The organism is Nostoc sp. CALU 546 (assembly GCF_048836525.1).
Map to the genome: position 1 here is coordinate 1 of NZ_JAWJTF010000054.1, position 57,671 is coordinate 57,671.

50 protein-coding genes and 1 pseudogene (1 of these 51 running past the window's edge) are annotated in these 57,671 nt (G+C 41.1%); 20 read left to right on the forward strand and 31 right to left on the reverse strand.

The features are described 5' to 3' along the window. Window positions 1-208: 208 nt before the first annotated feature. Entirely contained in the window at window positions 209-1,642 is a 1,434-nt protein-coding gene (locus RRG12_RS23920; RefSeq protein ID WP_420760901.1) for a BCD family MFS transporter, read from the reverse strand. 149 nt (window positions 1,643-1,791) lie between these two features. Further along, window positions 1,792-1,863, reverse strand: a complete 72-nt coding sequence (locus RRG12_RS23925) for a tetratricopeptide repeat protein (protein WP_420760936.1) — start codon at window positions 1,861-1,863, stop codon at window positions 1,792-1,794. 51 nt (window positions 1,864-1,914) lie between these two features. On the opposite strand from RRG12_RS23925, the gene RRG12_RS23930 reads away from it, so the two are divergent. Together RRG12_RS23930 and RRG12_RS23935 are read left to right on the forward strand one after the other, a co-directional pair. Then, a complete protein-coding gene (locus RRG12_RS23930) occupies window positions 1,915-2,724 on the forward strand; it encodes an Rpn family recombination-promoting nuclease/putative transposase (RefSeq protein WP_420760902.1) in 810 nt (269 codons plus the stop codon). 18 nt (window positions 2,725-2,742) lie between these two features. Further along, window positions 2,743-2,937, forward strand: a complete 195-nt coding sequence (locus RRG12_RS23935) for a hypothetical protein (protein ID WP_420760903.1) — start codon at window positions 2,743-2,745, stop codon at window positions 2,935-2,937. Window positions 2,938-3,220: 283 nt separating this feature from the next. On the opposite strand, the gene RRG12_RS23940 is transcribed toward RRG12_RS23935, so the two are convergent. Then, window positions 3,221-4,261 (reverse strand): lipase family protein, encoded by a 1,041-nt coding sequence (locus RRG12_RS23940; protein WP_420760904.1) that lies wholly within the window; start codon window positions 4,259-4,261, stop codon window positions 3,221-3,223. Window positions 4,262-4,406: 145 nt separating this feature from the next. Further along, the gene (locus RRG12_RS23945) at window positions 4,407-4,700 is read right to left on the reverse strand and encodes a hypothetical protein (protein ID WP_420760905.1); all 294 of its coding nucleotides are present in this window, start codon (window positions 4,698-4,700) and stop codon (window positions 4,407-4,409) included. A gap of 200 nt (window positions 4,701-4,900) precedes the next feature. On the opposite strand from RRG12_RS23945, the gene RRG12_RS23950 reads away from it, so the two are divergent. Continuing rightward, window positions 4,901-5,125 (forward strand): hypothetical protein, encoded by a 225-nt coding sequence (locus tag RRG12_RS23950; protein WP_109011393.1) that lies wholly within the window; start codon window positions 4,901-4,903, stop codon window positions 5,123-5,125. Window positions 5,126-5,392: 267 nt separating this feature from the next. Beyond that, entirely contained in the window at window positions 5,393-6,340 is a 948-nt protein-coding gene (locus tag RRG12_RS23955; RefSeq protein ID WP_420760906.1) for an aldo/keto reductase, read from the forward strand. A 10-nt stretch (window positions 6,341-6,350) separates the two neighbouring features. On the opposite strand, the gene RRG12_RS23960 is transcribed toward RRG12_RS23955, so the two are convergent. The 3 genes from RRG12_RS23960 to rimO form a co-directional block, all read right to left on the reverse strand. Next, window positions 6,351-6,929 carry a Uma2 family endonuclease gene (locus tag RRG12_RS23960; protein WP_420760907.1) on the reverse strand — a complete coding sequence of 193 codons (579 nt, stop codon included), beginning with the start codon at window positions 6,927-6,929 and terminating at the stop codon, window positions 6,351-6,353. A gap of 424 nt (window positions 6,930-7,353) precedes the next feature. After that, window positions 7,354-8,886: a DEAD/DEAH box helicase gene (locus RRG12_RS23965; RefSeq protein WP_420760908.1), complete on the reverse strand. Its 1,533-nt coding sequence runs from the start codon at window positions 8,884-8,886 to the stop codon at window positions 7,354-7,356. A 274-nt stretch (window positions 8,887-9,160) separates the two neighbouring features. Beyond that, complete coding sequence (rimO, locus tag RRG12_RS23970; RefSeq protein WP_069069007.1) at window positions 9,161-10,480, reverse strand: 30S ribosomal protein S12 methylthiotransferase RimO; 1,320 nt, start codon at window positions 10,478-10,480, stop codon at window positions 9,161-9,163. A 758-nt stretch (window positions 10,481-11,238) separates the two neighbouring features. Between rimO and btpA the strand changes: the two genes are divergently transcribed. The 4 genes from btpA to RRG12_RS23990 all read left to right on the forward strand — a co-directional run bounded on the left by btpA (window position 11,239) and on the right by RRG12_RS23990 (window position 16,914). Continuing rightward, on the forward strand, window positions 11,239-12,087 hold the full coding sequence (gene btpA / locus RRG12_RS23975; RefSeq protein ID WP_069069006.1) for a photosystem I biogenesis protein BtpA: 849 nt from the start codon (window positions 11,239-11,241) through the stop codon (window positions 12,085-12,087). Window positions 12,088-12,258: 171 nt separating this feature from the next. Continuing rightward, window positions 12,259-13,242 carry a vitamin K epoxide reductase family protein gene (locus tag RRG12_RS23980; RefSeq protein WP_420760909.1) on the forward strand — a complete coding sequence of 328 codons (984 nt, stop codon included), beginning with the start codon at window positions 12,259-12,261 and terminating at the stop codon, window positions 13,240-13,242. Between the two features lie 681 nt (window positions 13,243-13,923). Then, window positions 13,924-16,128: a CHASE2 domain-containing protein gene (locus RRG12_RS23985; protein WP_420760910.1), complete on the forward strand. Its 2,205-nt coding sequence runs from the start codon at window positions 13,924-13,926 to the stop codon at window positions 16,126-16,128. Between the two features lie 546 nt (window positions 16,129-16,674). Continuing rightward, window positions 16,675-16,914 (forward strand): hypothetical protein, encoded by a 240-nt coding sequence (locus tag RRG12_RS23990; RefSeq protein WP_069069004.1) that lies wholly within the window; start codon window positions 16,675-16,677, stop codon window positions 16,912-16,914. Between the two features lie 82 nt (window positions 16,915-16,996). Here the strand turns inward: RRG12_RS23990 and nadB are convergent, their stop codons facing one another. From nadB to RRG12_RS24005, 3 genes are all read right to left on the reverse strand, one after another. Further along, entirely contained in the window at window positions 16,997-18,667 is a 1,671-nt protein-coding gene (gene nadB, locus RRG12_RS23995; protein WP_420760911.1) for an L-aspartate oxidase, read from the reverse strand. Window positions 18,668-18,867: 200 nt separating this feature from the next. Continuing rightward, a complete protein-coding gene (gene psbU / locus RRG12_RS24000; RefSeq protein ID WP_069069002.1) occupies window positions 18,868-19,296 on the reverse strand; it encodes a photosystem II complex extrinsic protein PsbU in 429 nt (142 codons plus the stop codon). 717 nt (window positions 19,297-20,013) lie between these two features. After that, entirely contained in the window at window positions 20,014-20,793 is a 780-nt protein-coding gene (locus RRG12_RS24005) for a DUF3120 domain-containing protein (protein WP_420760912.1), read from the reverse strand. 452 nt (window positions 20,794-21,245) lie between these two features. On the opposite strand from RRG12_RS24005, the gene RRG12_RS24010 reads away from it, so the two are divergent. From RRG12_RS24010 to RRG12_RS24050, 9 genes are all read left to right on the forward strand, one after another. Next, on the forward strand, window positions 21,246-22,070 hold the full coding sequence (locus RRG12_RS24010) for an undecaprenyl-diphosphate phosphatase (protein ID WP_069069001.1): 825 nt from the start codon (window positions 21,246-21,248) through the stop codon (window positions 22,068-22,070). Window positions 22,071-22,167: 97 nt separating this feature from the next. Beyond that, entirely contained in the window at window positions 22,168-23,493 is a 1,326-nt protein-coding gene (locus tag RRG12_RS24015) for a TIGR03279 family radical SAM protein (RefSeq protein WP_420760913.1), read from the forward strand. A 1,103-nt stretch (window positions 23,494-24,596) separates the two neighbouring features. Beyond that, entirely contained in the window at window positions 24,597-25,730 is a 1,134-nt protein-coding gene (locus RRG12_RS24020) for a mechanosensitive ion channel family protein (protein ID WP_420760914.1), read from the forward strand. Window positions 25,731-25,735: 5 nt separating this feature from the next. Continuing rightward, a complete protein-coding gene (locus tag RRG12_RS24025) occupies window positions 25,736-26,869 on the forward strand; it encodes a mechanosensitive ion channel family protein (protein ID WP_420760915.1) in 1,134 nt (377 codons plus the stop codon). A gap of 230 nt (window positions 26,870-27,099) precedes the next feature. Continuing rightward, window positions 27,100-29,868, forward strand: coding sequence for a family 10 glycosylhydrolase (locus RRG12_RS24030; protein ID WP_420760937.1), 2,769 nt, complete (start codon window positions 27,100-27,102; stop codon window positions 29,866-29,868). A 305-nt stretch (window positions 29,869-30,173) separates the two neighbouring features. Then, window positions 30,174-31,337, forward strand: a complete 1,164-nt coding sequence (locus RRG12_RS24035; RefSeq protein ID WP_420760916.1) for an ATP-binding protein — start codon at window positions 30,174-30,176, stop codon at window positions 31,335-31,337. A gap of 26 nt (window positions 31,338-31,363) precedes the next feature. Then, window positions 31,364-32,575, forward strand: a complete 1,212-nt coding sequence (locus tag RRG12_RS24040) for an EAL domain-containing protein (protein ID WP_420760917.1) — start codon at window positions 31,364-31,366, stop codon at window positions 32,573-32,575. 236 nt (window positions 32,576-32,811) lie between these two features. Next, the gene (locus tag RRG12_RS24045) at window positions 32,812-34,155 is read left to right on the forward strand and encodes a PQQ-dependent sugar dehydrogenase (protein WP_420760918.1); all 1,344 of its coding nucleotides are present in this window, start codon (window positions 32,812-32,814) and stop codon (window positions 34,153-34,155) included. Between the two features lie 371 nt (window positions 34,156-34,526). After that, window positions 34,527-34,934, forward strand: coding sequence for a phosphomannose isomerase type II C-terminal cupin domain (locus RRG12_RS24050; RefSeq protein WP_069068995.1), 408 nt, complete (start codon window positions 34,527-34,529; stop codon window positions 34,932-34,934). Between the two features lie 106 nt (window positions 34,935-35,040). On the opposite strand, the gene RRG12_RS24055 is transcribed toward RRG12_RS24050, so the two are convergent. From RRG12_RS24055 to dndE, 7 genes are all read right to left on the reverse strand, one after another. Next, on the reverse strand, window positions 35,041-35,799 hold the full coding sequence (locus tag RRG12_RS24055; protein WP_069068994.1) for a HEAT repeat domain-containing protein: 759 nt from the start codon (window positions 35,797-35,799) through the stop codon (window positions 35,041-35,043). A 174-nt stretch (window positions 35,800-35,973) separates the two neighbouring features. After that, complete coding sequence (locus RRG12_RS24060; protein ID WP_420760919.1) at window positions 35,974-36,540, reverse strand: GNAT family N-acetyltransferase; 567 nt, start codon at window positions 36,538-36,540, stop codon at window positions 35,974-35,976. Between the two features lie 16 nt (window positions 36,541-36,556). Then, entirely contained in the window at window positions 36,557-36,748 is a 192-nt protein-coding gene (locus RRG12_RS24065; protein ID WP_322638745.1) for a hypothetical protein, read from the reverse strand. Window positions 36,749-36,991: 243 nt separating this feature from the next. Further along, complete coding sequence (locus RRG12_RS24070) at window positions 36,992-37,414, reverse strand: hypothetical protein (protein ID WP_069068991.1); 423 nt, start codon at window positions 37,412-37,414, stop codon at window positions 36,992-36,994. Further along, window positions 37,399-38,913 carry an AmpG family muropeptide MFS transporter gene (locus tag RRG12_RS24075; protein ID WP_420760920.1) on the reverse strand — a complete coding sequence of 505 codons (1,515 nt, stop codon included), beginning with the start codon at window positions 38,911-38,913 and terminating at the stop codon, window positions 37,399-37,401. Before RRG12_RS24075 ends, RRG12_RS24070 begins: the two co-directional genes overlap by 16 nt. A 328-nt stretch (window positions 38,914-39,241) precedes the next feature. Then, entirely contained in the window at window positions 39,242-40,699 is a 1,458-nt protein-coding gene (locus RRG12_RS24080; RefSeq protein ID WP_420760921.1) for a DNA phosphorothioation-associated putative methyltransferase, read from the reverse strand. 63 nt (window positions 40,700-40,762) lie between these two features. Further along, complete coding sequence (gene dndE / locus RRG12_RS24085) at window positions 40,763-41,149, reverse strand: DNA sulfur modification protein DndE (protein WP_190936007.1); 387 nt, start codon at window positions 41,147-41,149, stop codon at window positions 40,763-40,765. 98 nt (window positions 41,150-41,247) lie between these two features. Between dndE and RRG12_RS24090 the strand changes: the two are divergent. After that, window positions 41,248-41,604, forward strand: a pseudogene (locus RRG12_RS24090) (four helix bundle protein). 149 nt (window positions 41,605-41,753) lie between these two features. Here RRG12_RS24090 and dndD read toward each other — a convergent pair. From dndD to dndC, 3 genes are all read right to left on the reverse strand, one after another. Further along, on the reverse strand, window positions 41,754-43,739 hold the full coding sequence (gene dndD / locus RRG12_RS24095) for a DNA sulfur modification protein DndD (RefSeq protein ID WP_420760922.1): 1,986 nt from the start codon (window positions 43,737-43,739) through the stop codon (window positions 41,754-41,756). 355 nt (window positions 43,740-44,094) lie between these two features. Further along, on the reverse strand, window positions 44,095-44,715 hold the full coding sequence (locus RRG12_RS24100) for a Uma2 family endonuclease (RefSeq protein ID WP_069068986.1): 621 nt from the start codon (window positions 44,713-44,715) through the stop codon (window positions 44,095-44,097). An 86-nt stretch (window positions 44,716-44,801) separates the two neighbouring features. Then, a complete protein-coding gene (gene dndC / locus RRG12_RS24105; protein WP_420760923.1) occupies window positions 44,802-46,445 on the reverse strand; it encodes a DNA phosphorothioation system sulfurtransferase DndC in 1,644 nt (547 codons plus the stop codon). A gap of 171 nt (window positions 46,446-46,616) precedes the next feature. On the opposite strand from dndC, the gene RRG12_RS24110 reads away from it, so the two are divergent. Beyond that, complete coding sequence (locus RRG12_RS24110; RefSeq protein ID WP_420760924.1) at window positions 46,617-48,215, forward strand: DGQHR domain-containing protein; 1,599 nt, start codon at window positions 46,617-46,619, stop codon at window positions 48,213-48,215. Here the strand turns inward: RRG12_RS24110 and RRG12_RS24115 are convergent, their stop codons facing one another. The 9 genes from RRG12_RS24115 to RRG12_RS24155 form a co-directional block, all read right to left on the reverse strand. Further along, a complete protein-coding gene (locus RRG12_RS24115) occupies window positions 48,216-49,157 on the reverse strand; it encodes an HNH endonuclease (protein ID WP_420760925.1) in 942 nt (313 codons plus the stop codon). It abuts the gene before it with no gap. A gap of 31 nt (window positions 49,158-49,188) precedes the next feature. Next, window positions 49,189-49,659, reverse strand: coding sequence for a DNA phosphorothioation-associated protein 4 (locus RRG12_RS24120; protein WP_420760926.1), 471 nt, complete (start codon window positions 49,657-49,659; stop codon window positions 49,189-49,191). Between the two features lie 115 nt (window positions 49,660-49,774). After that, a complete protein-coding gene (locus tag RRG12_RS24125) occupies window positions 49,775-50,326 on the reverse strand; it encodes a Uma2 family endonuclease (protein WP_420760927.1) in 552 nt (183 codons plus the stop codon). Window positions 50,327-50,595: 269 nt separating this feature from the next. Continuing rightward, window positions 50,596-50,862 (reverse strand): type II toxin-antitoxin system RelE family toxin, encoded by a 267-nt coding sequence (locus RRG12_RS24130; protein WP_420760928.1) that lies wholly within the window; start codon window positions 50,860-50,862, stop codon window positions 50,596-50,598. Further along, window positions 50,859-51,095, reverse strand: a complete 237-nt coding sequence (locus RRG12_RS24135) for a hypothetical protein (protein WP_420760929.1) — start codon at window positions 51,093-51,095, stop codon at window positions 50,859-50,861. Before RRG12_RS24135 ends, RRG12_RS24130 begins: the two co-directional genes overlap by 4 nt. A gap of 53 nt (window positions 51,096-51,148) precedes the next feature. Beyond that, complete coding sequence (locus RRG12_RS24140) at window positions 51,149-51,724, reverse strand: Uma2 family endonuclease (RefSeq protein WP_420760930.1); 576 nt, start codon at window positions 51,722-51,724, stop codon at window positions 51,149-51,151. Window positions 51,725-51,789: 65 nt separating this feature from the next. Beyond that, the gene (locus RRG12_RS24145; protein ID WP_420760931.1) at window positions 51,790-53,862 is read right to left on the reverse strand and encodes an AAA family ATPase; all 2,073 of its coding nucleotides are present in this window, start codon (window positions 53,860-53,862) and stop codon (window positions 51,790-51,792) included. Continuing rightward, a complete protein-coding gene (locus RRG12_RS24150; RefSeq protein WP_420760938.1) occupies window positions 53,859-54,092 on the reverse strand; it encodes a hypothetical protein in 234 nt (77 codons plus the stop codon). Before RRG12_RS24150 ends, RRG12_RS24145 begins: the two co-directional genes overlap by 4 nt. 249 nt (window positions 54,093-54,341) lie before the next feature. Next, window positions 54,342-55,820, reverse strand: coding sequence for a DNA phosphorothioation system restriction enzyme (locus RRG12_RS24155; protein ID WP_420760932.1), 1,479 nt, complete (start codon window positions 55,818-55,820; stop codon window positions 54,342-54,344). On the opposite strand from RRG12_RS24155, the gene RRG12_RS24160 reads away from it, so the two are divergent. Continuing rightward, window positions 55,763-55,897, forward strand: a complete 135-nt coding sequence (locus RRG12_RS24160; RefSeq protein WP_420760939.1) for a hypothetical protein — start codon at window positions 55,763-55,765, stop codon at window positions 55,895-55,897. The genes RRG12_RS24155 and RRG12_RS24160 overlap by 58 nt on opposite strands. Window positions 55,898-55,951: 54 nt before the next feature. On the opposite strand, the gene lexA is transcribed toward RRG12_RS24160, so the two are convergent. Both lexA and argF read right to left on the reverse strand, forming a co-directional pair. Next, window positions 55,952-56,557 (reverse strand): transcriptional repressor LexA, encoded by a 606-nt coding sequence (gene lexA / locus RRG12_RS24165; RefSeq protein WP_420760933.1) that lies wholly within the window; start codon window positions 56,555-56,557, stop codon window positions 55,952-55,954. Window positions 56,558-56,767: 210 nt separating this feature from the next. Further along, a protein-coding gene (argF, locus tag RRG12_RS24170) for an ornithine carbamoyltransferase (protein WP_420760934.1) crosses the window boundary here: on the reverse strand, window positions 56,768-57,671 show its 3' portion. The gene runs 17 nt beyond the window's last position; 904 of the gene's 921 nt are visible here — the last part of the coding sequence; its start codon lies beyond the right edge, outside the window — the gene reads right to left on this strand; it ends in the stop codon at window positions 56,768-56,770.

The following is a 57,671-nucleotide window of genomic DNA, read 5'->3' on the forward strand; positions in this document are numbered from 1 at the left end:
GGGGGGGGGGGGGGGGGGGGGGCCCAAAATCTTGCAATAGCTGCTTGCCCACCCTGGTAGTGGTAGTTTGGGCAAAATCCAGAATTGTTGTCCAAAAATCATTCATTGGTTATTTAGTCATTTGTCATTAGTTATTTGTCATTTGTCATTTGTCCCATGCCCACTTGCCCTGAGCGAAGTCGAAGGGATGCCCCATGCCCTATACAGTTTAGTCTAAATCGCTTTCTAAAACAGATGCGATCGCTTGTTTGGCACTTGTTTGAAATTCTGTAACGTTCACCCGATTCAGAAACCAAATCGATACCACCATTCCCACGGCTTCTAGAGCAAATACCAGTCCATAAGCTAACTCTGGGCTAGGTAACAGCTGGCGTCCAATATCCAAAACTGTACCTCCGATTACTACCGCCACACCTCTAGAAAGAGACTGCGCTAATCCCCATGCCCCAATGAATGTACCTGCGGCTTCCGCTGCGGTAAGATCCAACATCAAGCTAATTGCAGCCGTTGTTAAGAAACCTGTGGCTAAACCGAATAAGACCAAACCTAGTTTGAGAACTGCTGCATTAGCCGTAAATCCTGATATGCCGAGCAATATTGCACAGAATGCCACCAACATACAGCCTAAACGTGCAGTTCTGCGCTTACCCAAACGCGGGACTATGAAAAAGCCCGTAACGCCGTAAGCAATCAGTAGACCCGTTCCATAAAAAATATTTAATTTGGTACTTTCCGCCAGGGGCATTTTAAACACTTGACCCGCATACGGTTCCAAAATCGGGTCTTGCATAAACAAACTGATAGTCATCACCAGTAAAAAGGTGAAAAATATACCTGTTTGTGGGCTAGCTGTCAATATTTTCCAAGCATTGCCTAGAGTGATGCTATCTTCCCGATTCACCAGTGTGGAACGGGTTGAGTATTGAGAGTACTTTTTTTCTACGCCGAATGTTGCTGCGATCGCTAAACCAAATACAATTGCAGGGACGATAGTAAACAATCGGTTAATTGCTGGCTGCAAGGTTTCTACAGTTGCTTCTGGCGTTAACTGTTTCAGCAAGCTGGCACTAATAATCGCCCCAACAATAATCCCCACCATTAGCATCGACCAAACCACACCGACTACTTTAGAACGGTTATCTTCTTCAGATATATCCACCAACAAAGCAGCAAAGGCAGTACCGCTAGCACAAATTCCTAGACCGTAGACAGCGAAAACTAAAGCCAAAAGTGCTGTCCAACCGATTGTTTGGGTTGTCCATACCCAAGCACCTGAACTATTTCCAGCAAGATTCATCTGCCACATTACTTGTACAGCTAAAAATGCTGCGATCGCAAATATTGCTGCGCCTACCCAAACATAAGCTGTGCGGTGGTATCCCCATAAAGGTTTAGCATCGGAAATCTGGCCAAACCAGATCCGTGAAGGAGCAACAAATAAAGGCAGTGCTAAAACTACTGATACCAGCGTCGCCGGAATTGCTATTTCTTGAATCATGACTCTGTTGAGTACCCCCAGAGTCAAGATTGACATCATGCTCAACCCCATCTGAAATAAACCCAGCCGGAACATGGTCAGCAGGTTTACTCTTGGCACAGATAGGGATTTTGTTTTGGTATCAAATACTTCACCGCTTGCCATAGCTACTTTTTCGTATAGTTTATAGGATTTAATTTCTCTCTTTTAATAAAGATAAACCCTACCCGCTCGAAATCAGCGAACGAAAAGTTGAAGTTGCGATGGCGTTTTGTCCCGCCAGAGGCGATCGATCGCAGTTATTTGGCAAATAATTATACACCTCGATTAGCATAAACTTCAGCCAAGTTAGGATTAATCTTTAGAGCTTGGTTGTAATCTGCGATGTCTACGACGGGCTACGCCTACGCATAACGAGAGAATTTTAGGATGAAGTAGTGAAACGAGACTCCATTTACTATCAAATTTTTAAGCGCTTTCCAGGGTTACTCTTTGAACTGGTTGATAATCCTCCTCTGCAAGGGCAAAACTATCGATTTGAATCACTTGAAGTCAAAGAAACCGCTTTTCGCATCGATGGTGTATTTTTACCTCCAGAGAATGCAACATCCAAGGTGATCTTTTTTGCTGAAGTTCAATTCCAAAGAGATGAAGCCCTCTATCATCGGTTCTTTACCGAGTCGCTGATGTACCTGAACCGAAATCGCTCTCAATACGATGACTGGTTCTGTGTAGTAATTTTTTCATCACGCTCATTGGAACCAAGAGATCAAAAAACTCATCGAATATTTCTCAACAGCGACCAAGTGCAGCGAATTTATTTAGATGAGTTAGGCGCGACTAATCAGCAGCCAATAGGTATCAACTTGATGCAGTTGACTCTAGCATCGGATGAAGTGATGGCACAGCAAGCAAAGCAATTAATTGAGCGAGTAAAATTAGAAGAAACGGACACACTGCCGCAAAACGAAATACTAGACATCATCACCACAATCGCCGTTTATAAGTTTTCTTCATTGAGTAGAGAGGAAGTTGAAGCTATGCTAGGACTGACTTTGGAGCAAACAAGGGTTTATCAGGAAGCGAAAGCCGAAGGTCGAGAAGAAGGTCGAGAACAACGGGAAGCTGAAATGTTGAAACTTACCGTCCCTCTGTTACTAAAAACAGGGATGAGTGTGGAGCAGATTGCTCAACACCTCAATGTTGATATAGAAGCTGTCCAGATCGCTGCACAGTCAACCACATAGAATGAGGAAGTTATAGCTATGCTGGGATTGACTTTGGAGCAAACAAGAGTTTATCAAGAAGCGAAAGCTGAGGGTCGAGAAGAACGGAAAACTGAAATGTTGAAACTTACCGTCCCTCTGTTACTAAAAACAGGGATGAGTATGGAGGAGATTGCTCAACATCTCAATGTTGATATAGAAGCTGTCCAGCTTGCCACACAACAAAATACATAGAATGGGCATTTCATGTCTGTTGTCATATTTTGGCAAAATGAGGAGAGCTTGATTAAAATCCTCAATTGCCCTTTTATGGTATCTAGAGCGATCGCGCCAAAATGTGACAAATTAAGATGCTCATGATTTCATCAGAGTTGAAACTTGGCAGCAGGGGACTCCAGTCTCTAACATTTGCATAGTCCCTCTACACTCGCCCAAAAATGTCCTTAACGCCGTGGAATAACGTACATTTTTAATTAGGTATCTGCAATACAACCTTCTTGCTTAGGTTTACCGTGCATTAATTTGGAATTGCTGAACGATAAGTCAGGAACATATTGTGGTTAGAGGAAACAGCCCCTGTCTGGTTCGTGAAGTAAAGAGGGGTTCCAATATGCTGGTAAACCTGTTCAAATAATGGAGTTGGCAGCAAATCAACTAGCTTGTCAAGAAAAGTAGTCGTCTTTCTGCGTGCCTTTGTCATAGATCCCCCCAATACTCCTTCATCCTGTAACATCTCATCACCAATTATTCGTTCTGTCCCTCCGGGAACAACTATAACAACATCTTCGCTATTAGCAATGCGATAGCAATTTATTCCTTGAAACCCCTTAGCAAAATCTGGAGCTCCAACGCGGGGACTCGCAAATGTGTAGAGATCAAGATCGTATCCTATCTCCTTAATGTGACGTGCTGCTAAAGTTGCTATGGCTCCTCCTAAGCTGTGCCCTGTCACAAAAATTTTGCACTGACCTGGCTTGCAGTGTTGGGTTAACGTTTGATACACAACGTCTGCAATTGCGCGTTCATTTCCCTGTGTAGGTCTCCTAACAACTTCTAGAAGCTGTGAGTATAAATCCCGATCGTCCTTATACTTGATACTTCCAGTTGTGTCGAACTCATAGCGCAGTAATTCTCCATGTTGAATGGCACGGGTATAAATGACATGAAAACCTTTGCTTACTTGGCCCAAGTTCTCCTTCCCCAAAAATATGTCCTGAGCGAAGTCAAAGTTACGATACCACTCCTGCCACTCGCGTGTACCACGGAAAACAACAAAAATCTCCTCATTTGTACCTTGTGGAGGGTTAGGCAAACGTTTTGCAATAAAACCGAAGGGAACAGTTTCTGGTTGTGTCCACCAAAAACCTGTAAATTTTAAAATGTCTAGAATTTCGTACTCCACTTTGCCTTGAAAATTATTTTGATCAAGATCCTGAACATTTGTAACGAAAGCTGTAGAGCCAACTAACTTTTTGGTTGCTTCAGGCAACCAAGGCTTTTTATTATCGTAGCAATCGTATTGTTGGTAGGCTCGCTCAATGAGGTGAGCCAGTTCCATTGCTTTGGCAGAGGAAAAATTCGGATCTGGAGGAGACACAAAAGTGGTCATAGCTAAACTATTTAATAAGTAATTTTTCTATAGATGTTACACTAAAATAGAATTTTAAAAAATTTAAAAATTTAATTAAGCATTTTTATTGGGATTAAGGTTTAGTATTTATTTCTGGGTTTGGACTGACAATTGAATCTGGTGTAGGACTAATAACTGAATTAACAGTCGGTTGGTCTGTACTCGCATGTAATATTGCTCTTTCGTAAGCCTTTACAATTTCTTCCAATTCAGCAGGTTTATTGGCACTGTTACTATAATTAAGTCTAATCAGCAAACTTCTTCCCTCTCCTGCTAAACTTTGATGAAAAGCAGACCATTTGGCTACTGGAATTACAGAACGAATAGATACTAAAGCAGTAGCAAAACATCCCAAAAAAGCTCTCATTTTTGTATGATCTGCTATAGCAAGAGCTAATGTTGCTCCTACACTACTGTAACTTTATTGAGTGCAATCAAGCCAGATAAAAATATCAATATTAAAATGTGGTTTTAACTACGCTATTCCATTGAATTAGTAAGATAAACTTGCCGTATGTATGTCATCAAAATACTTAGCTTCATCTAGTAACCAAAAAGGCATAAGCAATGAGTAAAGAACCAGTCAAAGTAATATTGTGGGAAGAAAATCAAAAAGATTTTCTCAAAAAGTTCTATGATCTTCAATTTACTCCCAGAGTAGGAGAGGAAGTTTACCTAAAAAAGGAGAAATGGAAAGTAACCAGAGTTGAGCATGATATCGAAATTAGTGAGATTAATGTCTACATGGAATTAATCAAAAAAGCCAAGCAGGATAAATCATCTAATTCATAAATACAAGTAAATACACTCAACTATAGCAATCCTATTTGATTTGTGAGAATTGCAGATCGCAGATCCCCGACTTCTTGGAGAAGTCGGGGATCTTGTTTATGCGAGTTTGATTCAGATTTTAAATTTTTATACAAGGCGCGATGTCTACGACGAGCTACGCCTACGCACAACACAAGTTGTAGCCAAGTGGTGACGATCGCACCCAATCTTGTCTATAACGATACACTATAAAAGTAAAGAAATGTAAATAAATCAAATTTTGCAACCGTGGAAAACATCACATTGGGGCAAAATGGCCCATCTGTTACACCCTTGTGCATCGGCACTTGGGCTTGGGGTGATAAACTATTTTGGAATTATGGCGATCGCTATGGCCCAGAACAGTTACAAGAAGCCTTTACCGCAGCCTTAGAAGCTGGTATTACCTTCTTTGATACAGCTGAAGTCTACGGAATGGGATTATCAGAGAAATTTTTGGGAGAATTTCTGCAACAGACACAACAATCTGTACAAATTGCCACAAAATTTGGCCCTCTACCGTGGCGATTTACAGCCCAATCCGTCTCTGATGCTTTAACAGCTAGCCTCAAACGCTTGCAATTAGAGCGAATCGCCCTGTATCAAGTGCATTGGCCTTTTGCCTTCTTTTTAAGTCAAGAAACTTTGATGAATGCCCTAGCAGATGAAGTGAAGCGGGGCAGAATTGCCGCAGTCGGTGTAAGTAATTACTCCGCAGAGCAAATGCGAGACGCGCATCAAATATTGGCTACCCGTGGAGTGCCTTTGGCTGTGAACCAAGTGCGCTATTCTTTACTCAGTCGTCAAGTTGAAAGCCAAAGTATTATCGCAACTGCGCGTGAGTTGGGTGTGACTATCTTGGCTTATAGTCCTTTAGCACAAGGATTACTCACTGGAAAGTACAGCATTGAGAGTATTGAAACCCCCACTGGTGCGAGGAAAATAGACCCGCGATTTAAGAAAGAAGGTCTGCAAAAAATTGCCCCAGTGATATCTTTGCTACGCAATTTCGGGGAAAAATACGATCGCACCCCTGCCCAAGTTGCTCTCAACTGGTTAATTGCTCAGGGGAACGTTATTCCCATTGCTGGGGTGAAAACGGCCGAACACGTGCGACAAAATGCTGGTGCTTTAGGCTGGAAATTGAGCGACGATGAAGTTGCAGAGTTAGAACTAGTTAGTCGTCCTTGGCTGTAGTATTTTTGAACTACTCAAACACAGGAGGCCAAATTTCTGACACTACTAGCTCCCAACCTGGTAATAAGTCTGGTAGTGTCAGTTCATCGTTATCCTGCAAAACTATTGGTTCTTGATTGAGTCGATAAACTGTAAGCGTCAATTTGTCAGGATCAATCAGGATACCAACTGTAGATCCGAGTTGTAAGAATAGCTGAATCTTTTCTACCAGTGGTTTGATCTGGTCTGACTTAGATTTTATCTCTACCATCAAGTCAGGTACGAGTTCTACAAAGTCGCGCTTGCTTGTTTTCAGTCTATCAGCACGAACAAAAGACACATCGGGAGCGCGGAGATTTCGTTTTTCGTTATCAGCTTCTTTCCCGTTTTCAGTTTCTAATGTAGGCAAAATGAAGCCAGCGCTAGAACCTGTTACCCGTCCTAGTCTTTGTGGGCGTACCCAGTTGCCGAGTAGTCTAACTAACTCAGCACCAATTTCCTCTGACTCATAATCTGATGGCCCCATAAGAAATATATTTCCGTCTACTAGCTCCATCTGCCATTCTGGATGCTCTGCTTGTAATTGCTCTAAGTCTGGAATAGTGAACATAAGACCACTAAGAATGCATCTGTAATTTATAAGAAGAATTCAGAACTCAGGAGTCAGAATTCAGCATGAATTCTATGAATATTGGTTTAAAACCGTACTTCTCTACGAGACGCTACCGCGAACGTCCCGCTACGCTAACGCCCCTGGTGGGCGAAACTAGTATTAAATATTTTTCCTTGATTATTACTTTATCCCTTTATGGGTAGAGTATTCACCAATTCTGAATTCTGAATTCTGAATTCTGACTCCTCTTTTATCTTCCTACAAACTAGTAGAAAAAATTACCCAAAAAGCCAAAAAGTCAAGAGCCAAAGTCAAAATCTTGACTCCTAACTCTCAACTCTCCAATTTTAGGTTTGGATTTTGGATTGAAGAAAAAATCTAAAAATCTAAAATCCAAAATTGATTAACTTCTAACTGTTGACTAAGAAGCTGATTCTCTAGCTATAGGTGAACCTATCTTTTTACTAGGGGATGCAGAAGAATCCTGTCCACTTGTCCGTAGTTTGGGCTTGGGAGAAGAATGTCTTTCTTCACCATTGCTGCTATCTGATTTCCACGCAGCACGGGGGCGATCGCTAGAAGATGATTCACGACGCTTGCCAAGTCTGGGTTTGGGAGCAGAGGATTCTTCTTGGGGAATTTCCACATCTGAACTCAACCAAGCGGGGCGAGTTTGATCGTAAGCGATTTGTAGTGCAGCTGCGGCGATCGCTTGAGCATCGTATTCTTCAATCAATTCGCTGACAATGGGCAAGAATGAAGCCAAACGCTCACCTGTCAAAGCTTCCCGCACCAGTTCTTGCAATTTCAGAATGTGTTTTGCTTCAATCTGGGCGCGTGTGGGAATCGTCAGTACTTGCCAACTTTGGCGGTTATGACGTTCAAATGTTTGCTGTTTGCGGCGCTCAAATGGTTGTACTAAAGAAATTGCTGTTCCTTCTTTACCAGCACGACCAGTACGACCAATGCGGTGAACGTAAGTTTCTACGCTATCGGGTAAGTCGAAGTTGATTACATGGGAGAGTTGATCGACATCTAACCCTCTTGCTGCAATGTCAGTTGCTACCACCCAGCGAACTTGACGGTTACGGAATCTGATTAATAACCGTTCCCGCGCTTGTTGGGACAAGTCACCGTGGTATTCATCGACACTGTGACCAGCGCCTTGCAACTGACTGGTGAGTTCGGCGGCTGTGCGTCTGGTGCGAACAAAGATTAAAGCTGTTTCTGGATCTTCCATTTCCAGAATTGGCTGTAAAGCTTTGGCTTTTGTCCAGTGGCGGGGGATCAAGTAAGCTACTTGATTAATCTTGTTGGGAGCGGCTTTTGGCTGCTCAACGGTGACAGTTGCAGGCGATCGCAAGAACTTGTTCACCAACATCCGAATCGATGGTGGCATTGTCGCCGAGAATAAAGCTGTTTGGCGATCTACGGGCGCTTGCGAGAGGATTTTGATCACATCGTCGATAAAGCCCATGCTCAACATTTCATCAGCTTCATCCAACACAAACCACTTCACTTGATCGAGCTTTAAACAGCCGCGATCTAGCAAATCGATCACCCGTCCTGGAGTACCCACGACCATGTGAACGCCACGTTTGAGTTGTAACATTTGACGGTCAATTGATTGACCACCGTAGATTGCTAACACCCGCAATCCTTCATTACCGATGAATTGGGCGATCGCATCGTGAACTTGCATTGCTAATTCACGAGTTGGTGTTAAAACTATGGCTTGTACGGCTCTTTGATTAATATCTAGCCGCTCTAAAATTGGCAGTGAAAATGCTGCCGTTTTGCCTGTTCCAGTTTGAGATTGACCGACTACATCACGACCATTCAGCAATTGGGGAATTGCTTGGACTTGAATGTTGGTGGGTTCGGTAAAACCGATTTTTTCTAGTTGTGCGACACGTTCTTGGGAAATGCCTAGTTCTTGGAATGAAAGAGTCATTAATTCTCCTAAATTTTTTGTAAGGATTTTTGGATTAGTCATTTAGTCATTAGTCATTAGTCATTAGTCATTAGTCATTAGTTATTGGCTAGTTAGTGAGCCAAGGGCGATAGCAAAGCCTCAATTTTTGGAGAAACTATGCTCACGAGTGAGTCTCCGAACTTCAGGTAAACCCTCATGAAAACTGCTATTAATGCAGCATTGACCTTAATATAAGGATGAATCTGTAAGGGTCATTTAACAAATGGACTTTGGACAAAAGACAAATGACAATTTAGTTATTGACTACTTGACCATAGAGGTCGTATGTATCAGCGTGGTGAATCGCTATTGGCACGATGGTTCCTAATCTTGCCTGGCCTTTGACATACACCAGACCATCAACCTCTGGGGAAAATCTACCTGAACGACCGATTAATTCACCACTTTCAGGATTTTCTTGCTCAATCAGGACATCGACTATTTTGCCTACTTCCTGTTGATTTTTCTTTTGAGAAATCGGTTGCTGGAGTTCCATCAGTTGGTATCGGCGATCGTCCATCACTTCTTGGGGCAAGTGATTTGGTAGTTTGTAAGCTGGGGTTCCTTCCTCAGAGGAAAAGGTGAAGACACCAACATGATCGAATTCATGCCGCTGAACGAACTCTAGTAGATGCTCAAAATGCTCGCTTGTTTCTCCTGGGAAACCAACAATAAATGTTGTCCGCATTACGGCTGTTGGTAGCGCCGTTTTAATGCGATCTATAATCCCATCATTTACGCGCCCTTGCCAAGGACGATTCATGGCGCGGAGAACATCTGGATGGGAATGCTGCAAGGGCAAATCCAGGTAAGGCAAGACGTTGGGTGTTTCTTGGATCGCCGCAATCACATCTGGGGTTAGTCCCGTGGGATAAGCATAGTGCATTCTGATCCACGGTATATCTACTTTCCCCAAAGCGCGAAGCAATTCCGCTAATTTTGGTTGACCGTAAATATCCAAACCGTAATTAGTGGTGATTTGGGAAATTAGAATAATTTCCTTTACCCCTTGACTAACTAACTGCTCCGCTTCGGCGACGATAGATTCAATAGTACGCGATCGCTGGTTCCCTCGAAGATGAGGAATGATACAAAATGCACAACGATAATCACATCCTTCTGCAACCCGTAGATAAGCTACGCCCTCGGTTGTAGTACGATAGCGCGGTGTAGTCTCATCGGCAATGTAGGTTGGTTCGATACTAACCTGTTTGACCCGCTCGCCAAGTTCAACACGCTCAATTACATTTACAATTTTGTGATAATCGCCAGTACCCACTACGGCTACTGCTTCGGGTAACTCTTCCAAAAGTTGTTCTTGGAAGTGTTGCGCCATACAGCCAGTGATTACGATCTTTTTATTTGCCTCTGCCAGTTCTACCAAAGTTCTGACAGATTCTTGCCGCGCAGCTTCAATAAAACTACAAGTATTAACAATAACGTAATCTGCTAACTCTTCATTTGTATCTACGCCGTAGCCTGCTTCCACGAGCATTCCCAGCATGTGTTCTGTATCAATTCGATTTTTCTCGCAGCCCAGGTGAGAAATGGCAATTGTTGGCTTATCACCCATATTTTGAAAATATCTTCATTTTTTTCTTCTTGTAGTCAAACATTGCAGCGCTAATTTCGCTTTTTTCTATCACTATCCTTCAGATAACAGTATGCAGTAGATTTCCACTGTCAGTAATTGTCCGTGGACTTATGACCCTATCAATAAATAAAAATAGAGGCCATGTTATGATATTTTTATCAATCTGTTCCCCAGGGTAAATTGAAGTGTCTTTGGGTACATTTGACACTTGTAATCTTTTTTAACAATTCGCCTATTGGTATTTTACATTACCACAGCGTGTGCGTTGTTAATTTACCCATCGGGAAGCCGCCCAAAGGGCTTGTTGTGAGAAGTCGCTACCCTCAGGGAAATCGACGAAAGCGACTACGCCTATAAAGCAGTAATGCTAACCTGGCGATTGGCAAGTCCTACGACAATGCGCGGACGAGACGCCTAAACCACGGAAAGCTGCCTTGCGTCTAGTGAGTGGCAAACTCCTCTTGTAGCCAGGTTTTATCTTAACATATCTTATGGGAGGTTTCACGCCAATTTCCATCTTAGGAAGGAGGCAGTAAACCGACTATCATAAAACACATTTGACTAGTTAATGAAAAGTCAAGAGTCAAGGGTCAAGAGGAGCCAGTCACGTGCGGGGTTTTCCCCGTTGAAGAGCCACCTCCCTATAGAGATTTTCTCTGTTCAGGGGAGTGGTGTTGAACTGGCGTTCAATAGTCAAAAAATTCTGGACTCTGGACTCCGCGAGGCGGATTAAAGACGTGGACTTATATCAGATATTTAAAACTCGCTCACCAATTATTGGCGTGGTTCACCTGCTACCACTGCCTACCTCACCCCGTTGGGGAGGTAGCCTAAAAGCAGTGATTGATCGTGCCGAACAAGAAGCCGCAGCCTTAGCAAGTGGAGGGGTTGACGGGCTGATTGTCGAGAATTTTTTCGATGCGCCATTTACCAAAAACCAAGTTGATCCAGTGGTTGTGAGTGCCATGACCATTGTGGTGCAGCGGATACAGAATTTGGTGACTTTGCCTATAGGCTTAAATGTTTTGCGAAACGATGGCAAAAGTGCAATGGCGATCGCTAGCTGTGTGCAAGCGCAATTTATCCGCGTCAATGTCCTCACAGGGGTGATGGCAACCGACCAAGGATTAATTGAGGGAGAAGCCCATCAGTTACTCCGTTATCGACGGGAGTTAGGTTCTGATGTTAAAATCCTGGCCGATGTGTTGGTGAAACACGCCCGTCCTTTGAGTTCTCCAAATCTCACAGTCGCCGTGAAAGACACCATTGAAAGAGGTTTAGCAGACGCAGTGATTTTATCTGGTTGGGCTACTGGTAGTCCTCCTAACTTAGAAGATTTGGAACTAGCTTGTGGCGCAGCAAACGGCACACCAGTGTTCATCGGTAGCGGGGCCAATTGGGAAAATATTGATACATTGATGCAGGCAGCAGATGGTGTAATCGTTTCCAGTTCCCTGAAACGTCACGGACGGATAGAGCAACCAATTGACCCTATTCGCGTCAGTCAATTTGTGGAAGCCGCCCGTCGCAATTGGAACTCCAAAGGTGAAAGCAAATCAGCAGAACAAGTGAAGTTACATTCTTAATTGGGGAATGGGGAATGGGGAATGGGGAATGGGAAAGAAGCAAGGGAGCAGGGAGCAGGGAGTAAGGGAGAAGAGTTTTCCCCTCTGCTAAGAGCACCCCGCCCCTCTGCCTCTTTTCAATGCCCAATGCCCAATGCCCAATGCCCAATGCCCATTAACCAATAGCAATTTATGATTCGCCGTCGTTCTACTCCTTGGATTCATAAATGGTCACGTCCATTGATTGCCGCGATCGCTGGATGTGGTGCCCTGATCACAGGTTATCTCACCATAGAAAAGTTAACCGGAGGCACTGCCGCCTGTGTGGCAGAAGCTGGTGCTAAGGGCTGTAATGATGTGCTTTCCAGTCCTTGGGCAACGGTTTTTGGTCAGCCGTTAGCTTTGTTTGGATTTTTGGCATACATCAGTATGGTGGTATTCGCTTTGGCTCCCTTGGTATTTAAATCGGGGGAAAACAATAGCCGTAAACAATTGGAAAATTGGACATGGTGGTTGCTGTTGGTGGGTGCGATCGCTATGTCTGTCTTTAGCGGCTACTTAATGTACGTGCTGGCATCTCAAATCAAAGCTGTTTGTCCTTACTGTATCGGTTCAGCTTTGTTCTCCCTCAGTCTTTTGGTACTGACGATTCTCGGCCGGACTTGGGAAGATATTGGACAAATCTTATTTACCGCTCTGATTGTCGGCATGGTGACACTGATTGGTACTTTAGGCGTCTATGCTGGTGTGAATCAATCACAGGTTACACCCGGAACTCCTGGACAACCTGTAAAAATTTCCTTTACTCCCAATGTAAAACCTAACCCAGCATTTGGTTGGGAAATTACCACTACTTCTGGTGAAGCAGAAATAGCTTTAGCAAGCCATCTAGCGAAAGTAGGCGCGAAGCAATACAGTGCTTACTGGTGTCCTCACTGTCATGAACAAAAGCTGCTTTTTGGTAAAGAAGCTGAGGAAATAGTCAACAATGATATTAAGGTAGAGTGCGCTGCCGATGGACTCAAAGCTCAACCCGAAGTTTGTCAAGCCGCAAAAATTGAAGGCTTTCCCACTTGGATTATCAATGGTAAAAGCTATAGCGGAGTTCAAAACTTAGAGGAACTAGCGAAAGTTTCTGCCTACACAGGGCCTCGTAACTTCAAGTATTTCAAATAATTGACTTGCAGAGACTTCATCTGCGGTTTTCAATCCATTAAGTAGCCTACACCAACCTAGCTGTACGGTGTAGTTTACATCTAATAGTCAACTGGATGAATACAGCAATGTCTGTTTCCAGTTGGCTTTTTTGTTTTTGGTAAGAGTTTATTCCTACTTCTTCCCACCTGGTTTCTCTTATAATAAGCGTTGTCCGATACCCAATTATCAATTTTCCTACGGCTTTTATTTGCAAACACCTGACGCTAAGGGAAATTAATCAAGTATTTTTACTTTAAAACAATGTATACTTTAATTTCTTTTTACAGCACTTGGGAGCCACCTTGGGATGTAATCATGTCAGCGCCGAACCCAAAGGTGTATCTGTTGGGAGTTACCATAATTCTCAGGAAAATACCTAATTGATCACAAATGTGCAATTTTAATTGAGTAAGCTTAACCAGACAAGGTTTTCGGCATTTATTAATCTGTGCTGATCGCCATAAAAGTCCCGGTTGCCCTTTGGTCAGATAATTGGCCTCAATGTATGGTGTTACATCACAAATACTACGATGTCTTAAATAACCTTGCTGAGTTGAAAAAACTCTTAGAAACTCTATTTAGCTCCCCTTTGAGCTATGTTAGTCCGATAGTTAATAGCTAGAGGAGATAGAGAATATTTCTGCCTACTAGGTAATGGGAATGAATCAGCAGCTAGGCAAGCGTTTTGTAAAGTTAATCTTTGAACTGAAACAATCGCTTAGTCGAGGACACAGAGAATTGATTACTGCGGCCAGCGTTGCAGTCTGCGTCCTACTTTTGCGCTCCATCGGATTATTGCAATCTTTGGAGTTGGCAGCTTTGGATCAATTTTTTCACTTACGTCCAAATGAACCGCCAGAAGAACGTATTACGATTGTAGTGATTGATGAAGCCTATTTAGACGAAGTAGGTTCATGGCCGATTCCAGATGCGAAAATTGCCCTGTTGTTGCAAAAATTAAATGTCCACAAACCCCGTGCTATTGGCTTAGATATCTACAGAAATTTGCCAGTGGAGCCTGGGAATAAGGAACTGCGTAATGCTTATAAGTCAATGCCTAACTTGGTTGGGATTGAATTACTGGCAAATGATAAAAATAAAAGCATTGGAGTTTTACCTCCACCTGGGCTGAGTCGCCACCAAGTGGGTTTTAATAACGTACTGTATGACCCTGATGGTAAGATCCGTCGCAGCTTGTTATATTGGCATATCAATAATAAAGTACACGAAAGTTTTGCCCTGAAGCTGGCTTTGTTGTATTTAGAGTCAGAAGATATTACTCCTAGCAAAGCAAAAAGTAATCCTGAGTATTTGCAATTGGGTAAGGCAGCATTTACTCGTTTTGAGGCTAATGATGGTGCTTATGTGGGAGCTAATGCTAGAGGCTACCAAATTTTGACTAATTTTCCCAAACCTGAATGTCAAAGTTCATCTGGAGAATTTTGTAGTTTTCGCCAGGTATCGATGAAAGATGTACTGGCAGATAAAGTCCAAGAAAACTTAATCAAAGATCGGATTATACTTATTGGCTCCACCGCACCCAGTCTTCAGGATTTTGTATTCATTCCTTACTCCAGCAGTCTAATGGGTACGGCAAAGCCTGTACCTGGTATTCAACTGCAAGCTTATTTTATTAGTGAGTTAATCTCTGCTGCTGTTGATGGAAGACCATTACTCAAAGTCTGGACTGACTTGGTGGAATACTTGTGGATTTTTGTCTGGTCTTATCTAGGAGCCGTGACGACATGGCGGATGCAACATGCAACTAGGAGCCTGCTTAGTATCCTAGTTTCTTGCTTTGTATTTACCCTAAGTGCATACGTTGCTTTCTTGTATGGTTGGTGGCTACCACTCATTCCCTCACTGTTTTGCTTTGGCAGTTCAGCTATTTGGATGATCAGTCATATTGCCCACATGCAGGAAGAGTGGAAACGTTCTAAGGAATTTTTGCATCACGTCATCAACACGATTCCTGATCCAATTTTTGTGAAAAATGAACAACACCAGTGGATTGTTTTAAATGAGGCATATTGTCGATTTATCGGTTATCCGAAGAAGTTATTAATTGAAAAGTCAGACTATGACTTTTTCTCTAAACAGGAAGCTGATGTGTTTCGACAACAGGATGATCTGGTTTTTCGGACTCAGCAACCCCAGGAACATGAAGAAGAATTTACAAATGCAGATGGAAAGACTCATCAAATTGCCACTAAGCGATCGCTCCACAAAGACTCAGCTGGCAATTTCTTTTTAGTTGGGGTGATCCGAGATATTACTCAGCGCAAGCTGATGGAGGAGCAGCTGAAGCGTACTGCTGCTGAACTATTTCGCTCTAACAATGAATTAAAACTCAAAGAAGACCACTTACGTTATTTAGCGTATCACGACCCCCTCACCGGTTTATCTAATCGCAAATTTTTTGCTGAACAACTTTACGAGTCATTACATTGGGCGCAACACAACAACTTGTTACTGGGACTGCTGTTTATTGATCTAGATGGCTTTAAGCAAGTCAATGATACTCTGGGGCACGAGACTGGCGATCGCTTGCTAATGACTATCGCTGGAAGACTCAGCAACTCTTTACGTTCTAGTGATACGGTTTCTCGTTTGGGTGGCGATGAATTTACTGTGATTTTACGGGCAATTCCTAATGTTCAAATAGCTGCTAAAGTCGCTGAGAAAATTTTAAGCAGTATTACCAAGCCAATTGTTTTGGACGGCTATACAATCCGAGTCTCTGCCAGTATTGGCATTAGTGTTTACCCGTACAACAGTCAAGACAGTGAAACTTTGATGAAACAGGCAGATGCAGCAATGTACCGTGCCAAGCGTCTGGGTAAAAATCGCTACGAGTTTGCTTAATTAATTAAGAATTACAAGCCACTAGATTTTTACTCTGGTTAATATTTTTACTGATAAAAAATATACTTCTACGGAATCGGAATATAGCGGTGTTTCTTTGTTCCATATTTTAAAAATCCTTATAATATGCTAACTATCTTGTTTTATCTTTATAGTTCTTTACTCTAATCAAATTAGAGCTATACAATAAAATAAGTATTATTTAATATTTGCCTGAAGCAGTGATTTGGTAAACATCGTGCTTATACTTAACAAACATAAAGGCAATATTAATAAATCATGAATTTGGTAAAATGCTCACAGTAATCTATCAACATATCTAACTTTAGACTGATGTAAAAACGGCTCATTAATCATACTACTTAAGTATAGAGACTATTTAATACCAGTTATTTAAAGTGAATCTACAACTAGATACCATAATTACTTGTACGCAACAGTAATAATCTCATAAAGTTAAAATATTTTTTTCAAAAACATCAGTAAATATACGATAGACAAGAAAAATAAATTTGAAATGAAAAATTAGTAAATTTACTGACAGCGATGAAAACTAACTTCCGAATCACAAAGTTGATGATATTCTGTATAGGTGCTTACATTCTTATACCGAAAATTGCCGTTTGCACAGGTGTATTCAGTACTGCAAGTGCTAATACTTTTGCCACTACTAGTAGTAGCAACACCTTAATCGCCCACAAAGTAAATTCACAAGACACACAAGACACATATATTCCACCAAATTATGGTGGCCCAGATAGTCAGCATGGTAGCGGCACTCGCTGATGGCAATTCTAGATTTTAGATTGTGGAGTGTTGATGTAGAAACAGTACTTAGACAAATTCAGTACCCAGACCTGTCTAGTTTTTATATAGTAGATTTCCACCAATGATGTGTTTGTACAAGTGTGTGGACTTGCCAATTTGGGTCTGGTTGCGGATAATCTGAACGGTAGTGCCCGCCTCGGCTTTCGGTTCTAAAAGCAGCACTTTTGAGAATTAAATCAGCTACATCTAATAAATTGCGGGTTTCTGCCCAAAGTCCCAATTGCCGTTCAACATCCGGTAGGTCAAAACTAGCTGGTTCTGCTGGATGTAAAGCAAGCAAGAATTGACTTAAAGGCAAAGTAGCAAAATCTTGCTGCCAAGATTCAATAGTAGCGATCGCACTTTCCAACTTTGATTGTTCCCGACAAATACCAGCACTTTCCCACACTAGACGTGGTAATTTCTCTCTGAGTGCTTCTAGCTGTGCTTGCTGGATCTGCCACTCACTGGCATCAGGACTAAATTTCTGTAATGGTAGCACTGGTGTTTCTGACGGTAGCCCAATATTTTCCAACTCAATTTGGCCCATCTGTGCGCCAAACACAATACATTCCAACAGAGAATTACTAGCAAGGCGATTTGCCCCATGTACTCCCGTACTAGCAGTTTCACCCACTGCATACAAACCGGGGACATTTGTGCGATTCATCAGATCCGCGACAATTCCACCCATCCAATAATGGGCCGCTGGTGCTACTGGAATTGGTTCATGGAAGACATCAATGCCCCAATGTTGACAAACTTTGATGATGTTGGGAAAGCGGTGACGAATTTTGTCGGCGGGGATGGGGCGCATATCCAACCAGACATGAGCAGTTGCCAGATCAAGGGCAGTGCGTTGTAAATGGCTGAAAATTGCTCTACTAACCACATCTCTGGGTGCGAGTTCACCCGCAGGGTGGTAGTCAAAGGCAAAACGCCGCCCTTCATTATCGATAAGATGTGCCCCCTCGCCGCGTACCGCTTCACTAATTAGGAAACGATCAGCACCAGGTTTCGTGAGGGCTGTGGGGTGAAATTGAACAAATTCTAAATCGCGGAGGATGGACCCAGCCCGATATGCGATCGCTACTCCATCACCCGTACTCACAGCCGGGTTAGTAGTTTGGGCAAATACCTGACCGCCGCCACCAGTTGCTAGTACCACAGCACCAGCTTTTACCCATGTGATTTTACCTTGATAAAACAGGCTAATTCCCTGAGTGCGACCAGTTTCAGGTTCAATCCACAAACTCAAAGCTAAAGCTTGCTGAATGACTTGAATATTCTGGCGACGTAATACTTGGGTGGTGAGAGTGGTGGTAACTTCCCTCCCTGTGGTGTCCGCAGCGTGGAGAACACGGCGGCGAGAATGGGCGGCTTCTAAAGTTAAAGCCAAGGCTTGACCTTGACGGTCAAAAGCTACCCCCAAGTTAACTAGGGATTGAATACAGCTAGGGGCATGTTGGGCGAGAAATTCTACAGCGGTGCGATCGCATAAACCAGCACCAGCCTGGATCGTATCTTCAATGTGCAGCGTCGGAGAATCTTCTGGGGCTACCGCTGCGGCAATGCCACCTTGTGCCCAATCACTGGCGGACAAAGTAACAGTTTCTTTAGTAATCAAGCCGACTCGCAGGGATTCTGGTAGACACAGCGCTGTGTAGAGTCCGGCGGCACCAGCACCGACTACTAAGACATCAAATTGGCTAGGAATATCTATCTGAGACAAGGTAATGGGGAAGTTAGGAGTTAAAAGTGAGGAGTGAGGAGTTAAAAGTGAGGAGTTAGAAGTGAGGAGTTTTGAATTTTTAACTCATAACTCATAACTCATAACTCCTAACTCATAACTCCTAACTCATAACTCATATCATGTCCCACTTCTTAGAATCAGAAGTGGGCTGCTATTTGCTACATTTACTGCATATACAGTTATCTGTAGATGCCGTTGTTAAAGCGATCGTCTCCCTCGTTAAAGGCAGGCTCTAGTTCTGTCACGGTGAAATTATCCAAGTTAGCTTGCAGGGTTTGTTTTTGGCGATCGCTCAATCCTGGAAGATCCAATACATCCTCTACATTTTTGTAGGGAGCATTTATGATGATTTTCTTAGCCAGGGTGGGATAAAGTCCTGGAAATTGTTGAAAAGCTCGGACGTTGGTATTATTCAAATCAATTTTTTTACCAAATTCCGTTCCTAGCTTCTTATCTGCCCGATTCTGCCGCTCAATTGCCAGAACTGGGACTTGGGGAAAAGCAAAACTGTTGAAACTAGCAGCTTGGGCTATCTGAGTTGTTCCCAACCATCCCCAGCAACCAAGTAACAAACTAAACACTGTTAATAAACGCGCTAATCCTTTCACGATTTTCTACCTCTTTCCATCAAACAGCAATAAAATTTTTAAGCTAACAGTGGTCATTAGTCATTAGTCATTAGTCGTTAGTCATACTCTGCGGGAAGTCGCTAATGCGTCTACGTGAGAGCGCTAAGAACAAAGGATAAAGGACAAAGGACAAAAGCTGATAGCTTAATTAACACAGCAGTCATCAGAAACTAATATACAGCGTATTAATATCCACAATATTTACTGTTACTGGGTTTGACTGGAATTTTGCCAAAAATATTCATCGTGGTCAGAGTGCTTGCATAGCTACAATCGCCTTCTATCCATCATCCTGGTAGCATTCCCCGCTAGACGAAATCTTTTCGGTGTGGCTGATTCTACCTGCCAAGCAGACACAAAACCGTCAGATATCTAATACCGAAAACCCTAGTAAGAAGGCTTGATGGTGATGAACTGTTATGTAATATTTCTTAACCAATTAATTATCTACAGCCTCATTTTTGATGTGCCGTAGTAGTGCTTAAGGAGGCAGGAGAACGGAGGCAGGAGGCAGGAGGTGATCCCCATAAATAAATTTAGGGGCTTGGAAAGAAAGTGGCAGAGGGCAAAAATATATTTTCTTCCTCCTGCCTCCTGCCTTTCTTCGGTCAATATGAATTTGCCAGACTAGTAGACTGGGCTGGAAAAAGTTTCGGTAAGAGAAGGCTAGACGATGATTACAACCTCCGGCCTTTTTCAGGCTGCGATCGCCGCTAACAAAAATAGGCTATCTACCAAAATTGTGCTTAAAACTGCGCCACCAAAGGCATACCAGTGCCTTTGATTTCGACCTAAAGCGAAAATCCCGACTGTTAGTAGCACTAAGGCAAGAATTATTGCCCAACTTTGTCCCCAGGGTGTTTGTACTTGCATGAGGGCATTTTGTAAGATTTGCGGTGCTACATCTGCATCTACTCTCATAATTTGCCGCCAATAGGGCATCAAATCTACTAGATAAAAATATACATCTGTTAAAGCTGTACCGAGTAAAGAACCTAAATAAAACCAGCTACCTACCTTGCCCCAATTCTTCATTAGACACCAGCAAGCAAACGGTAAACCTATAGATTCCACTGGCAGATGCCATAAAGGTTCCCAACGTAACCAGCCCCAGTAAATCGCCCCTGCTAACCAACTCCCGCTAAATCCTAAGAGTAAATCTCCCCAGACGTAGGTTGCAGTCCGTGACATTAAGCTAAAACTTAGCCACACCCAAAATGCTGTAAGCGCTAAACTCAGATTTGGTAGCGATCGCACTATTGGCGCTTCTATAAATACTGGCACTGTTACCAAAAACACGGCTGCCGCAAACACCAACCAAGTTTGTCGCTCAGAAGTAGATAAAGGGAGAGAGGGAGAAAAAGAGAGTGTAGATTCCAGTTGCCTGATACCATTCTGCCCAGTATCAGCCAAATCCAACTCGGTATCAATAGAAGGGGTAGAAGCAGTGTAGGAGGACAGTGTATTATTAATCAATGTTTTTAATATTTGTTACTAAACTTTATCTTATTTAAGATATCACACTTTAAAATCCCCCCCTAGGGCATTGTAATTATACTGAAATTTCGGGGAGCGCTGGCATAAACGAAACAAAACGTCCTGCGCCATACTTAATTTATTCAAAGTTGTACTATTTACAGAACTCCTCTGTAGTGCATTGTGAATGAGCGATTACTGAAAGATGAGCGGTAAAATTTGAAAATTAAAAAGTGAACTGTCATGAGTCCACTAAATATTAAAGTTTGATGAATTTCCGAAATTGCGTTGACTTATTGAGATGGGTGTAAGAACATAGTCAGCGTCTTCGATGATGTTATTGATTCAGTCAAATTGACTTTTCTACAAGACTAGGTGCTATTGAGAGTATATAAAAGAACATCATCATCTAAATAATTATGTATATAACAGAAAAAAGGTATTAATTGCATATGGAGTTTATTCAAGCTTTTATTTTGGGTATTGTTCAAGGTATTACAGAGTTTTTGCCCATCAGCAGCACTGCACATCTTCTGATTGTGACAAAGGTATTTGGTTGGAAAGAGCTAGGTTCTAAAGATTTTGTTGATGCAATTCAATTTGGTAGTGTTATAGCTATTGTTTGGTATTTTTGGTCACTAATTTCTAGTATTGTCAAAGGTGGAATCGAAGCGCTGAAAGAGAAAGACTGGCAACGTGAGGAATGGAAAATTCTTGTTGGTATTGCAGTAGGAACAATACCTGCTTTAATTACCGGTTTTATTTTAAAAGATATTCTACCGGAGAGTGCATTAATAATTGCCATTATGTCAATTATTATGGCAATTTTACTAGGGTTAGCAGAAAAAATTGGCACTCGCAAGCGAGGTTTCGATTCATTGCAGATTCGGGATGGTATTTTAGTTGGACTGGGACAAACACTTGCTTTGATTCCCGGTGTTTCTCGTTCTGGTTCAACGTTGACAACTGCCTTATTTTTAGGATTAGAACGCGATACAGCGGCGAAATTTTCATTTTTATTAGGGTTTCCAACTCTTACCATTGCTACCCTGTATAAAAGCCTAAAAATATTCAATTTATTTCAAGCCCAACAGTTGCCAGATAACATTGTTGGATTGTTAATTGTCGGGATTATTTCAACCTTTATTTTTTCCTACCTATCAATTGCATTTTTGATCAAATACTTACAAACCAAAAACACTTTGATTTTTGTTTGGTATAGATTAGCGTTCGGTAGCGCTATTTTAGCTGCGATCGCAGCAGGTTGGAAAGGATAATAGTTATTAGTTATTAGTCATTAGTCATTAGTCATTGGTCATTTGTCCAAACTAAATGACTAATGCCCCATGCCCAATGCCCCATGCCCAATTCCCAATGAATACAATTAATCCTGCCCGAATTACTAAGGTTCTTCCAGACTCAATAGCCGCAGAGATTGGCTTTGAAGCCGGGGATGCGATCGTTGCTATTAATGGTACACGTCCCCGCGATTTAATTGATTATCAGTTTTTGTGTGCAGATGAAGTCTTGGAACTAGAAGTTTTAGACGCTGCTGGTAAAACTCATAGTCTGGAAATCGAAAAAGATTACGACCAAGACTTGGGGCTAGAATTTGAAACAGCCTTATTTGATGGCTTAATTCAATGCAATAACCGCTGTCCATTTTGCTTTATCGACCAACAACCACCAGGTAAGCGCACCAGCTTGTATTTTAAAGACGACGATTACCGCCTAAGCTTTTTGTACGGTTCTTATCTTACCCTCACCAACTTGCCAGAAAGAGAATGGCAGCGGATTGAACAAATGCGCTTGTCTCCCTTATATGTTTCTGTTCATGCCACAGAACCCGAAGTTAGAATTAGACTGCTGAAAAATCAGCGTGCGGGACAAATCTTAGAGCAACTCAAGTGGTTTAAAAAAAGGCGGCTACAAATTCATGCTCAAGTAGTTGTTTGTCCTGGTATAAATGATGGCAAACATCTGGAGCAAACTCTCAAAGATTTAGCATCCTTTCATACTGGTGAAGTGCCTACTGTGGCATCGGTGGCAGTTGTGCCAGTCGGATTAACACGGTTCCGTCCCCAAGAAGACGAACTCATACCTGTAACCAGGGAAAAAGCTAAAGAAGTGATTTCTCAAGTCAAAACACTATCAGGGCAATTTCGCCAAAAATTTGGTTCCAGCGTTGCTTGGTTAGCCGATGAGTGGTTTTTGATTGCAGGTGAGGAATTGCCAACTGAATCTGAGTATGAAGAGTATCCTCAAATTGATAATGGTGTTGGTTCCATTCAATTGTTTATCAAGCAATTTGCAGCCGCCGCAACAGAATTACTACCGCCAAAGGTTTATCCTCAGAGAAAATTAACTTGGGTAGTAGGCAACGCAGTAGAAAACGCATTTAAACCTATCTTGAAACGTTTAAATTCTGTTGAAGGTTTAGAAGTAAATATGCGTGCTTTATGTAGTGATTATTGGGGACAAAGTATCACTGTCACGGGATTATTAACTGGTCATGATTTGTTGTTGAACTTACAAGGGCAAGATTTGGGAGAAGGAATTTTACTGCCAAATGTAATGCTCAAACATGGTGAATTGGTATTTTTAGATGATATGAGTATTGAAGAATTAGCGTGTAAATTAGATACAAAAATCTTACCAGTAGCAGGAGTTGAAGATTTAATCAATACCTGTATTTTTTAAACTGATTCTGTTAACTCTTTAGTCTATACAATTTAACTACGTTCTGCAATACCTTCTTGCTTAGTGCTTGGGAGAACGCATTTTTAACCTAGTTTTTTGATCCCTTATGGTGTAGACTAAAAATCAACAGGTAAATGTAGCGATAGCGTGCAGGCAATTAGGCTAATCAGCTAACCAATGCTAGCTAACTGGGCATTGCTGCTGGTATGTACAGCAGTTTAGGGTTAGCAACATAAAAATAGCTCTGGTAAAAAGCTGATCAAAAACAAGGGAAATTTAAATCCTTACCATTTTTAGCCAACTGTCCCAATAGAATTGAGGGCAATCCACAAACTGCACGTGTTTGTGTGGTCAATTTTTAGATAGATAGCTTCTAAGGTTAGTCATATTTAGCTCATAGCCTAGATACGAAGTTTCATCGATTCAGCGACCAAATTAACTTTACCTAGTCCAACTCTTTGGGCTAAAAATTTTTGGCATCCATACATTGGGATGTAACATACAAAGTTTACAAATTTTGATTTGTAAGCTTCTTGTTCACTATTACACTTAATTAAATCTCATGACTGATTTTAACCTTATCCGAAATATCTGCATCATAGCAGTAGCATATCTATCCAGCATCTATTTTTGGATATCTTTATCTCAGGATTCAAACGATTAAAATAACTGCTAAAAGATTCACTCCAAAGAATATTTTAGTAGTTTGGACAGTTTAAGTGATAAGTTTGTCTTTAAGACCATAGATAAGCATATCATTTAATAATCTAATCTGTCAAGAAATAGGGCGGATATCTCAGGAAAAGGCAGCTAGAGAAAACTTATACCAGGAGTTTAGCCAGATAGCAAGGGAGCATCCCAATTTTGGAAAAACACGAATAAATCTCCACCATCAATATTTTTTGTCTTTGCTTTTGTTACCAAGCTTGTAAGCTGTTACGCATAAAAGATTGCATATTTAATCATGTAGCTTGTTCCCTGTTGATTTTCAATGGTCAGCGGTAACAATCCTGATGATTAATCGTGTTTTCTGAATGTGTTTGAACTTAGCAACTGGTGACAGAGTGTCGTAGAGAGATTGAAAGTAGATTTACCAATTTGGGATGCTCTTGATAGCAACTTGTACATTAATTTCCGAAATGGATATTTTTTCGTCAGAAATTTTTACAAATAGAGACTTACAAATTGGGTTACTAGGGCTAGTAGCCGGACTTTTTATTTTCATAGTTGGTCGTTTCATGGTTTCATTGACAAACTTACTCTGGAAACGTTTGGGTTTTATCCAAATTACTGATGTTTACCAAAAGTTAATTAAGCCAAATGAAGACTTATTAATTGTGGTAGCTGTAATTGGAATTTTTGAGGTTGTTACATCTTTTTTACCTAGAAATCAGTGGACAAACTCATTAGAAATTATTGTGAGTTTAACTCTGGCGATCGCAGTCAGTTGGTTAGCCTCTAAATTATTTCAAAACTTCTTTGATTTCTATTTATTAAATGCTGCTTTCAAAACTGGGCAAAAAATCAGCAGTGAGTTACTCATTCTCTTCAAATGGGTTGCCAATCTCATTATTATCTTTTTAGCGATTCTTACCTATGCTCAAACACATCAAATTAATCTTTTAGGATTGCTAGCTAGTTTAGGAATCGGTGGTTTAGCAGTAGCCTTTGCTGCTCAAAAAACCCTAGAACAAGTTTTGGGTGGCATTGTTCTTTATCTTGATCGCCCTTTCGTGATTGATGATTATATTGGTCTTCCCGATGGGACTTTTGGACGAGTTGAATCTATAGGATTAAGATCCACCCGAATTAGAACATCCGGTAAGGGAACTGTGATGATAGTTCCCAACAGTTCACTGACTCAAGTAAATATTGAAAATTTTACTGGTGCAAAGAAAGTCATGTCTATTCTGTATTTGACCTTCTACCGAACACTCAGTAGTGAAGATCGAGCCTTAATTCGCCAAGTTATTCTAGACAGTACAAATGGTATTTTTGGGATTGATTATCGGAATACAGAAGTGACTTTTAAGAGTGTCAATAATTCCATCGAACCAGATAAAACCCAGGCACAAGTTGCTTTCTTTATCTTAGGTTCTGGAGATGTATCGATGGAATTACGTCGTCAACTGCTAAATATGGCAACCGAAAGCATGACGCAGTGTTTAAAAGAATATGGTATTGCTTTTGATATAGAAGAACCAACAATTTATGTGGACTCGCCCATTACAATTTAGAGATAATGACGAATATTTCACGGATTATTCTAGAATTTCTTCAACGTGATAGCACAATATCAGCCCTATCTAGACTTGGAGTCTTTCTAGTTTTTATTTTCCTGTCTTTACTGATAGGAAGATATACTCCTACATTCTTACGAATTATTATTCGACGTTTTGCACCGCAGCAAGTAGCCAGTATTTATAACAATTTAATTGACCCAATTAGAAACTTATTTAGAATCACAGGTAGTTTAATTCTCATTTCATTATCTTTAGCGTGGATTGTAGAATATGAATCTATCTACAGACTTATTTCTCCCATTGTTGATTTAGCTGTTATTGTCAGTATTGCTTGGCTATGTTCTCGTTTATTCCGACAGTTTATTCGAGTATATGGAATTGAAATATTACGTAAATTTGGTCGAGAAGTAGATGAATTACTTTTAGTATTTGAAACTTTTGCAAATGTAATTATCGGATTTATTGCTGTTCTGGCATTTGCCCAAAGTCAACAATTTAATTTAGTTGGATTATTAACTGGATTAGGAATTGGTGGATTAGCTGTAGCTTTTGCGGCTCAAAAAACCCTAGAGCAGTTGTTGGGAACAATTGTGTTGTATTTAGATCGCCCCTTTGTCCCTGGAGAATATATTCGTTTACAGAAATCTCAACAAATTCCTGAAGGTTTATTTGGGCGAGTTGAGTCAATTGGCATCCGTTCAACCAAAATTCGTGCTGCGGCTAAAAGTACGTTGTTTATTATTCCCAATTCAATATTGGCAAACTTAGAAATTGAAAATATTACACGAGGCAAGAAAGTTATGGTGCTGCTCTACCTCGATTTTTTAGACTTGCTGCAAGACCCAGAACAAGCTCTAGTTCAACAGGTAATTGTCGAAAGTACTAATTCGCTATTTGGTATCGATCCAGGCAGCACCAGTATTACTTTTTTAACCCACAACAATGCAGAAAAACAGATCACTAGAACAAGAGTGACATTTTTTATTTTGGGTTCCAGTGAGAACTCTTTGCAGTTAAGAAAACGCTTGTTGGAATTAGCAAATGAAAAAATTTCTAAAAAGCTAGTTACTAATGGAATTAAATTCACGCTGCAAGAGCCAACAATTTATGTAGAATCGCCTGTGACAATTTGAGTATCAATCTTGGCATTTTTTATTGGTTTTGATAGGCTAGATTGATGAAAGTAACTCACTAAGTACTTCTATAGGAATCCTATTTGATCTGGGAGAAGCCAGACCAATAGTTAGGTTTACGGAATTCAGGCTATAGGATCAGTAAACTTACCAGGAATCAAGCCAGAGTCCTAGATTATGTACTAATGAATTCTGACTAATAACTCAATTAATAATCAAATGAGGAGTGACTGGTGAGGCATCAAGAAAACCAAAAAGATATAAGTTTAAAAATTAAAGAAGCTAGAAGATTATTTATTTTAAGTTGTGAAATTGTAATTTTAAATTTTTTGAGTATTTTGCCAGTAACGGCAGCAACCGAAGAACCCATATTAAGCGTAGTGTATGGCCAAGAAAATGCAAATCAATGGACAGGGATCAGCGATCGCTTAGAGGCAATAGGGGTGAAATATTGTGTAATCCCCCTAAATGACGTCAAGAGTATGGCAGATTGGGGCGATCGCCGGGTATTGTTTTTGCCAAATGTCGAGACATTAACACCAACCCAAGCGATCGCTCTAGAAGAATGGATGAGTAAGGGAGGACGCCTGATTGCCAGTGGCCCCATAGGTAGTTTGTCATCGCCAGGAGTACGACAGTTATTGCGATCGCTATTGGGAGGTTATTGGGGATTCAGCCTCAGTGAAACAGAACAGATTCAAGCTGCAAAAACCAAGATCCCAGTATGGGCAAATCAAACTGAACTCTTTGGCAAAGTGCGCGGCGGCGTTGTGATTCCTAACGATATGGGTACTCAATCTCCTGCTGTTTGGAATTCCAAAGATAATCCGGCCGCAGTCGTGACAACTGAGCGTTCCACCTTTTTGGGCTGGCGTTGGGGAACAGATACAGCCTCAGCCGCCGAGTTAGATAATGCCTGGTTAAAAGCTGCTGTCAATCACTATCTGACAGCGCCAGCACCATCAAATCGGATGAAAAAAATAGCCGGAGGTTCCCAAAATTGCTCTACGACTGTGGCAGCTGCGCCGAGGGAGCAGGGGGTCAGGGAGTCAGGGGGGCAAAGGAGCAATTTACCTCCCTCATCTCCTCCTCCTAAAACTGCCACTGCTCCCATCCCTAGAGCGCTTCCTATGGTCAAACCCCCGGCTTCCCAAGAGGCTATTGATCAATTGGAAGAAGCAGTGCGTTTAGATGTGGTACCCAACTCCAATGAGCCGATTGACAACAACCAAGCGATCGCTCTCCAGCAAGAGCTAGAAAATCTCATTGGTCGGGTGGAAAGTGCCCATTTAGCAGTGTTAGCCGATGCGGCCAATGTTGGCGAAACGATATCTGAGGAAAAGCAGTCTTCAAGTGTCAAAGAGCAGCCGCTACAATTGGCTTCAACCCAACTGCGATCGCTAGGCACGAGTAAAGAGCAAGCCTTGGCACAAGCAAGGCTAATTGCCAAAAACTTACCTCAATTGATTGCTCAAAAAAATTACGCTCTGGCTCGTCAGCAGTGGCTAATCGCTAAAACAACTTTGTGGCAACAGTTTCCTGTTGATCGGAAACTAGCTCAACCAGAAATTCGCGCAGTTTGGTTAGATCGAGGGACAATTGTTCGTGCTGGTAGCAAGGCGGGACTGGCACAGATTTTTGATCGCCTCGCCCAAGCTGGAATTAATACCGTCTTCTTTGAAACTGTTAACGCTGGCTATACCATTTATCCGAGCCAAGTTGCAAAAGAGCAAAACCCATTAATTCGTGGCTGGGATCCATTGGAAGAGGCGGTGAAATTAGCCCATGAGCGAGACATGGAATTACACGCTTGGGTTTGGACTTTTGCTGCTGGGAACCAACGTCACAATGAAATTCTCAACATTAATCCTAATTATCCAGGGCCAGTACTGGCGGCTCATCCCGATTGGGCAAACTACGATAACCTTGGCAACATGATTCCCGTTGGTCAGGGTAAGCCATTTTTCGATCCAGCCAACCCCGAAGTACGGCAGTACTTGCTCAAACTGTATGAGGAAATTGTCACTAAATATAAAGTGGATGGTCTACAGCTAGACTACATTCGCTATCCTTTCCAAGACCCATCAGCAGGTCGAATCTATGGCTATGGCAAAGCTGCAAGAGCGCAATTTCAGCAACTTACTGGCGTAGATCCAGTGAATATTTCCCCTAGTCAAGCCGATTTGTGGCAAAAGTGGACAAAATTTCGCACCGAGCAAGTTGATAGTTTTGTCGCCCAAGCATCACAACAGTTAAGGCAAAAGCAGCCGAATTTAATTTTGTCGGTTGCAGTATTTCCTTTGCAGGAAGCAGAACGGATTCAGAAAATTCAACAAAACTGGGAAACTTGGGCAAGGCGTGGGGATATAGATTTAATTGTTCCCATGACTTATGCTCTAGACACTTCTCGCTTCCAACGACTGGCCCAACCCTGGATTGCATCTAAACAATTGGGAGCTACCTTATTAGTGCCGGGAATTCGCTTACTTTCTTTGCCAACAATCGGGGCATTCGATCAACTCCAATTGGTAAGGGATTTGCCAGTTAGTGGTTATGCACTTTTTGCTGCAGAGAATTTTAACAACGATCTACAAAAAGTTTTTAGTAGTACCCAAGGTAGGGTTCAATCCACAAAAAGTGAACCGATTCCTCACCGCCAACCTTTTCAAACTGCTGCCATCCGTTACAGTGCGCTGCAACGAGAATGGAAATTTATTTTCCAAAATGACCAAGTACAAAGGCCGGCTCAGAAAATATCAGATTTTAACAACCAGGCAGAAGTTTTACGCAGTGCTTTAAATCAGCTTGCCGCTTCCCCTTCTCCTAGTAAGTTACTAGTGGCGAGAGCCTCTTTAAGTCGTTTCCAGTCTCAATTTCGGGTATTGATGAGCCAAGAACTTAAGTCGAATTCCTATCAAGTGAAAGCTTGGGAAAATCGGCTTGTAACCATAGAAAGGCTATTACGTTACGGCGAACGACGAGTGCAGCTGCGTCCTTAGTCAAGAGACAGGGAGCAGGGGAGTGGATGAGGGAGATGGGGGAGACAACGGAGATGGGGAATGTATCAAACAAGTCTCTTCCTTGTCTCTTCTCTATGCCCCATGCCCCATGCCCCATTCCCAATTCCCCATTCCCAATTCCCATTTTCAACTAGCTGGATATAAGCTAGTTTGTAATTCTTAACACACTTTTTGTAGTGTTTTTATCCCGAATATTACTACTTATTTAGCGTCAAAATATTAGAAAATACTTAGATAACCAGCTTTAGATAACTATTGTTTGATAATAGCTATCGTAAAAATTTATGCAAGCTTTACCTCAGCTTATCGGCCTACAAAGCTTAGAGTCAATAATTGACTGTTCGTTGCCAATAGTTGTACCGGAAACATCACTATTAGATGCAATATCTACGAGGGGCTACGCCTACCCACTGATGGTAGCGCGGGGCAAGAGTGTCTTGATTTCTTCATCTTCGCAGATAGTGGGGTGCTTCACCAAGCATGAGATGGTACTGCTTGTAGCTTCTGGAAATAGCTTGAAAACAGCCAATATTTTTGAAGTTATGCATACCTCGGTCATGACATTGGACGTGTCAGAATTTTCGGAGATAGCCTCAATATTTTCACGTTTGCGCCAGCAGCAGTGTGATCTATTGCCAGTTACAGATAACCAAGGTCAGATTTTTGGTAATATTACCCCTGAAAGTATCTCTCAAGGATTAGCACAAAAAATAGAGAAAACTAGAGACAAACCTAGTATTGGTTCCTTTGAGGTAGAACATCAGATTCTAATTGAGAGACAATTACTCAAGTACAAATGGTTACTAGCACGCGCTATAGTACGTAAAGATACGACAGGCAAACTTGTTCGCCTAATTGGAGTTTCTAAGGAGGATTTGGACTTCTATTGTAAGTGTGATACCAGGGTGATGCAGACGAATGCACCCAACTATCACATAATCATGAGTGAGATATTGAATGATGTGTTGATTATCGGTAAGTCAGAAGCGGGAAAATTAGAGTATAGACCAACATCCTTCAACTTGGTCGAATACAGCCGACAATTACTAGAAAAAGTACAGATGAATCTGGGCTATCGGCGTTTGATTTATTTTACCAGTCAATATAACTCTGTAACCTGCTGCATGGATGAAAAACTGCTGGGACGCATTTTGACTAACTTGCTCTCAAATGCGATTAAATATTCCTCAGATGATAGCATTGTCAAGTTTAGTCTCCTTTGTCAGCATGGGCAAGCAGTATTTGAAATTCAATATTGGGGAATTGGTATTCCAGAAGACATACCATATCTCTTTGAATCCTTTAATCGCGCTAGTAATATCGGTAATATACTAAGTAGTGAATTAGGAATAGCAGTTTTAAAAAACGTGTACAGATATCTACAAAGGCTTATTTTTATAATAAGTAAACTGGAATTTGGTACAAGTTTACTGTCATTTTCCCATTAAAAAATAAAATATAAATTGAGGTAATTATGCCAAGAATTTTAATAATAGAAGATGAGGAAGCAGTCCGTGAAAACATTTTAGATTTGCTAGAAGCTGAAGATTTTGAAACTATTGCTGCGGCTAATGGCAGAATCGGTGTAAATTTGGCTATTTCCGAAGTTCCCGATTTAATTCTCTGTGATATGATGATGCCAGAAATTGACGGTTATGGCGTGCTAACAGCGTTGCGTCAAGATCCATCAACGGCAACAATTCCCTTCATTTTTCTAACCGCCAAATCTGCAAAATCTGACTTCCGTCAAGGTATGGATATGGGTGCTGATGACTATATAACTAAGCCATTCACTAGGGCTGAGTTATTAAGTGCCATCATGAACAGGCTGGAAAAATACGCTACCTTAAAAAGGTATTTATCTCCTCAGACTGTAATTAACAACTTGTCTCCAAAGATGCAGTTGTTAGAAATTAGCTTACATCGGGCTATCAAGCAACATAAATTTCAAGAGTTTGAAATTTATTATCAACCAATAGTTGATATTGCTTCTGGGAAGATAGTAGCTGCTGAAAGTTTATTGCGCTGGCAAAGTCCAGAGTTGGGGATGATTTACCCAACAGAGTTTGTTCCGTTAGCAGAGTCTACAGGTTTAATTGTTCCTATTGGTAAATGGGTATTAAAAAGGGTCTGTCAACAAATTAAAAGCTGGCGTGATATCGGAATAAATTCCTTGATCTTTGCTGTAAATCTGTCAGTAATTGAATTTAATCAACCAGATTTTATTCATAACATTATCAATTTGATAACTGTCAATGAGTTGGAAGCACATTACTTAGAACTAGAACTCACTGAAAGTATGATTATGCAAGATGTAAATAGTGCGATCGCTACTATGAGCAAATTGCAATCTTTGGGTGTGAAAGTTGCGATCGATGATTTTGGAACTGGCTACTCTTCTTTAATTTATCTAAAAAATTTACCAATTAACACCTTAAAAATCGATCGTTATTTCATCCATAATGTTGCTAACGATCCACAGAAGTCAGCCATTACTAAAGCATTAATTCAAATGGCTCACAATCTCAATCTAGATGTAGTTGCCGAAGGTGTAGAGACGGAAGCAGAACTGGCTTTTTTACGCCAACACAACTGTAATTCTATGCAAGGTTTTCTATTTAGTCGTCCCTTACCAGCAGCAGAGTTTGAAAATTTTTTGTTAACTAACAAATGTTTATATGTTTAAACATTGGGCATTGAAAAGAGGCAGAGGGGCGGGGTGCTTTTAGCAGAGGGGAGAACTCTTCTCCCTTACTCCCTGCTCCCTTGCTTCTTCCCCATTCCCCATGTCCCCCTCATCTTCACAGTCCTCAATCCCCAGTCTCTAGTACCTTAACTAATTAAGAAAAATCAAACTTTAGACTGGCGACAATTATTAATCTCAAGTCTAAAGTAAAAAAATTGTGTATAGTTTCTACCGCCATGAAAGTCCTTGCGCGTTTCTTGCTGCCAGTTTTTTTACTGACCTTGGCAGCGGCCTGTAATCAGACTCGCGCTAACTCAGATAATCCTACACCTCAAAAATCTGTACCTTCTGCCCAACTGACACAGAATCCTACACAGCCAAAAAATATTGTCCGTACTGAAGCACTTTCACCTACACCCATCCGCATCAATCTGAAGAATTTACCAGCACCCTTCGCAACAGAAAGTGCCTCTAAGCGGCCAGAGGTTGTACCGATTCCGCAAAACCCGGTGCTGCGTGTACCGCCAGGATTTACAGTAAACGTTTTTGCCGAAGGTTTAGATGCGCCACGCTGGCTAGCTTTAACCCCCAGTGGGGATGTATTGGTGACTGAAACCGGGCAAAATCGGATTCGTCTGTTACGTGACAGCAATGGCGATGGTATAGCCGACGTTCGAGAAACCTTTGCTAGTGGGGAAAACGGACTCAATAGACCCTTTGGTATGGCTTTTGTAGATAATTCGTTTTTTCTGGGGAACACAGATGCTGTGGTGCGTTTTCCCTATAGCCAAGGCCAAAACCAGATTACAGGTAAAGGGGAAAAAATTGCCGATTTGCCCGCTCAAGGTTATAACAACCATTGGACGCGCAATGTCGTTGTCTCACCCGATCGCAATAAATTATATGTTTCAGTCGGTTCAGGAACAAATGTGGATGAGGAACCCTTACCACGGGCTTCGATACAGGTGATGAATTTGGATGGTTCCCAACAGCAAACTTTTGCTTCCGGCTTGCGTAACCCTGTTGGTTTAGACTTTCATCCTATAACTAAGGAACTTTATACCACTGTCAACGAACGGGATGGAATCGGTGATGAATTGGTTCCAGACTATCTGACACGCGTTAAACAGGGGGCATTTTACGGCTGGCCCTATTCTTATTTAACACCAAACAACCTCGATCCGCGGCAAAAGACTGATGACAAAAGCAAACGTCCTGATTTAGTAGCCCGTACTCAAACGCCAGATGTACTGTTCCAGGCGCACTCAGCAGCATTGGGTTTGCAGTTTTATGATGGTAAAACGTTTCCGAAAAAATACCAGAATGGTGCTTTTGCGGCTTTTCGTGGTTCTTGGAACCGCGATCGCGGCACTGGTTATAAAATTGTATTTGTTCCCTTCGATGCTAAAGGGCGATCGCTTGGTTACTACGAAGATTTTCTCACAGGATTTTTGCTAAACCCTTCTGTACCAACCACTTGGGGACGACCTGTAGGTTTACTCGTGTTGCCAGATGGTAGTCTACTACTAACAGAAGAAGCCAATAATCGGATTTATCGGATTCAGTATACGGGTGGTTAAGGAATTCACGCCTTCAAACATTTAGAAATTCACGGATAGGATCTGTTGCCTAAAGTAAAGTTAGAGCAGTTGTCATCAATAGAGACGTTGTGACTGCATCTCCCTACCCAGGTTTATCTCGTTTACGGTAAATTACTGATGAAGAAGAATGCAGAATGCAGAATCCAGAATTCAAAATCAAGACGCTCGTGACGCTCGAATACTCGCTAACGCTGCGCTATCGCCCTTGGGGCTAGCTTCTCCCAAAGGGAGAAGACTCGCTTTCCGCGTCGCTATCCGTCATTCATACAGAATACCCAACTGAATTCTGACTCCTGACTCCTGAATTCTGTTCGATAAATACTAATACTTATCTGGTTGAGAAACTAATTATGACTCCCAATGAAAATAATACTCAGTCAAATATCAACGAATTATCTCCACATTCAGGTACACGATATTGGGGTGAGGTAGAGGTAATTGAGGAGGGAGAAACTTATAGAATTAGTCGTGTTGAAATCAAGCCCAGACACGGGATTAAACCACAAATTCATTATCATCGCAATGAACATTGGGTTGTAGTTTCCGGTGTGGCGAAAGTAACTTGTGGCGATGCGGAAATATTACTGAATCGAAACGAATCAACTTATGTCCCCGCAGCAACACTACATAAAGTAGATAATCCTGGACATATTCCGCTAGTTATTCTGGAAATTCAAAATGGTGAATATCTGGGTGAGGATGATACTGAGCGCCCTTATGACTTAAATTTGGTCAAACCTGTAGCTGAAGGGCAGTAAGGGATGGGGGAGCAGGGGAGCAGAGGAGGCAGGGGAGGATGAGGGAGAAAAGGCAAATAATCAATGCCCAATGCCCAATGCCCAATGCCCAATTCCCCATACTCAATCAAAACCACCCTTCTTGTTCTAGGGTTTCAATTAGCTGTAAGCCACGGGGATCGCCCACTCCTAATAGTGAGGCTTTGGCGTCTTCTCGGACTCCCAAATCTTGATCTTCGGCAAAGGCTTGAATTAGGGCATCGATCGCAGTGGCATAAACTACATTAGAAGGTAGTTCGCGGCACAGTTGACCAATTGCCCAAGCACTGTTACTCCGTACTGCTGCCACAGGATCTTGAACTAAGGCTTCAATTAAAGGTGGTGTTGCCCCTATCACTGCTTCATAACCCACTTCTGCCATCTGTGCTAAGGCGCTTGCAGCCCACAAACGCACTGCGGAAATGTCGGTTCTGAGGGCGTTTGCTAAAGGTGCTAAAGAACGGCGATCGCGACAGTTTCCTAAAGCCCAAACTACACCTTTACGTACATAGCCATTCCAATCACTGTTTAGTTGAGCAATTAACGGACTCACTGCTTCTAAACTGGGATTGCGCCCGATGCCATAAGCTGCACTTACCCGCACCAAGGGACAGGTATCAGTTAACAGGCGAATCAGATGGGGGGTAGCACGGGCATCTTCTATATCACAAAAAGCACGTGCCGCTAACATTCTTTGCTGGGGCTGGGGATTTTCCAGCAAGGCTAGCATCACTTCTGGATCGGGCTTGGCCACAACTGATTCGGCAGTTAGCGGCTCTATTTTATCTAAGGGGCTTTCTAGCTCCTCCTCAATATCGAGTAGGCTTAGATCGTCTTCGTCATACATAATTTGATTTCAATCCCGAAAAGGGATTAACATATAATCCCCCGCGCCAATAAGTTAAAGCTTTATATATATTAGTTGGGTTCTTATACATTTTCCCTTCTTCCTCGTTGAGTTTTATCCAAACGAGAACCTCTATAACTCATACGCTACAGTATGTTATCGCTATTCTTGAGTTTATTTTTCTGCACTCAGGAATTTTACCATCCAGATGGATTGGGTTTGATAACCTAACTGATTGTAAAGATTCAATGCGGGTTTATTGGATTGAAACACTTGCAGTCCAATCTGGCGATCGCCTCTTTGAATAGCCCAATTTTCCACATATCGCATCAAAGCTGTACCAATACCCCGCCGCCGATGTTCTGGTACAACGTAGAGGATAAAAATGTGAGCATGACGGTTCCCATGTACTTGATCTATAGCATTGCCCACCCAGAGGCAGGCTATCGGGGGATGGGCATGGGACATTGGGAATGGGGCATTGGGCATTGGGATTGAATCTTCAATTTTGAATTTTGAATTTTGAATTTTGAATTGATTTCTCCCCTGCTCCCCCTCCTCTTCTACCCACCACAAGGGCGTATCGCTGGAGAAATATTGCTTAACTGTTTGCTCTAGGTGGGAAAAATCCTCATTGGGAAAAAGATCCTGGTAAGTTCGCTGCATAAATTTAAGCAGCAGCGATCGCTCCAAAAGGGAGCCACGGCGAATAATATATCCAGGTAATAGTTGCTCAGACACGCTGATGTTTATTGACTTAGCTAGCTAAGTTATGTGCTGCTGGAGGTAAATCAATTGGAGTACGTTGAGAAGTTACTTGTACCTCTTCAATTGGTGCGGGTGCTGCCATATCAGACGGTAAAAAGATCCGGGCGCTGACTGCCACTAGGGCAAAGACAAATACCAGTACTACAAGCAGTGGAGCGATGTATTGACGAAAAATAGCCATATTTTAATTGCAAGAAGCTAGGAACTTTGATGAGAACCTAGCTAAAGATTTGTGAAGTATTCTTGATTTATTTTAGCAATTTTCTGTGCATGGGAATGGGGCATTGGAAATTGGGCATGGGTAAGAAGGGTAAAGAGGAATGGGTAAGGGGGAAAGGGAAAGGGGTAAGGGGAAAAAGGGAAAGATTAAATTTATTCCTTTTCCCTTTAACCTTTAACCTTTTCCCCTCTCTTGTTGCTTCCCCTACTCCCTCTGGCGATCGCTCTCCAAGTCATCGAGTACTCTTTCGCAATACCAATTCTCCGGCATCCCAGGATAAGTCTCTTTTGCCTGTTCAATTAACCGTTCGGCTGCGGCAGTGTCACCAGATAATTTAGCGATTAGCCTGTTTTTGAGATAGCTATCAGATCCACCATCGTCTACCTGGGTTGGTATCCCTTGATTTATGGTTGATGGAGTTGATGGTCGGGATTGTTCTCTTCGCAATTGCCAAAATAAAACGTAATAAAGTGTACCAAAAATTAAAATTAGGCTGAGTGTTCCAAAAAAAGTTAGGAGGTTAAATGCTAGAAATCCTAGAACTAACTGCGAGAGAACATACCCCAGTAATAAACCGGTAAGTAAGAGGATGAATGTGCCGACAGCAATAACTACTTGATTCCCCATATATCCTCTTCTTCGTCCTCAAGTCCTGGTCTGGATACTGCCACTGGCTGAGGGTTCCAGGGGGCAACTAACGGTAAAAGCAGCAATCCAGGTAAGGCTGCTACTAGGGTTAGCAAGAAAAATGAGGGCCAGCCTGTAGCCTTAGCCCAATCTCCGGCAGGAGCGGAAAGAACATCTCGACTAATAGCCATTAAGCTAGAGAATAAAGCAAACTGAGTAGTTGTAAAGCGGTGGTTACAAAGGTTCATTAAAAATGCAACTGTAGCAACTGTGACTAATCCAGCACTGAAGTTTTCGATGTTCACTGCCAATACTAAAAGTGAATAATCTTTGCCAGCAACCGCTAACGCATAATAACCCAAGTTACTAAATAATTGCAGTATGCCAAATATCCATAGACTGCGATTGAGGTTGATTCTAGTCATAATGACCCCACCAGCTAATACGCCGACTGTCGTCGCTAGAAAGCCCATTCCGGCTTGAATTGCCCCAATCTCAGTTTTGGTAAAACTGATTTCCCGTAGAAATAGATTCGCTGTGATTCCCACCAAGGAATCACCTAGCTTATAGAGGACGATAAAAACTAGGATGATGCTAGCTTGAGTCAGCCCAAATCGGTGAAAGAATTCCTTGAATGGCAGGAAAATTGCTTCTTGTAAATTTTGGGGCGGACTATCTTCTCTTACCTCACCTAATAACTCTGTCGGTAATAACAAAGATGTGACTATCCAGGCTAATATCAAAGTTGCTAATAGCCAATAAAATACAGGTAGAGCGATAAAGCCGACAAATACACCTCCGATTAATCCGACTACCAACACAGTTATAAATAGCAGAAAAATGACATCTTTAAAAGATAGGGGTGCAGCTTTTTGTATGTTGCCCTGGATCTTTGGTTCCCTTGGTGCCCATAAAGTTGTAAGTATACTCCCTGCCATTAAAGCTGCCATGAGTAAGTAAACACCATTCCAAGGGATATGATCTGCTAGAACTAAAGCTAAGGAACTGGTAATAAACAGCGCTAAACGATAACCTAGAACCCAAACGGATGCACCTGTTTTGGCTTCTATGGGGTTTAAAATGTCCGTGCGGTAGGCATCACCGGCAATGTCTTGAGTGGCACTCAAAAAAGTGATAATCAGACAATTGATTGCCAGCACTTGCAGTACTTGGTCATTTTGGGCAGGCTGTTGTAATGCCAAAAGTGCGATCGCTAATGCTAATCCCAGTTGGGTGATTACTAGCCAACCCCGCCTTCCTCCCAGAACTGGCGGTATAAATCTATCTAATAAAGGAGACCATAAGAATTTTAGGGAATAAGGTAAAGCCAGCAGACCAAATAAAGTAATTTTCCCTATATCAACCTTGGCATCTTGCATCCACAGCTGCAACGTTCTACTTGTTAAAAACAACGGCAACCCAGATGCAAAACCTAGCAATAACAAAGCACCCATCTTACGGCTTTGAACAGCTTGTCGCAGTGCTTGCATTTCTCTCATTGTTTAAACATTCCTTGTCACCTTTGATTAATTTCACTTAATAATGCACGTTATTGGACGCAGCAAGCCTATAATGGGAAGTTTGCAGGAATTATGCTGTGCGCTTCAGGTAAAATTGGCTAATACCAATTGCAGTTATCTTGCCACACCTGCTATACCATCTCATGCATATACGCCAGTTTGCACTAATGCAAGAAGGCAGAAGGCAGGAAAAAAGATTGCATGGTAAAGTTTTTAACTTTTTTCAATTGGATAGTTATTTCTGCTGTGCTGCACTATACGTTCTCGGCTGAAATGCTAAATAAGTCCTGACAGCCCTATCGTTTCCTTAACTTTCCTGAATTGGATAAACCTGATGCCCCCTGATTTCTACCCTGTGTGCGGCGAGGCATTTTTCCCAACCTTCACGCGTACCAATGTCGCTTTTTTGGTTAAGTAGCCCTAATTCCTGTTCTTGTTGGGTGAGTTTAGCAAATTCTTCGTAGCCTGGGTAGTCGCTAGTAACAAATGTTTCCTTCCGGTGCAAAATCGGCGGATTTGCTCTAGTTTCGTAGTCTCGATGAGTCACAAAGAGGGTTTTTAAATCAATACCGATGCTGGCTTTTAACGCCGGGTGGGGATCGGTATCGAATTCAGGGTAAGACAGATAGGATATTTGCGGTTTATCAGTGTGATATTTAATTAATGTCGCTTCATCGATACGCCCAATGGTACGACTAGCGCAACCTTCACAAATTCGTAGTACGGGATCGAGTGCTGCTAATGCCGAAACATGGACGTAAAGCGCACCGCGTGTATGTTTTCCAATTTTGCTTTTTTCACAAGCAGCTTTAATCACCCCAGGTTTACCTAAACTGAAAAGTTTTTGGTCGGCTACAAGACACGCTTCCTCATAGCTACTAAAAAAGGCTTTGATATCGTGACGCATTTCTGGGGCTAGCTTCTGCCATGCAGGACGTTTATCAAAGTGGGTCAGGGCGAGATAAACTTGGATATCGAGAGAACGACGATAAGCGATCGCATCCCATTCAGCCTCATCAGTAGCTTGCAAAACTACACCAAAGGCACGGCGAAAGTTACCAAATTCGCTCAGTAATTCCTGTTCATTTTCCAATTCCCCTTTCACAGGTAGTCTACCGCGCTTGGTAAAGAAAGCCATTAATGGTTGCAGCTGTTCTTGATAGTCTTCAAACCGCTTGGTGGGGATACGGACTCGCGGTGTAGAAGTCGCAGAAAAGAAGCGGATAGCTTTATAACTTTCTTTTTCAGCTTCATCTCGAAAAACAAAATAGACGCCTAGTGCGATCGGTACTGCATCGACATTTAGGACTTCATCAATATAAGTTTTGAGTTCTTGCTGTTCGTAATATTTCTGAAAAGTATTGCGGCGCGTCACAATGCCATCATTGTAAGCAAGTTGGGTTTTGCTGGGAGCGTTAATTAGTATTTGAGCCGCGACAATTAAAACTTTCCCGGTGAGTTCCCAAGCTTGGATCAAGCTTTGACGGCGTTCCTCTGAGTCTTCAATAACATTAAGGACATAACCCAGGTTAACCACATCGGCGGCGGTGCGTGGTACATCAGGATAGTAGTAAGGGTCCCAGCCTGCACTGGTGTAGCCTAAGTTTTTTACTCGCTGCACATCACCACCATAGCCGCAGCCGTAGTCAAAAAAAGTGGTGTCTGGATTGAGGATTGACCCTTCTATAGCCAATCGTACAGGGCGAGATATGTCAATGCGAGCGATCGCAGCTCTATGACGCTCAATTTCTAGCGCTTCAGGCATAATACTAATTCGTAATTCGTAATTCGTAATTCGTAATTAAGACAGTTAGCAGCTAATATTCTTTCAAGGTTTAACAGCCAGTTCAATTAAATCTTCAATTTTCTTGATATTTGGATCGCCTGCTAAGTAGCCAATACCGCGATGCAAATGTAAGCGGAATTGGGTGGCAAGGGTTTCTTTATCGGTGGGATAACCGTCATTATGACAGCGTTGCTTGAGGGCGAGGAGGAGAATATCAGACATTTCGCCACCAAAGACGCGCCAACTCATTTCGACGTTGCTATCCTGGGGAATTGGGACGGGGGAGGGTGTGGTTGATTCTGCGAGGGAACGACAAAATGCCCAACGACAAAGGATATTCCATTGGTCGATTTTTGTGCTGCGCTTAAGTTTGGTAAGTTGGTCTTTGGCTGTTTGGGAGAGTTTTATTCTTTCGATTGGGGATTCCATAATAATTCGTAATTCGTAATTCGTAATTGATTTAAAGTGAGATTCTAGTTTTTCTTTTAGATGGGGGAAACATAGATATTATGATTTAAAAGACAAATATGGTAAATAATAGTAGCATTACTGACAGAACAAGAAGTTTTGCGGTAAGAATTGTTAAAGCTTGTTGCTTTTTAGACGAAAAACCTGGAGTTTATCGAATTCTTTCTAAACAATTACTTCGTTCCGGTACTTCGATTGGTGCAAATGTCAGAGAAGCACAGTCTGCCCAATCTAATAGAGATTTTATCAATAAATTAGAAATTGCTTTGAAAGAAGCCAGATAAACACAATACTGGTTAGAAATATTAATTGAATCCGAACTAGTGGATAGACACAAATTTAAACTACTTCTCCAAGAGGCAAACGAAATTGGCAAAATTCTAGTTGCTTCCACCAAACGACTCAAAGGTAAATAACCTGAGTTCGGGATAAGCTGAAACCCTTATTAAACCGTTGCTTGATTTTGAGATATGTCAACGTGTTTGCGTCGTTTCCGTCAAATAACGCTGAATAAATCTTCTTAACCCGAACTGACGTTAAATAATTACGAATTACGAATTACGAATTACCAAAAATATCCTGGTTGAATAGTTGTTTGGCGGGTGGAGGAGTCGTATTTGAGGAGATATTCACGGGCGATCGCTTCATTTTCTCGCAGTGTTTCCACTTCTTTCTTGCCAATCTCAGTATCCGTAGATAACAAAATTACTTGATGGCTGGCGGCTGGGAAGTAACGTTCAACTAGGTTGCTGCGATGAGAGGAGTCTAGTCTACCTAATGGCGTATCGATTGCTACTGGTAAGCGGTGGCCGGAGACTTTGGCTAAACCCCAGAGGAATGCGATCGCAAGTAATTGTTTTTCACCAGCCGAGAGGCGATGTTTAGGAACGGGTTTACCATTTAAATCGTAAAGCAAAAGGCTAAAAGTCTTAGTATCAATAGTGATACGATGCACTAAATCTGATTTATGCAGGAGATAAAGGAAGCAGTTTTTAACTTCCTCCTCTAATTTATTGAGTTTTCGCAGAGTTAATTTTTCACGAAAAATCTTGAGTGTGTTTTGAACTTTCGCTGCTGAGGTAATAATATGTTCGCTATTTTTATGTTTAATATTTTCTACAGTATAATCACTTAATTCTCTCTTTGACTTGGCAATAATAGTTTCTAATTCAGCTAAACGATGGCGGATTGTTTCGTAATTTGCCTTAGCTTCAACAACTTGATTTTGTGCCGCTTCTAGTGCTTGACGCAGCTTTGTATAATCTTCTGGTGCTGCTGCTGTTTGCACTTGTCTTTCTAGAGTATGAATTTCCTCTTCTTTATTTTTGAGAATAGCTAATTTTTCTTTTGCAGAAAGTTTAGAATTGTGTAAGTGATATATAAGATTATCTAGTTGACTTAAAGTTTCATCATCAGCTAATAACCAAGGTGCTTCCGTCTGGAGAGTCTTTGCATATAAACTATCTACATCTTGGATTAAAAATGATTGAATTTTTTCAACTTGTATCGGAGAAATTTCTACTTGATTTAGCCAAGCGAGTAAACGCTGATCTCGTTCAAGTAACAAATCTTTAGAAATTTGTATCTGTTGATGGCGAAATTCCTTTTCTCCCTGTGTCTGCGCCTGATTAAGTAAATTAGGAATTAATGCCAGAGGTAAAACATCAGCCGCCAATTCACACATCGACTGACGTACTTGTTCAATTTCCGCAGTTTTTGTATTTTGCTGTAGTTCTAGTTGATTGCGTTCTGCTGCAATCTTTCCACCTTCAGAAATGAATTTATCAAAGGCTTCTTGCTGCTTTTGTTCTAACTCTTCTACCTGATTTTTGAGAATTTCTACTTTCTCTTCTGTGGTTTGATAATCTTCTTGCTGTTGGGTTAACCTAGTTTCAATTTCCTCTAGGTTTGCTAAATCCTTACTATTACCAACTTCTTTCAGTTTGCGGTTAACTAAAATATCTAAATCAACTGCTAAACGATCTGCTAACTCTAGCCCTAAAAGTCCGCGTATCGCTTCTACTACAACTGGTGGTGGTGTTTCCTGTTCTGCGAGTTCTTTAACTTGTTCACCATCAAAGAGAAATAAGTTAGAAATACCTAATGGTAGAAGATTTTCAATATATTCATCCCAGATATTAACTAAAGCATCAGGCCATGTATCACTGTCACCTAAAATACCTAATGTATCTTTACCGTCTTTAGGATTTTTTGTCCAACTACGCACAACACGGTATTTTATTGGTTTATCGTTTTCAATATGTTCAAAAAGTAATTCAATTCGGGTGTCTGCAACTGGATCAATTTTATTGTTAACGCATTGATTGAGAAAATCACTATAACTTAAATTACCACGGGTAGAACATTGGGCACGGGGGCCATAAAGGGCGAGACGAATGGCATCCATAAGGGTAGTTTTTCCGCCGCCATTCATCCCACCTAAAAGAATAATTGGGTGTGAGCTTTCCTCATCAATTTTTGGGTTAAGATTGATTACCTGTTTACCACTGTAGGGGCCAAAGTTTTGTAGAACTATTTCAAGAAATATCATTAATTTTTAAGAGTGTGTTTGAAAAGTTATACGGTGTGATTTTTTACCCCCCTTAATCCCCCCCTTATAAAGGGGGGAAACAAGAAAATCAAGTTCCCTCCCCTTTATAAGGGGAAGGTTAGGGTGGGGTAAAATATTTAATAAATCAATCACGACTTTTAAAACATCCTAAGATTAACATGAGTTCGACAGCGATCGCAGAAGTAGAAACTTTGTGATCAAAGGAATCAGATAAAATTAATTAGATGATTTTGTCTGACGCATTGATAAAAAATATTGTCTATGAAATATAGATAATACCATCACTAAGTGTTAAGAAATGCGATCGCATCTGTCTGGGTGTTGGTAAGCGTGGCTAGATTTGCACACTTCCAGCTTGAAAAATCTGTTCGGCGGTTAAATTCAATTCTGGGAAAGTAGGCGAGACAATATGGGTATCGCCTTTAAATTGAGTAACTTGGTACTCACCATCAATTAATTGATAAATGGATATAGTAGGCAGCTTAGGATTGCCAATAAACTTCCTAGCACCTATAGCCGCATAATCTATAATCCAATATTCAGGAATACCTATAGCTTCATAATCAGCTAATTTTTTGTAGTAATCATCTCGCCAGTTAGTACTAACAACTTCAATAACTAATGGAATAGATGCAGCTTGAGATACAGTTGATTCTTTTTTCCATAAAGGCTCATTCACTAAATTTGGTCGATTGATTATTAAGATGTCTGGTGAATAAGCTGATTCACCTTCAAATGGCTTGACTAAGACAGTTTTTGGAATGAAGTAAGGAAGTTTTTGTCGCCCAATTTCGATAGATATATTTAGCGCCAAAAAACCAACAACATCCTCATGATCTCCTACTGGTTGAGCCATTTCAACAATCACGCCATCATGTAACTCGTATCTCCCACCTTCAGGCCGCCAAGCTGCAAAATCTTCAAAAGTTACTAATTTGTGTATGGCTTGAATCATAGAACCTCGCTTGTTTTAAGATGATCAAACTTTGTCAAGCGTTCTTTAAGCAGTTTGTTGACTCCCATCTTCTATTATTCTGAGTTTTACTTTTTAAATTTCATACTTGCCCAAGTTACCTGTTCATCGCTTTCACTTTTACCTTCATCTACTTCATTGATTGCTGCAACATCGCCCAAAGTCATCTGCTTGACTTTTGCAACATCACCTTGACTAACTGCTTCGCTTAATTCGCGTTTCAAACGAGCATTTTTAATCGCATCTTCTGGAGAACGGGAACTCGTATTAAAGCATTTTTCTAAAGTATCGTATATTCCCACGCGACGAGTCTTTTTGCGATACTGGCGTTCTGTATCTAACAATTTCGCCATGAGTTCCAAGTGCATCGCGTCACCTTCACAGATTTCTTCTAATACTATCCATTCATCACGACCTAGTAGGCTATAGTCTGCACCAGGACGAGGGTCTTGAAATTCTTCACCAGTCACTTCTTGATAAATCCGGGGTAAGCTATCATCAAATTCGTGTTTTTCTTCTAGCCAAATGCGGCGGATTTCGCTCATTTCTTCTAGAGTAATTAGGGTGATATCGCGCATACTTTCTGGCGCTGTCCGACGGGTTTTTGTTTGTGCTTCTAATAATCGTCTGAGCCAATGTTCCCGCCAATATTTTGTGTAGGGGCCATGAATTGGTTCAATAGAGGTTTCACCATCTACATGACGTTCAAAAAGTTGGACTTCTCCCCAGATGCGACGGAAGTCTCTTTTGTCGCGGTCATCTCTATTATCTAATTCATTACGGATATCTAATAGAGGCTGCATCCATTCTTTTTCTTCATCATTTTGAATCATTGCCTCCATTGATTTATCTTTACTAACAATTGTGCAAACCCAGCAGCCAAATCGGGAATCACCACAGCTAGCAGTAGAAGTATCTACAACTAGAGGACATTCATTATCTGCTGTTGCACCTCGATACATAGTGAACAAATCTTTGTTGCTATATTCCCAAGGATTTTGCCACTGATTTAGATAAATCCAAACTTCATCAGTACGCCAATCTTCAATAGGGCTATAAATTAAAGAATTAGGCAAGCTTGCACTATGGTAAAGCAAAGATGTAGGTGAAGTTGAATCAGAAATCAGGCGATCTTTTAGGCTACCTGCTTGATGTTTTTCCATTGAGATAGCACGTTTAATGCTTTCAGCTTTGCGCGTACCTAAAACAAGAATAACTTCCCCATTTACTCTAACTACATCACGGATAAAGTGGTTAGAAGGATGAATTTTTAGACGGTCTGTACACCAACGAAATTTTCCTCGTGGCGTTGGATAACCTTTACCAATCAAGCTTACCCAAAATGTCTCTTTGATTTCTGGGTGTAATAAATGGGGTTCAATGGGCATTTTCTGTTCTTGAGCAGCAACTTTCATCCTTTCTAAGGATTTGCGTACCCAAACAGAGACTACAGGGTTTTCTACTAGTGTGTCAGTTGTAATAACATGAATAGTCTTTTTTCGCTTTTCAACTGGTAGTGCTGCGATCGCATTCCAGATAAGCTGTAAAGTGGCAGTACTATCTTTACCACCGGAATAGCCTACCACCCAAGGTATCTGGTCTAAACAATACAATTCTTGAATTTCAGTGGTGAGAGCTTGGATATAGTCCACTAACTCTGCTACAGTACGTGTTTGCTGACCTTTATTTTCTGCTTGTTGTGCTGTAGTCATTTCTCCTTCTCTCTGGAAACCTGGCATAATATTCGGGCGAATAGAATTCGCGGCTATATAAACAAAACCCACCGACCTGGGCTGAATAAAAGTTTTTAAAAACTTTACTACTAATATCCAATTTTTTGGATAATTAAACGACATAATCCTATTCTGTTTTTAAAATTTAACATGAAAGATAGTGCATCTGACCCAACGGCTGACATCGCTAGAGAATACCTAGAACGAGAAAACAAAGAAAAACAGGTACTAGCTTTACTCCTAGAGAAGTTTTTAGGGAGAAAAGATCAGATTCTCGTTCAAAAAACCGAGATGGGTGGTACTGAGGCTTATGTTAGCTCTGTTACATTGGAATGGTTCGCAGGTCGGGTTCACTTCGCCTCTGGTTTACCTCTGTTTCAGAAAAAGTACAATCCTGAAACTGATAATGTCGAGATTGACGCAGATAGTATTGATGAAATTCAGCAACGTCCCCTTGATTGGTCACGTCAAGCACCGCTAGTCCAGTATTTAGCGGCTAGAGACAATCATAAGTTTCCGCCAGTACTGGTGGTGATAAATCAACCGTGGGTGGATAATCCCAAAGCTGCTGAATGGGATAGCGAAGGACGCGCCACAAAATCTACGACTGATTTTATACCCCTAGATAAAGACGGTAAGGTAGGTCTGCTAAATATTTCTGAGGATGATGTAACCATTTATGCACTAGATGGACAACATCGACTCATGGGGGTTCAGGGGTTGATGGAGTTAATCAAAACTCGTAAACTCCAGCGCTATAAAAAAGATAAAGGTGCTGATGACAGTTTTATTACAGTCAATGATTTGATAGAAAAGTACCAAGTAGACCTTGCTTATTTGCAAAATTTACCCAAGGAAAAAATTGGTATTGAGTTCATCTGTGCGGTAGCGGCTGGGGAAACTCGCACCGAGGCGAGGCGGAGGGTGAGATCGATTTTTGTTCATGTTAACCTCATGGCTGCACCCTTGACTAAAGGGCAACTAACACAGTTGAATGAAGATGATGGTTTTGCGATCGTTGCTAGAAAAATTGCAGTTACACATCCACTATTAGAACAACGACAAGAACGCAATCCCCGCGTCAATTGGAATAGTGCAACGGTAGCTTCCAATTCTACAGTTTTAACCACTTTGCAAGCTCTACAAGATATGTCTGAGCGGTATTTGGCTCAAAAGTTCCCCCACTGGAAACCCTTGGAGAAAGGTCTAATTCCCATGCGTCCAGAGGATGAAGAACTTGAGCAGGGGATTGAGGAATTTAGCAAGCTATTTGATAATTTGGCTAGTCTTTCGAGTTATAAAATTTTAGAACACGAGGATACACCAGCTTTACGGCGGTTCAGCTTTGAGAAAGATGGAGGTGAAGGAAATATGCTTTTCCGTCCGGTTGCTCAAGTTGCATTAGCGCAAGCTTTGGGAATTTTGGTGTTTAAAAAAGGTTTTTCCCTAGCAGATATTTTTAAGAAGCTGCGGAAGTTTGACCAGCAAGGTGGCTTTAGTGGTATGGAATATCCCCAATCTCTCTGGTATGGGGTTTTGTATGACCCAAATAAAAAGCGGGTGCAGGTTGCTGGACGAGATTTGGCGGCGAAGTTATTGGTTTACATCCTGGGTGGAATTCAGGAACAGATGGAACGTGCTGAACTTCGTAAGGCTTTGGCTGATGCTAGGACTCTGGAAGATAAAACTATAGGTTTTGATGGCAAATTTGTTGAACCAAAAGCAGTAGGACTTCCACCTGTCTTGTAATTATGCTTGAAATATATTTTGGCGATGCCATTGCAACGCTTCCAGTTCTGGAAAGTATTTCTCTGTATTTGGTAGAAGTATTATTTCACCATGAAAATCTTTCATAGGTTTAGCATGGGGAGATGCTTCTTCCAAATCATTACTAACTATAATTTTGTATTGCTCATCTACAGCAAACCAACCCCTATCAAATGCCCAATGATGATTTTTACAAAGAGCAATTCCATTATGAATTTTATTATCATAAAATTGTGAAAATGGCTTGATATGTGCACCATCCACAATATTTTGATTTACTTTTTTAGTTACTTTCAATCTACAAAAAGCACATCTGTAGTCATAAACGTGTACAATTGCTTTCCTAAAAAAAGCGTTTCTAATAACTGCTCGTTTCAAACTCCATCTTGGATTAGGCTCTAAATTGCCTGTTTCAATTATTTTTTCTATATTTACTGCGTCATCTTGAAAGGTTTGATTTATTTGTAAAATAGCTTCTAAATCATTTTCATTATCAGAAAAGAAAGCTGCCACAAGTGCATCAATTAGTTCTTTTCTGCAAAACTCATCTTGCAAAAAGTTAAATAATTCACTGTCTAGATATGCGTATTCAACAGCCTCCTTTAGCTTGTTAATTGTTTTTGGCTGTAACCCATTAAATTCAGGCTTAAATTTCAAGTACCAAAAGCCTTCATTTTGCATATGAAAGAAAGGATAGTGTAAACCACCTTTGTAAGATGGAGAACCGATTACATTCCAATACCTCTCAAATATTTGAACTAATTCGTCTGAAACCCGAATCTCGTTAGTAGTAATAACACCTCGTGCAATTAAATCAATTACAGATAAAAGTAATATTGGTTTATATTGAGCATTACCACGCTTCCGGCTACTACTCACATTTAATTCAGCAAAGCGTTTGCAATAATATGCTAGATTTTTCATATTTAATAACTTAATTAAGCAAGCGAAAAAATCAATTTAAGAATTTACTGAGGTCAAATTCTTCTTCTAGCTGTTCTTTTGTTCCTTTTTCAGAAATAAGAACTAATAGAAGTCGTTCTGAGTAGTCAACAGAACCGCGCAACTCACTTTGTAAAATTTCCAGCCCTGCATTAGCATACTCTTCAAATATTTGAGTACGTTTATCTTCATCTTGTTCTTCTCTAGATGAGAGTATGTTGATATCTTTAGTTTCAGTGATTCCTAATAATTTAATGATTAGGTCATAACCCAATGAAGCAAAATTTTCTTGTGGAATTGGAGATGGTTCTCGTTTTGTGGTTTCTCCCAAAGGAATGCGCTTTTTATATTTAACGCCTAAAGCTGCTGCAAACACCATTACTTCTACATAAGTCTGAAAAGGCCCAGTTGTGTCTTTTGATGCTACTAGAGATTTCACTAACTCAGCCTTATCTTTAGCAACCCTGATTCTATTTGCAGCCATGATATTAATATTTACATTGTTGCCATCTTAACCGACAGCGAAAAGCGATCGCTACGTTTACGCAATTGCCAAGGTATGATTTGATGATAGTATGTGGGCGATCGCTAAACAAACACTAAACAAATAAATTATCCACTAACATAGTCCATCCTGGTACTGCGGGTTCAGCTTCAGCTACCTCACCACGGCGATAAACTTGCGGTTCTTCAGGATTACTAGCACGATATACTCTAATAACTTCCTCTTTAAGCACATCTACATCCCAAACTACTAGCGTACCAGCCGCAAAATAATCACGGCGTTTACTAGCTATATCTATCTCAGCCTTATCACCATAATCATTTTCGCTTCTCATCTCAGCAGCAAATACAGGCGCACCATTAAGAAACTTCCCAGCCGTAGGTTTGCCAGTATAAAATGCGGCATCAGGACTTAAAGAACGACGATGAGGGAGATTGACAATAAAACCGACATTATCAGGTAAAGCATAACCACTTTTTGTCAGACGTTCATAATCCCGTAGACTTGCATAAATTTCACCACCTGCACGTCCTGGTAAAAATCCAGTTGGAGACATCAGCACCAATTTTCCATTGACAATCTCTGCTTTACAATTGTCAGGTAAGTGGTACAAATCTTCAATACTTGCCTCAGTTTTAATACTCATATAGCGTTTCATAATCTAGTGAGGTTAAGCTGTGCTTTATCTCTCCTTACTAAGGAGAGGGGTTGGGGGTGAGGTTTTTATCTTCTAATTAGTTAAGGATAATTTAAATTTTACATCTTCTCTTCTCTCTGCGTCCTCTGCGCCTTCTCTACGAGACGCTAGGCGAAGGCGGTTCGTTTCTCCTAAACTTATATTTACAATTGAACATCCTCATAAACCAAAGAAATAGGAAAGTGAAAATCAACACTAGTTAAATGAACTTCATCTCCTTAACTTTCATCTTTATAAATCCCGCTACGATGTCCTACTTTAATTACAGTTACTATCAAAACATCATCATCTACTTCATAAACCACTCGATAATCTCCTACTCGAACACGATATGAATTATCATCACCTTGTAGTTTTTTGACCCCGTTTGGACGCGGTTCTATTGCCAAGTCATTGATTTTAGTTTGTATGCGTTGTTGTACGTCTATAGGTAGTTTTCTAAACTGCTTTTTCGCACCCCTTGAAAATTTAACTTCGTAACTCACGCAACATCCTTGCTTATTTCGTTTCTTATTTCGTTTTGAATTTCATCCCAAGATACAGTGCCATTAATGCGTATATCTTCTCTAGCTTCTTTAATGGCTTTTAAGTCTTCTTCATCATCTACATCATCGATTTTTTTTAATAGTGCGTGAATTTCAACTAAAGTACTATCATAAGTTTGATGTAGCAGTACGTTGATATCTTTAATTAACTGTTCTCTTTCGTGTGGTGTCATTTTTAATCATCCAAGCGTGAGTTTACTTTTTCTGCCACTGCCTCTAGTTTCGCCTAAACTAAAGTTGCAAACGGAACATCCTCATAAACCAAAGAAATAGGAAATTTAAAATCAACACTAGTTAAATGAACCTCACCCCCTTCTTCATAAGGATGTAACTCCCAGAGTCCTCTATCATTTAATCGGAAGCAATCTAAACCAATTTTTTCAGCATCGATAAGGACGTATTCTTGCAAAGTTTGAATGTGACGATACCGCGTAAATTTTGTACCTCTATCGTAAGCTTCCGTACTTGGGGAAAGAACTTCAACAATTAAACAAGGATATTGGAGAAATTCAATAGCTTGTTTATCTCGTTCATCGCAACTCACCACAACATCGGGATAATGAAAAGGCCCCTTTTCAGATACACCTACTTTCCCATCCGCCATATTCACACGACAACCATTTCCTCGCAGGTGACTTTTTAACGCTGAAGCTAAGTTTAAAGCAATATCATTATGGGGAAGAGTACCCCCAGTTATGGCGAAAACTTCACCATCAATATATTCATATTTAATTTCTTGGCGTTCTTCCCATTCCAGGTATTCTTGTGGAGACATAAAATTTCCGTCTGGACTCGCAACCATAACTTTATTCCTCTCTTTTTCTCAAATGTAACCAAGAAAAAACCTTTGCGCCTCTCCGTGAGTAATTACCCATTCCGTTCAACTGCGATAATTTCCGTATATTCAAACTCATTCGGACTTTGTTTCACCAAAGGATATCTTTCCCCACCCAACTGAATATAATCTTGTTCGCAATCCGGCTTAGATGAATAATACGTAAGCACATATTCTCTACCAATTCTGTCTGTCATTTCTGCCTCAACTTCACCCCGCCACTGAGTCTTAGTAACTAAAACTATCAACTGATTCGCTAATTGGGGAATTGTCTTCGCAATGTGTCGCCGCGAATTCTCATCCAAACTACCGAAGGGTGAATCCATGACAATTGGGAAAGTGCTACTATCGGGAATCATCATCATTTTCCGCTTCTCACTCCATTCCCGTACTTTGTCAATGATGCTGGCTATAAAGGATAAACTGAGAATTTGATTTTCCCCGGTGGAAGCTGCAACTGGTGCTTCTACCCCTGTGGTATTTTCTACTAATGTCAGTTCATATTTTTCACTAATTTTAGGAATGTATGGAGTCACAGAAATATCCATAAATATCTCTTGTACTCGCTTTTCTAGTTGCAGACGAAATTGTTGTTCTTGACGATTTCTAACTTCCGTTAACCGTTCGATTGCATCTTGAGTGGCGTTAATTCGTCGCTGTGCTAAAGTTTGCTTATCTTCATTCAGCTTTTGCTTGGCGATTTGTTTGTTTAAACCTTCAATTTCAGTTGTGAGTTGAGCAATTTGCTGCTGATTTGCACCCTGTTCTCGATTTAATTCATCAATTTTATTTTCAATTTCATCTAAACGTTTTTGTAAACTGCTAATTTCTTCATTAGCATCTTTTCGCAAGCGTTCTTGAATATTGTCTAAATCGCCTTCAATCTGAGATATGCTTTGCCTTAACTGATTAATTCTACTTTGTTCTCTATCAACCTCTTCCCAAAATCCTATAGCTTGCTTATCAATTTCGTCTACTTGAGCTATCATCCGAATTGCAGTTTCTTCCACCGCCGAGGAACCTGCTTTATTTAGCCAAGTACTCACATGAGTATGAGAATGATTGCCCTCATGTAGTTCTGCACCACAAATACAGCGTTGAGAATTGAGTAAATCATTGACAAATTCCCGTGAAATTCCAGAGGTTAACTCACCTCGCTGCTTCAAATCATTGATGATTCCTCGGAACTGGGATGTAGTTTCTGAGAGTAAAACTGTATAACCCCGCGCGGAAATAACTTTTTTCAGCGCTTCCTTCGTTTTTTTATATTCTTCTTGATTTACCGCTTTCTGTGATTCTAAATCCTGCCATCTTTCTTGCAATTCCTTAGCAGCGCTTAGTTCTCGCAACCGGTTACTTGTCTCTTTTTTAAAAGTTTGTTGATATTCTAACTCTTCTTTAATTTCAATTTGCCGTTTGGTAATGCGTTCGCGTTCGCGTTCTATTTTTTCTTGCTGTCGTAATAATTGTTTGGTTTCAGAATCACCAATAGCTTTTAACTCATTTTCTAGAGTTTTTTTAGCATCTCCTAAATGTCTGATGGAACGGTTGATTACTTCCACACCCAAGAAAATTTTTGTAGCTTCGGCAATTTCAGCTTTTTTATCAGAACGGACTATTTCTTCAATTCGTTCGCCGTCAAAGAAAAAATATTGATGTAAAGTAGCGGGTAAAATTTGATTAATTATATCGTCTGGTTGCTGAGTTGGTATATTCCATTTGCCATCATCCGCACCAACCCACATGGTTAATTGAGTTTTGCCAGCGTCAAAATCATCTTCGTTTTTATAACCCCGACAGGCGCGTTTAACTCGATAGCGTTTACCTTCATGTTCCCAGCCAATCTCTACCCAACATTCTACAGCTTGACCTTTTTGAGCTTCTGCGATCGCACGCTTATTTACTAACTGTTCTATTGATGCAAATGCTGCACTAAATTTTTCATATAATACCCAAGTAAAGGCATTTAGTAAACTGGTTTTTCCAGAGCCGTTATTACCATGAATAATCGTTGTGTTCTGAACATCTCCAGCAGTGAGGAGCATCTCTGGTGTCGTACCATAAAAGGAGCGAAAGTTGCATAGCTTGATTGAAGTCAGCTTCATCGCACCTCTTCCTTAATAATGTCCAAAATATGATCGTTTATATGGCTGTTTATCTTCTTATCTAGTCTGCCTTTTTCCAGCTTCCATACCCGCTCAATAATTCGCCGCACCTCCGGCGGAGCGCTGTTTATTGGCTCCTGCACATCATCGATATTCGCATCTTGTGACATCTTCGGTTTGGAAATATAGATTTTCCATATTTTAACTTTGTCTAGTGCTGTATTTACCACCGTAAAGTCACTGTTAGCGTTATCTTTAATTTTGTAAAAACTATTTTTTTAATTTTATACTTTTCTTTGAAAAAAGACTTTATTATTGAATGATATTCTGATATTGTTAATATTAACAATATAGATCATAATGGGATGTAAGTGAAATTTTTAAAGCAAATTACATCCCATTATGATCTAACTCATAATTTTATTATTTCATACTTAATGCTTCTTTTTTCAAAACTCGAAAAATTTTACAATCGCTGATCAAATATCTAATAAACCATAGCGCTTTTGTAAATCAAGTAACTTCATTCTTGCAACGCCTGCATTATCAGCTAAATCAGCAAATTCTACAAAGCGACGCAATTCCTTTTTCAATAGATTACGTTCGACTTCTATAGTTTCTCTATCTAAATCTGGTGGCAAAACAATCATGTCAAATATTGTTGCGCGTTCCTTAGCCGGATGAGGACGTAAAACTCGCCCCCGTCGCTGAATAAATTGGCGGGGATTGCCAGAACTTGATAAAATCACCGCAGTTTGAATTGCTGGAATATCGACACCTTCATCTAAACAACGAATTGCTACCAAACCCTGTAATTCGCCACTTTCAAATTGATGACGCAATATTTCCCTTTCTTGCAAAGTTGTTTGAGCCGTATAGGTACTAACTTTATACCCTAAATCCACCCCCAGAATTTTAGCAACAGCTTTGAGTTGGCGTAGAGATGAACGTTGTCCCGCATCTTGGGAACCATCACTACAATAAAAAAGAGTGTGACTAGTTTCGCGGCGAGTAATCATTAAATCCCGTAAAGCATTTAATTTATTTTCTGCCGCCCCAATTAACCTTGCTCTTTGCATCAACAACGGCTTTAAATCTTCATTGTCTTCAAAGCTTCCCGCTTCGCCATTTTCTCGATCTCGATAAAGTAGCGATCGCCCAATTCTTTTAGTTAACTTTAAATAGGCAATACTTTCTGCCTCAGTTAACTCTACCAACACCGGATAATACAGATAATGTACCAAAGCACCTTGAGCGATCGCATCCCTCAATGTAAACTCTGGTTGGAGAACTGGGCCAAAATAATCAAATAAAGATTGTGTACCAAAATCATCAAAATACCTCTCCGGCGTGGCAGATAAAGCCAGTCTCAACCCCACACTGCGCGGTAAACTTTCTTCTAACTTGGGTGCGCCTAAATTATGCGCCTCGTCCCCAATAATTAAAGTTTTGGCAGGAAAATATTTGAGTTGAGACTGAAACCCATCTCCAATTAATGTGGAGTTCGTAGTAATTACAGTGACAAACCGTTGAGAACCAGAACGCAGATTATAAATTTGGGTAGAAAGCTGACTTTGCCAAGTGCGTAAATTCTCAAAGGCTAAAATGGGTTGCAAATTAAATTTTTCACATTCTCGCGCCCATTGGGTGACAAGATGGCGGTAGGGACACACCACCACCAGAACTTGTAAATTAATCTGCTGATATAATTCACAAGCGATCGCAAGTGCAGTAATCGTTTTACCACTACCAGTAGCCATTTTCAGCGTTCCTCTGCCATTGTTGGTAAACCAGCTAGCGATCGCTTGGCGCTGATATTGCCGCAATTGCAGAGACGGAGGCATTCTTGGGCATCCTGGTAATGGTTGCGTGTGATAACTGCCCTTACTTTCCCTTATAAATGGTAATTTCAACCGGAAAGTGGGCAGTTGTTGCACTGGATTTTGCGTCAGGTACATATTTTAAGCAAATGGGCATTGGGCATTGGGCATTGGGTGGGCATTGGGCATTGGGTGGGCATTGGAGTTCTGAGTGAGGAGTTCAGAGTTCTTCTCCCCTATGCCCCATGCCCCATGCCCCATTCCCCAATTCAGTTGTAACCACGCCAAACACCAATGAGTGAACCTTGCACCTGTACTTGCATAGCACTGACTTCAATGGGATTGTACTTAGGATTTGCCGGTTTGAGGGTGACGCGATCGCCTTGGCGATAAAAACGTTTTAATGTTGTACCAAATCCATCGACTCTAGCGGCGACGATTGTGCCATTTTTTAAATGATTTGGTTCTGCTACTGGACGCAGGAATACTACATCGCCATCAGCAATTAAATCTTCAATCATGCTATCGCCAGCTACGCGCAAAGCGTAGGTTTGGGGAGGTAAATCGAAATTAGAAAAGTCTAAATGATCTACAGCATCAGTAAACGGTTCTATTAAACCACCAGCAGCGATCGTGCCCAAAATTGGTACACCTTGTTTCACAGGACGCAAAATCCGAATTGTTCGCGCTTGTCCTTCAGTCCATTCTATATATCCTTTAGTGCGTAAATGTTCCAAGCGGCTTTGAATTGGTGCTGGTGACTTCAAGTTCATCGCTTGCATCATTTGCCTAATTGAAGGCGAATGCTGGTGCGATCGGATGTATTCTGCTAACCATTCGTAAAGTTCTTGTTGAGCTTCCGTTAGACGTTCCATAAATTTTGTGGGAAGTAATTATAAATGTCTCTAGAACATTAGTACTACAAAAAACTCCCCATAACAAGAGAAAAGTAAAAATATGAAAGGCAAAAGCAAAATTATTTTCTTTTCTTTTACCTTTTGACAAATAAAAATATTACAGGTTACAGGTTAGAGGGTACAGGTTACAAGCAAGAAAACTATACCCTATACCCTGTGCCCTATTCCCTACTCTGCTCCTAAAATACTCGCAAGCAAAGCCTTTTGGGCATGGAGGCGATTTTCTGCCTGTTCCCAAACTCGTGATTGGGAACCTTCAATAACTACCTCGGTAATTTCTTCACCGCGATGAGCTGGTAAGCAGTGTAAAACAATTGCCTCTGGGTCAGCAAGGCTCAATAACTGCTCCGAAATTTGGTAAGGCTGGAAAATTGGCATCCGGTTATCGGCTTCTGCTTCTTGTCCCATACTTGCCCAAACATCAGTGTAAAGTACAGCAGAACCCTTTGCAGCTAATTCTGGATCGTGAGTGAGGAGGACTTCAGTTTTGTTGTTAGCGATCGCTCTTGCTTGCTCTACAATCCTAGAATCTGGCTCATATCCGCTAGGAGTAGCAATTCTGACATTCATCCCCACCAAAGCACAGCCCAACATCAGAGAATTGGCCACATTATTCCCATCACCCACGTAGGTTAAAGTTAACCCAGCCAGATTGCCAAAGCCTTCTTGAATCGTCAATAAATCAGCTAATACCTGACAAGGATGTTCTGCATCGGTAAGTGCGTTAATCACGGGAATCTTGGCATAATGAGCAAAAGTTTCCAAATCTTGCTGGGCAAAAGTGCGAATTGCCAAAATATCCAAATATCGATCTAACACCCGCGCCGTATCCTGCAAAGGTTCGCCACGACTAACTTGAGTGACATTAGGGTTGAGATCAATTACCTGTCCACCCAGTTGGTACATCGCCACAGTAAAACTTACCCGTGTGCGAGTTGAAGCTTTGGAGAACAACAACCCCAAAACCTTATTACACTGCAACTTCAACTGTTGCGATTTAAGTTGAGTTGCCAATTCCAGGAGTTCTTGAAGTTCCGTAGGACTGATGTCCGCCAGACTTAATAAATCTCGT

Coding starts and splice junctions, on each gene's coding strand:
- RRG12_RS23920 (WP_420760901.1), bottom strand. CDS start 1,642: ATGGCAAGCGGTGAAGTATTTGATACCAAAACAAAATCCCTATCTGTG.
- RRG12_RS23935 (WP_420760903.1), top strand. CDS start 2,743: ATGCTGGGATTGACTTTGGAGCAAACAAGAGTTTATCAAGAAGCGAAA.
- RRG12_RS23940 (WP_420760904.1), bottom strand. CDS start 4,261: ATGGAACTGGCTCACCTCATTGAGCGAGCCTACCAACAATACGATTGC.
- RRG12_RS23945 (WP_420760905.1), bottom strand. CDS start 4,700: ATGAGAGCTTTTTTGGGATGTTTTGCTACTGCTTTAGTATCTATTCGT.
- RRG12_RS23950 (WP_109011393.1), top strand. CDS start 4,901: ATGAGTAAAGAACCAGTCAAAGTAATATTGTGGGAAGAAAATCAAAAA.
- RRG12_RS23960 (WP_420760907.1), bottom strand. CDS start 6,929: ATGTTCACTATTCCAGACTTAGAGCAATTACAAGCAGAGCATCCAGAA.
- RRG12_RS23965 (WP_420760908.1), bottom strand. CDS start 8,886: ATGACTCTTTCATTCCAAGAACTAGGCATTTCCCAAGAACGTGTCGCA.
- rimO (WP_069069007.1), bottom strand. CDS start 10,480: ATGGGTGATAAGCCAACAATTGCCATTTCTCACCTGGGCTGCGAGAAA.
- RRG12_RS23980 (WP_420760909.1), top strand. CDS start 12,259: ATGATTCGCCGTCGTTCTACTCCTTGGATTCATAAATGGTCACGTCCA.
- RRG12_RS23985 (WP_420760910.1), top strand. CDS start 13,924: ATGAATCAGCAGCTAGGCAAGCGTTTTGTAAAGTTAATCTTTGAACTG.
- RRG12_RS23990 (WP_069069004.1), top strand. CDS start 16,675: ATGAAAACTAACTTCCGAATCACAAAGTTGATGATATTCTGTATAGGT.
- RRG12_RS24010 (WP_069069001.1), top strand. CDS start 21,246: ATGGAGTTTATTCAAGCTTTTATTTTGGGTATTGTTCAAGGTATTACA.
- RRG12_RS24015 (WP_420760913.1), top strand. CDS start 22,168: ATGAATACAATTAATCCTGCCCGAATTACTAAGGTTCTTCCAGACTCA.
- RRG12_RS24020 (WP_420760914.1), top strand. CDS start 24,597: ATGCTCTTGATAGCAACTTGTACATTAATTTCCGAAATGGATATTTTT.
- RRG12_RS24025 (WP_420760915.1), top strand. CDS start 25,736: ATGACGAATATTTCACGGATTATTCTAGAATTTCTTCAACGTGATAGC.
- RRG12_RS24035 (WP_420760916.1), top strand. CDS start 30,174: ATGCAAGCTTTACCTCAGCTTATCGGCCTACAAAGCTTAGAGTCAATA.
- RRG12_RS24040 (WP_420760917.1), top strand. CDS start 31,364: ATGCCAAGAATTTTAATAATAGAAGATGAGGAAGCAGTCCGTGAAAAC.
- RRG12_RS24045 (WP_420760918.1), top strand. CDS start 32,812: ATGAAAGTCCTTGCGCGTTTCTTGCTGCCAGTTTTTTTACTGACCTTG.
- RRG12_RS24050 (WP_069068995.1), top strand. CDS start 34,527: ATGACTCCCAATGAAAATAATACTCAGTCAAATATCAACGAATTATCT.
- RRG12_RS24055 (WP_069068994.1), bottom strand. CDS start 35,799: ATGTATGACGAAGACGATCTAAGCCTACTCGATATTGAGGAGGAGCTA.
- RRG12_RS24065 (WP_322638745.1), bottom strand. CDS start 36,748: ATGGCTATTTTTCGTCAATACATCGCTCCACTGCTTGTAGTACTGGTA.
- RRG12_RS24070 (WP_069068991.1), bottom strand. CDS start 37,414: ATGGGGAATCAAGTAGTTATTGCTGTCGGCACATTCATCCTCTTACTT.
- RRG12_RS24075 (WP_420760920.1), bottom strand. CDS start 38,913: ATGAGAGAAATGCAAGCACTGCGACAAGCTGTTCAAAGCCGTAAGATG.
- RRG12_RS24080 (WP_420760921.1), bottom strand. CDS start 40,699: ATGCCTGAAGCGCTAGAAATTGAGCGTCATAGAGCTGCGATCGCTCGC.
- dndE (WP_190936007.1), bottom strand. CDS start 41,149: ATGGAATCCCCAATCGAAAGAATAAAACTCTCCCAAACAGCCAAAGAC.
- dndD (WP_420760922.1), bottom strand. CDS start 43,739: ATGATATTTCTTGAAATAGTTCTACAAAACTTTGGCCCCTACAGTGGT.
- RRG12_RS24100 (WP_069068986.1), bottom strand. CDS start 44,715: ATGATTCAAGCCATACACAAATTAGTAACTTTTGAAGATTTTGCAGCT.
- dndC (WP_420760923.1), bottom strand. CDS start 46,445: ATGACTACAGCACAACAAGCAGAAAATAAAGGTCAGCAAACACGTACT.
- RRG12_RS24110 (WP_420760924.1), top strand. CDS start 46,617: ATGAAAGATAGTGCATCTGACCCAACGGCTGACATCGCTAGAGAATAC.
- RRG12_RS24115 (WP_420760925.1), bottom strand. CDS start 49,157: ATGAAAAATCTAGCATATTATTGCAAACGCTTTGCTGAATTAAATGTG.
- RRG12_RS24120 (WP_420760926.1), bottom strand. CDS start 49,659: ATGGCTGCAAATAGAATCAGGGTTGCTAAAGATAAGGCTGAGTTAGTG.
- RRG12_RS24125 (WP_420760927.1), bottom strand. CDS start 50,326: ATGAGTATTAAAACTGAGGCAAGTATTGAAGATTTGTACCACTTACCT.
- RRG12_RS24135 (WP_420760929.1), bottom strand. CDS start 51,095: ATGACACCACACGAAAGAGAACAGTTAATTAAAGATATCAACGTACTG.
- RRG12_RS24140 (WP_420760930.1), bottom strand. CDS start 51,724: ATGGTTGCGAGTCCAGACGGAAATTTTATGTCTCCACAAGAATACCTG.
- RRG12_RS24145 (WP_420760931.1), bottom strand. CDS start 53,862: ATGAAGCTGACTTCAATCAAGCTATGCAACTTTCGCTCCTTTTATGGT.
- RRG12_RS24160 (WP_420760939.1), top strand. CDS start 55,763: ATGGTAATTTCAACCGGAAAGTGGGCAGTTGTTGCACTGGATTTTGCG.
- RRG12_RS24155 (WP_420760932.1), bottom strand. CDS start 55,820: ATGTACCTGACGCAAAATCCAGTGCAACAACTGCCCACTTTCCGGTTG.
- lexA (WP_420760933.1), bottom strand. CDS start 56,557: ATGGAACGTCTAACGGAAGCTCAACAAGAACTTTACGAATGGTTAGCA.